This is a genomic window from Azospirillum sp., from assembly GCF_035628975.1.
GTDB lineage: Bacteria > Pseudomonadota > Alphaproteobacteria > Azospirillales > Azospirillaceae > Azospirillum.
Genome location: NZ_DASPIS010000008.1, coordinates 1 through 56,810, shown reverse-complemented (window position 1 = coordinate 56,810; position 56,810 = coordinate 1). Strand labels below are relative to the sequence as shown.

The 56,810-nt window shown below is 68.1% G+C and carries 53 protein-coding genes and 1 rRNA gene (1 of these 54 running past the window's edge); 25 read left to right on the top strand and 29 right to left on the bottom strand.

The features are described from left to right. The 6 genes in view from VD964_RS02465 to VD964_RS02440 are tightly spaced (at most 32 nt apart) and all read right to left on the bottom strand, a layout consistent with a single transcriptional unit that may run on beyond the window. Nucleotides 1–521, bottom strand: partial view of a quinoprotein relay system zinc metallohydrolase 2 gene (locus VD964_RS02465; RefSeq protein ID WP_324865198.1) — the 5' portion only. The gene continues 394 nt to the left of window position 1, outside the view; 521 of the gene's 915 nt are visible here — the first part of the coding sequence; the start codon lies at nt 519–521; its stop codon lies beyond the left edge, outside the window. After that, entirely contained in the window at nt 506–1,594 is a 1,089-nt protein-coding gene (locus tag VD964_RS02460; protein WP_324865196.1) for a hydantoinase/oxoprolinase family protein, read from the bottom strand. The genes VD964_RS02465 and VD964_RS02460 overlap by 16 nt, the downstream gene beginning before the upstream one ends. Further along, on the bottom strand, nt 1,572–2,456 hold the full coding sequence (locus VD964_RS02455) for a triphosphoribosyl-dephospho-CoA synthase (protein WP_324865194.1): 885 nt from the start codon (nt 2,454–2,456) through the stop codon (nt 1,572–1,574). The genes VD964_RS02460 and VD964_RS02455 overlap by 23 nt, the downstream gene beginning before the upstream one ends. A gap of 5 nt (nt 2,457–2,461) precedes the next feature. Further along, nucleotides 2,462–3,427, bottom strand: coding sequence for a methenyltetrahydromethanopterin cyclohydrolase (mch, locus tag VD964_RS02450; protein WP_324865192.1), 966 nt, complete (start codon nt 3,425–3,427; stop codon nt 2,462–2,464). Next, the gene (locus tag VD964_RS02445; RefSeq protein ID WP_324865190.1) at nt 3,427–4,332 is read right to left on the bottom strand and encodes an NAD(P)-dependent methylenetetrahydromethanopterin dehydrogenase; all 906 of its coding nucleotides are present in this window, start codon (nt 4,330–4,332) and stop codon (nt 3,427–3,429) included. The genes mch and VD964_RS02445 overlap by 1 nt, the downstream gene beginning before the upstream one ends. 32 nt (nt 4,333–4,364) lie before the next feature. Then, nucleotides 4,365–5,381: a beta-ribofuranosylaminobenzene 5'-phosphate synthase family protein gene (locus VD964_RS02440; protein ID WP_324865188.1), complete on the bottom strand. Its 1,017-nt coding sequence runs from the start codon at nt 5,379–5,381 to the stop codon at nt 4,365–4,367. A 340-nt stretch (nt 5,382–5,721) separates the two neighbouring features. On the opposite strand from VD964_RS02440, the gene VD964_RS02435 reads away from it, so the two are divergent. From VD964_RS02435 to pqqA, 9 genes are all read left to right on the top strand, one after another. Then, nucleotides 5,722–6,990, top strand: a complete 1,269-nt coding sequence (locus tag VD964_RS02435) for a formylmethanofuran dehydrogenase (protein ID WP_324865186.1) — start codon at nt 5,722–5,724, stop codon at nt 6,988–6,990. Continuing rightward, complete coding sequence (locus VD964_RS02430) at nt 6,984–8,651, top strand: formylmethanofuran dehydrogenase subunit A (protein WP_324865184.1); 1,668 nt, start codon at nt 6,984–6,986, stop codon at nt 8,649–8,651. Before VD964_RS02435 ends, VD964_RS02430 begins: the two co-directional genes overlap by 7 nt. After that, nucleotides 8,651–9,562, top strand: a complete 912-nt coding sequence (gene fhcD / locus VD964_RS02425; RefSeq protein ID WP_324865182.1) for a formylmethanofuran--tetrahydromethanopterin N-formyltransferase — start codon at nt 8,651–8,653, stop codon at nt 9,560–9,562. Before VD964_RS02430 ends, fhcD begins: the two co-directional genes overlap by 1 nt. Next, on the top strand, nt 9,559–10,314 hold the full coding sequence (locus VD964_RS02420; RefSeq protein ID WP_324865180.1) for a formylmethanofuran dehydrogenase subunit C: 756 nt from the start codon (nt 9,559–9,561) through the stop codon (nt 10,312–10,314). The genes fhcD and VD964_RS02420 overlap by 4 nt, the downstream gene beginning before the upstream one ends. 25 nt (nt 10,315–10,339) lie before the next feature. Next, entirely contained in the window at nt 10,340–11,551 is a 1,212-nt protein-coding gene (locus VD964_RS02415; protein WP_324865178.1) for an ABC transporter substrate-binding protein, read from the top strand. 16 nt (nt 11,552–11,567) lie between these two features. Beyond that, nucleotides 11,568–12,539, top strand: coding sequence for a PQQ-dependent catabolism-associated beta-propeller protein (locus VD964_RS02410; protein ID WP_324865176.1), 972 nt, complete (start codon nt 11,568–11,570; stop codon nt 12,537–12,539). A gap of 108 nt (nt 12,540–12,647) precedes the next feature. Then, complete coding sequence (locus VD964_RS02405; protein WP_324865173.1) at nt 12,648–13,070, top strand: hypothetical protein; 423 nt, start codon at nt 12,648–12,650, stop codon at nt 13,068–13,070. A gap of 322 nt (nt 13,071–13,392) precedes the next feature. After that, complete coding sequence (fae, locus tag VD964_RS02400) at nt 13,393–13,920, top strand: formaldehyde-activating enzyme (protein ID WP_324865171.1); 528 nt, start codon at nt 13,393–13,395, stop codon at nt 13,918–13,920. Nucleotides 13,921–14,367: 447 nt separating this feature from the next. Then, entirely contained in the window at nt 14,368–14,448 is an 81-nt protein-coding gene (gene pqqA / locus VD964_RS29830; RefSeq protein WP_111068801.1) for a pyrroloquinoline quinone precursor peptide PqqA, read from the top strand. Between the two features lie 47 nt (nt 14,449–14,495). Here pqqA and VD964_RS02395 read toward each other — a convergent pair whose 3' ends face one another. Genes VD964_RS02395 through VD964_RS02385 form a run of 3 tightly spaced genes read right to left on the bottom strand, consistent with a single transcriptional unit; the run spans nt 14,496 to nt 17,373 of the window. After that, nucleotides 14,496–15,332 carry a RibD family protein gene (locus VD964_RS02395; RefSeq protein WP_324865169.1) on the bottom strand — a complete coding sequence of 279 codons (837 nt, stop codon included), beginning with the start codon at nt 15,330–15,332 and terminating at the stop codon, nt 14,496–14,498. Next, the gene (locus tag VD964_RS02390; RefSeq protein WP_324865168.1) at nt 15,329–16,237 is read right to left on the bottom strand and encodes a RimK family alpha-L-glutamate ligase; all 909 of its coding nucleotides are present in this window, start codon (nt 16,235–16,237) and stop codon (nt 15,329–15,331) included. Before VD964_RS02390 ends, VD964_RS02395 begins: the two co-directional genes overlap by 4 nt. Beyond that, on the bottom strand, nt 16,234–17,373 hold the full coding sequence (locus tag VD964_RS02385; RefSeq protein WP_324865235.1) for an ATP-grasp domain-containing protein: 1,140 nt from the start codon (nt 17,371–17,373) through the stop codon (nt 16,234–16,236). The genes VD964_RS02390 and VD964_RS02385 overlap by 4 nt, the downstream gene beginning before the upstream one ends. Before the next feature lie 179 nt (nt 17,374–17,552). On the opposite strand from VD964_RS02385, the gene VD964_RS02380 reads away from it, so the two are divergent. From VD964_RS02380 to VD964_RS02360, 5 genes are all read left to right on the top strand, one after another. Next, nucleotides 17,553–18,356 carry an ABC transporter ATP-binding protein gene (locus tag VD964_RS02380; protein ID WP_324865166.1) on the top strand — a complete coding sequence of 268 codons (804 nt, stop codon included), beginning with the start codon at nt 17,553–17,555 and terminating at the stop codon, nt 18,354–18,356. Beyond that, nucleotides 18,353–19,168 carry an ABC transporter permease gene (locus tag VD964_RS02375; RefSeq protein WP_324865164.1) on the top strand — a complete coding sequence of 272 codons (816 nt, stop codon included), beginning with the start codon at nt 18,353–18,355 and terminating at the stop codon, nt 19,166–19,168. The genes VD964_RS02380 and VD964_RS02375 overlap by 4 nt, the downstream gene beginning before the upstream one ends. Before the next feature lie 409 nt (nt 19,169–19,577). Beyond that, nucleotides 19,578–21,404 carry a methanol/ethanol family PQQ-dependent dehydrogenase gene (locus VD964_RS02370; protein ID WP_324865161.1) on the top strand — a complete coding sequence of 609 codons (1,827 nt, stop codon included), beginning with the start codon at nt 19,578–19,580 and terminating at the stop codon, nt 21,402–21,404. Between the two features lie 101 nt (nt 21,405–21,505). Beyond that, the gene (locus VD964_RS02365) at nt 21,506–22,072 is read left to right on the top strand and encodes a c-type cytochrome (protein WP_324865159.1); all 567 of its coding nucleotides are present in this window, start codon (nt 21,506–21,508) and stop codon (nt 22,070–22,072) included. 7 nt (nt 22,073–22,079) lie between these two features. Then, the gene (locus tag VD964_RS02360; RefSeq protein WP_324865157.1) at nt 22,080–23,399 is read left to right on the top strand and encodes a quinoprotein dehydrogenase-associated putative ABC transporter substrate-binding protein; all 1,320 of its coding nucleotides are present in this window, start codon (nt 22,080–22,082) and stop codon (nt 23,397–23,399) included. A gap of 9 nt (nt 23,400–23,408) precedes the next feature. Here the strand turns inward: VD964_RS02360 and VD964_RS02355 are convergent, their stop codons facing one another. After that, complete coding sequence (locus VD964_RS02355; RefSeq protein ID WP_324865155.1) at nt 23,409–23,915, bottom strand: hypothetical protein; 507 nt, start codon at nt 23,913–23,915, stop codon at nt 23,409–23,411. 231 nt (nt 23,916–24,146) lie between these two features. Here VD964_RS02355 and VD964_RS02350 point away from each other — a divergent pair, with 231 nt between their 5' ends. From VD964_RS02350 to VD964_RS02325, 6 genes are read left to right on the top strand one after another with little or no spacing between them, the layout of a single operon-like run. Continuing rightward, complete coding sequence (locus tag VD964_RS02350; protein ID WP_324865153.1) at nt 24,147–24,635, top strand: DUF3280 domain-containing protein; 489 nt, start codon at nt 24,147–24,149, stop codon at nt 24,633–24,635. A 45-nt stretch (nt 24,636–24,680) separates the two neighbouring features. After that, a complete protein-coding gene (locus tag VD964_RS02345; protein ID WP_324865151.1) occupies nt 24,681–25,121 on the top strand; it encodes a dihydroneopterin aldolase in 441 nt (146 codons plus the stop codon). After that, the gene (locus VD964_RS02340; protein WP_324865149.1) at nt 25,118–25,780 is read left to right on the top strand and encodes an aspartate/glutamate/uridylate kinase; all 663 of its coding nucleotides are present in this window, start codon (nt 25,118–25,120) and stop codon (nt 25,778–25,780) included. The genes VD964_RS02345 and VD964_RS02340 overlap by 4 nt, the downstream gene beginning before the upstream one ends. Continuing rightward, nucleotides 25,756–27,141, top strand: coding sequence for a DUF6513 domain-containing protein (locus tag VD964_RS02335; RefSeq protein ID WP_324865147.1), 1,386 nt, complete (start codon nt 25,756–25,758; stop codon nt 27,139–27,141). Before VD964_RS02340 ends, VD964_RS02335 begins: the two co-directional genes overlap by 25 nt. A 3-nt stretch (nt 27,142–27,144) precedes the next feature. Further along, nucleotides 27,145–27,729: a DUF447 domain-containing protein gene (locus VD964_RS02330; protein ID WP_324865145.1), complete on the top strand. Its 585-nt coding sequence runs from the start codon at nt 27,145–27,147 to the stop codon at nt 27,727–27,729. After that, nucleotides 27,726–28,463: a (5-formylfuran-3-yl)methyl phosphate synthase gene (locus tag VD964_RS02325; protein WP_324865143.1), complete on the top strand. Its 738-nt coding sequence runs from the start codon at nt 27,726–27,728 to the stop codon at nt 28,461–28,463. The genes VD964_RS02330 and VD964_RS02325 overlap by 4 nt, the downstream gene beginning before the upstream one ends. Here VD964_RS02325 and fdhF read toward each other — a convergent pair. The 11 genes from fdhF to VD964_RS02270 all read right to left on the bottom strand — a co-directional run bounded on the left by fdhF (nt 28,423) and on the right by VD964_RS02270 (nt 42,924). Beyond that, nucleotides 28,423–31,194, bottom strand: coding sequence for a formate dehydrogenase subunit alpha (gene fdhF / locus VD964_RS02320; RefSeq protein WP_324865141.1), 2,772 nt, complete (start codon nt 31,192–31,194; stop codon nt 28,423–28,425). The genes VD964_RS02325 and fdhF overlap by 41 nt on opposite strands. A gap of 10 nt (nt 31,195–31,204) precedes the next feature. Next, entirely contained in the window at nt 31,205–33,007 is a 1,803-nt protein-coding gene (locus VD964_RS02315) for an NAD(P)H-dependent oxidoreductase subunit E (RefSeq protein WP_324865139.1), read from the bottom strand. A gap of 105 nt (nt 33,008–33,112) precedes the next feature. Beyond that, the gene (gph, locus tag VD964_RS02310) at nt 33,113–33,844 is read right to left on the bottom strand and encodes a phosphoglycolate phosphatase (RefSeq protein ID WP_324865137.1); all 732 of its coding nucleotides are present in this window, start codon (nt 33,842–33,844) and stop codon (nt 33,113–33,115) included. An 11-nt stretch (nt 33,845–33,855) separates the two neighbouring features. Beyond that, nucleotides 33,856–34,947, bottom strand: coding sequence for a class II fructose-bisphosphate aldolase (fba, locus tag VD964_RS02305; RefSeq protein ID WP_324865135.1), 1,092 nt, complete (start codon nt 34,945–34,947; stop codon nt 33,856–33,858). 22 nt (nt 34,948–34,969) lie between these two features. Next, complete coding sequence (gene tkt, locus VD964_RS02300; protein ID WP_324865133.1) at nt 34,970–37,024, bottom strand: transketolase; 2,055 nt, start codon at nt 37,022–37,024, stop codon at nt 34,970–34,972. Between the two features lie 246 nt (nt 37,025–37,270). After that, complete coding sequence (locus VD964_RS02295) at nt 37,271–38,146, bottom strand: phosphoribulokinase (RefSeq protein WP_324865131.1); 876 nt, start codon at nt 38,144–38,146, stop codon at nt 37,271–37,273. 14 nt (nt 38,147–38,160) lie between these two features. After that, nucleotides 38,161–39,273, bottom strand: a complete 1,113-nt coding sequence (locus VD964_RS02290; protein WP_324865129.1) for a class 1 fructose-bisphosphatase — start codon at nt 39,271–39,273, stop codon at nt 38,161–38,163. Between the two features lie 45 nt (nt 39,274–39,318). Beyond that, the gene (gene cbbX, locus VD964_RS02285; protein WP_324865127.1) at nt 39,319–40,263 is read right to left on the bottom strand and encodes a CbbX protein; all 945 of its coding nucleotides are present in this window, start codon (nt 40,261–40,263) and stop codon (nt 39,319–39,321) included. Continuing rightward, a complete protein-coding gene (gene rpe / locus VD964_RS02280; protein ID WP_324865125.1) occupies nt 40,260–40,982 on the bottom strand; it encodes a ribulose-phosphate 3-epimerase in 723 nt (240 codons plus the stop codon). The genes cbbX and rpe overlap by 4 nt, the downstream gene beginning before the upstream one ends. Next, nucleotides 40,972–41,412: a ribulose bisphosphate carboxylase small subunit gene (locus VD964_RS02275; protein ID WP_324865123.1), complete on the bottom strand. Its 441-nt coding sequence runs from the start codon at nt 41,410–41,412 to the stop codon at nt 40,972–40,974. Before VD964_RS02275 ends, rpe begins: the two co-directional genes overlap by 11 nt. Before the next feature lie 15 nt (nt 41,413–41,427). Continuing rightward, nucleotides 41,428–42,924 carry a form I ribulose bisphosphate carboxylase large subunit gene (locus tag VD964_RS02270; RefSeq protein ID WP_324865121.1) on the bottom strand — a complete coding sequence of 499 codons (1,497 nt, stop codon included), beginning with the start codon at nt 42,922–42,924 and terminating at the stop codon, nt 41,428–41,430. Nucleotides 42,925–43,047: 123 nt separating this feature from the next. Here VD964_RS02270 and VD964_RS02265 point away from each other — a divergent pair, with 123 nt between their 5' ends. Next, complete coding sequence (locus VD964_RS02265) at nt 43,048–43,995, top strand: LysR family transcriptional regulator (protein WP_324865119.1); 948 nt, start codon at nt 43,048–43,050, stop codon at nt 43,993–43,995. Between the two features lie 21 nt (nt 43,996–44,016). On the opposite strand, the gene VD964_RS02260 is transcribed toward VD964_RS02265, so the two are convergent. From VD964_RS02260 to VD964_RS02230, 7 genes are all read right to left on the bottom strand, one after another. Continuing rightward, on the bottom strand, nt 44,017–44,388 hold the full coding sequence (locus VD964_RS02260; RefSeq protein WP_324865117.1) for a ribbon-helix-helix domain-containing protein: 372 nt from the start codon (nt 44,386–44,388) through the stop codon (nt 44,017–44,019). Between the two features lie 47 nt (nt 44,389–44,435). Beyond that, complete coding sequence (locus tag VD964_RS02255; RefSeq protein WP_324865115.1) at nt 44,436–46,550, bottom strand: sigma-54-dependent Fis family transcriptional regulator; 2,115 nt, start codon at nt 46,548–46,550, stop codon at nt 44,436–44,438. A 223-nt stretch (nt 46,551–46,773) separates the two neighbouring features. Continuing rightward, nucleotides 46,774–48,411: a molecular chaperone GroEL gene (locus VD964_RS02250; protein WP_324865113.1), complete on the bottom strand. Its 1,638-nt coding sequence runs from the start codon at nt 48,409–48,411 to the stop codon at nt 46,774–46,776. Nucleotides 48,412–48,632: 221 nt separating this feature from the next. Beyond that, on the bottom strand, nt 48,633–48,989 hold the full coding sequence (locus tag VD964_RS02245; protein WP_085086548.1) for an MmoB/DmpM family protein: 357 nt from the start codon (nt 48,987–48,989) through the stop codon (nt 48,633–48,635). Nucleotides 48,990–49,025: 36 nt separating this feature from the next. After that, nucleotides 49,026–50,165, bottom strand: a complete 1,140-nt coding sequence (locus VD964_RS02240; protein WP_324865109.1) for an aromatic/alkene monooxygenase hydroxylase subunit beta — start codon at nt 50,163–50,165, stop codon at nt 49,026–49,028. Nucleotides 50,166–50,197: 32 nt separating this feature from the next. Continuing rightward, nucleotides 50,198–51,256 carry an NADH:ubiquinone reductase (Na(+)-transporting) subunit F gene (locus tag VD964_RS02235; protein WP_324865107.1) on the bottom strand — a complete coding sequence of 353 codons (1,059 nt, stop codon included), beginning with the start codon at nt 51,254–51,256 and terminating at the stop codon, nt 50,198–50,200. A 119-nt stretch (nt 51,257–51,375) separates the two neighbouring features. After that, nucleotides 51,376–53,184, bottom strand: coding sequence for an aromatic/alkene/methane monooxygenase hydroxylase/oxygenase subunit alpha (locus VD964_RS02230; RefSeq protein WP_324865105.1), 1,809 nt, complete (start codon nt 53,182–53,184; stop codon nt 51,376–51,378). A 374-nt stretch (nt 53,185–53,558) separates the two neighbouring features. Between VD964_RS02230 and VD964_RS02225 the strand changes: the two genes are divergently transcribed. The 4 genes from VD964_RS02225 (at nt 53,559) to VD964_RS02210 (ending at nt 56,611) form a co-directional block, all read left to right on the top strand. Further along, the gene (locus tag VD964_RS02225; protein ID WP_324865103.1) at nt 53,559–53,951 is read left to right on the top strand and encodes a c-type cytochrome; all 393 of its coding nucleotides are present in this window, start codon (nt 53,559–53,561) and stop codon (nt 53,949–53,951) included. Between the two features lie 32 nt (nt 53,952–53,983). Next, a complete protein-coding gene (locus VD964_RS02220; RefSeq protein WP_324865101.1) occupies nt 53,984–54,379 on the top strand; it encodes a VOC family protein in 396 nt (131 codons plus the stop codon). Nucleotides 54,380–54,423: 44 nt separating this feature from the next. Continuing rightward, nucleotides 54,424–54,978, top strand: coding sequence for a twin-arginine translocation signal domain-containing protein (locus VD964_RS02215; RefSeq protein WP_324865099.1), 555 nt, complete (start codon nt 54,424–54,426; stop codon nt 54,976–54,978). 61 nt (nt 54,979–55,039) lie between these two features. After that, on the top strand, nt 55,040–56,611 hold the full coding sequence (locus tag VD964_RS02210; protein WP_324865097.1) for a GMC family oxidoreductase: 1,572 nt from the start codon (nt 55,040–55,042) through the stop codon (nt 56,609–56,611). A gap of 112 nt (nt 56,612–56,723) precedes the next feature. Here the strand turns inward: VD964_RS02210 and rrf are convergent. Continuing rightward, nucleotides 56,724–56,810, bottom strand: a 5S ribosomal RNA gene (rrf, locus tag VD964_RS02205); the annotation flags it as partial.

Sequence of the window (56,810 nt, the reverse complement as noted above, 5' to 3'; positions counted from 1 at the left end):
TGAGCGGTCAGGACGATGACTCGGTCGCCGAGGTCGATCCGCACCTCCTCCCCCACCGGCCGGTCCACCCGCACCGGCGCGATCCCGGCCGCGGCCTCGGCGCCCAGTTCGTCGGCCAGCCGGCGCTGGTAGACCTCGATCCGGGCGGCCAGCGCGTCCCGCAGGTTTGCGTGACCGACGATTGGAATCCCCTCGAAGGCGGCGTTGCCGAACACATGGTCGGGATGCATGTGGGTGTTGATGACCACGACCGGCGGCTTGTCGGTGCGGGCTGCGATGGTCTCGCGCAGACGACGCCCCAGTTCCGGCGTGCCGCCGGTGTCGATCACCGCCACGCCGTTGCCGCCCACGACGAAGCCAATGTTGGCGGTGTCGCCCCCGTTGTCCGGCGCCGGTTCGGCGATGGCGCCCTGATGGACGAAGATGCCGGGCGCGACCTCCGTCACCGCGAGCGGTTCCGACCATGCGGGTGCCGCGGTGGCGACGGACAGTATGGCGGCAAGGATCAGGCGGATGCCCATGCCACCCTCCCCCGCCGGGTTCCGTCCGGCGCCCGGCCGAGCGCGTTCAACAGGGCTACGGCGACCGCAGGTGCGCAGTCCGCGGCGATGGACCGCCAGCATTCCGGCAGGGTGGCCGCCTCCATCAGGAAGCGGTAGGGGCGGCCGGTACGCGCGGCCACACGCTCCACCAGGAAACGGCCGACCCCGGCCCCGACCAGGGGCGCTTCGTCCGGCACCGCGCCGCGCGAGGCGACCTGGGCCAGCCCGTCCTCGATCCTGCGGACCTGATGGTCGATGAAATGGTTGGCGAGCCGGCGCCATGTCGCCTCACCGCCGTTCGCCGGATCGCCGGAATCGGCCCCGACCATGCGGGCAAGGCGCCGGGCGCTGGCCTCCAGTCCCTTTTCGCGGCCATCGGCAGTCGGGTGAAGGTCGGCCCCCTCCGGCAGGGTGCCGGCAAGCCGGTGGGCATCGGCCATGGTGGCGAAATACTCCGCCATCACGCCGCGCCAAACGCCCTTGACGGGAGCCTGCGGTGCGACCGCCATGATGGGGGTGCGGACGACACCGGTGTAGAGCAGTTCGCCCGTCTCCATCCGTGCCGCGTCGGTGTAGCCCGCATTCAGGACGCAGCCGGCGGCGAAGGGTACGATGTCTGTGGTGGTGCTGCCGATATCGACGAGGATACCCTCCGGCAGCGCCAGGGCGGCCAGCGCCGCCGTGGCATGCCAGTTGGCCGAGGCGACCTCCGCCACCCGATGGCGGGCCTCGGCGGCGGGCAGGAAGCCGGCCGGGCCGGCGAACACCTCCAGCGGCACTCCACCAGGCAGTCCGGCGGCCAGCACATCGAGGATCCGCCCGACCCCATCGGCGCGGTCGGCGAACAGATCGACCAGTTCCCCGGTCATGGTGACCGCCACATCCGACAGCGGCCGATGGAGTTCCGCGACCTCCGCCAGCGCCCCCTCCAGCTGGTCGAGCCCCTGCCACAGCGGACAGGGAGCCTGCACCACGTCGATCAGCTCGCCATCGGAGAGCCATGCGGCCTTCAGGTGCGCGCCGCCGACATCAAGGCCGAGGGTGAACGTCATTCCTGTCATCCTTTGCTTCCTGTTCCCTTTGCTCCAGCCAGTGGGCGAAGAGGCTGGCGACGGTGAGGTCGGCGGAGGTGCCGGGGTTGATGCCCTGCCATTTCAGCCTGGCATCGAAGGCAAACAGATGGTCGTGCCGGACGGCATCCGATTTTTCCGCCGCCAGCTGCCGGCGCACGTCCTGTGCTTCCGTCATCAGTGCCGCCGCCACCGTCTCCCCCTGCTTGCGCAGGACGTGGCTGTCGGGGAAGGCGGTCAGGAACTCCAGATAGACCGCTTCGGCCATCGATACGGGATCCTTGCCGGCATCCCTGCCATCCAGCGCCCGCGCACGGACGACGCCGATCTCGAAGACGTCGCGGAAGCCATCGGCATATTGGGCGGCGATGCGGTCGCGCGACCGTGCCGCGGCCATGGCGGTGCGCAGATCCACCGTCGCGGGGCCGGCGACGTCATGCTCCGCCGCGCGGCCCAGCCCGCCGGGTGACGCAAGGCGGATCGCCTCATAGGCGGCTTCGGCGTCCTCCACGCTCAGCTCCTCCAGCACGGCGCAAACCCTGTCGCGGAGCGGACGGGACGGCGGCATCTCCGCGGCGCGCGCCAGCGGGGCGGCCAGAAGCAGGATGCCGAGATTGGTGTTGCAGTTCACCGCCGCCCGCGTCGCCCGCACCGCCCGCAGGATCCGCTCCCCCACCGACGCGCCGGGCCGTGCGATCTCCGGCGCCGCGACCTCCGCCGACAGCAGGAAGTCCGCCACCGTCATGCCGTGGCCGGCAGCGTGGACATGGACGTTCCCGGGCTTCAGCGCCATCACCTCCGCCCGGCAGACGGCCATGAACAGCTCCGCGACGCCGGGGGTCATTCCCGTCACCCCCCGAAGGATTGGTCAAGCATGCCGGACGCAAGACGCCCGCCATGGAAGCTGCGGCCGGAGTCGAGTGCCGTCACCACCGCGCGGGCCGGGGCGAACAGCAGCGGGTCGATGGCGTAGAAGTCCTTGTTCACCGCCGCGAACACCTCGGCGAAGGGGCGCCCGTAGTCGCGCGATTCCGTGCTCGGCAGCCGCCGCGCCAGGTCGGCGGCGGCATCGTCGGGGCCGGTGACGAACAGTTGGACGGTGCCGCCGAACAGGATGGCGTCGTTGGTCCGGCCCATCGCCTCGACGAAGCCCTTGCCCGGCGGCGGCAGTGGCGCCACGCCGATGCCGTCGACGACGTCATGCAGCGGAAAACCCAACGCATGCACCTTGTGCAGGGCGACCTCCAGCACGCGGGCGACGATCTGGACGGTGCCGGCGAGGCTCGCCGTCGGCGTCAGCACCAGGGTCAGCCGCTCCGGCGCCACCCCGCAATCGGCGGCGATCCGCTCCACCAGCGGGACCGGCGGGACGGTGCCGCTTTCCAGAACCAGAACCGCATGGTCGCCGCTGTCGCCGTAGCCCAGTTCGTCGAACAGCGTCTCCTTTCGGGCCATGGCGCGTCCGGGACCGGAGCCCAGAGCGAAGAAGGACCCGGTCTCTTCCTTATGCGTGAGGCTCCACCCCGCATACTGGCTGCCGAGGCAGGCGAGCACCGGGTCGGTGCTGTGTACCGCCACCTGGAAGGGCCAGCGGTCTGACTGGGTGTCGGCCTGCAGCGTCACCCGGCCAAGGCCGCCCATGCACAGCTCGGCGATGCGGCGTCCGGCCTCCAGCCCGCCGGGCCGGGCGATCCCGCCATCGACAACCGTCGCACCGGCAACGCGGTCGATGCCGATCCGCAATTGTGCCGCATCGGCGACCAGTGCGGCGGCGAGCGGAGCGGCGAGGGCCGACAGGCTGGGGCGATCCTGCATTATGATGCCTTTCCGGCGATGGTCCGCGCCGCGTCCATGGCGTCCTGAAAATCGAAGGCGACGGCGGTGCCGCCGGTTTGCATCCGCTCCAGCAGATGGTGCTGGACCTTGAACTTGACGTTGCCGATGGCGAGCGCGCCGATGCCGACGGCGCCCGATGCTGTTGCCAAGGCGACCCCGTCGTCCTGCACGCCGACGCCCTCGACCCCGGCCGGCGGCACGGCGTTGATGTCGGCCGCCACTCGCAGGCGCTTTGCCGCGCGCAGATCCTCGGCGGGCAGCACCGTGATCCCGGCCTTGCCGCAGGCGAGCACGACCTCCGCCCGCTCCAGTAGAGCCGCCTTGCCGCCGCTCGCCGTGTCGGCGCAGGACAGCGTCACGCCATAGCGGCGTCCGAACTCCTCCGCCTTGCCCTGCACCGCCGAAACGCCGCGGTGGCTGACCAGGGTGACATTGCCGCCGGCCTGCGCGGCGATCAGGCCGGCGATGCCGCCGACCACGCCCGTCGCGCCATAGACCTGGACATCCAGCCCGCTGAGGCCGTCCAGACCGGCGCGCCGCAGGGCACGCTCCACCACCGCGACCATCGCGGCGGCGGTGGTGAAGGCGCCGGACGGATCGGCGAAGACCGAGATTTGGAAGGGCGGGAACATCGCCTTGCGGGCCACGTCCAACATGTCCAGCGCCATCGCCGCGTCGCGCCCGCCGATGAACAGGCCGGTCCGCGCCGCGTTCTTCGGATCGCGGGAGAACATGGCGTCCTGCGTCAGGGCCTCGACCTGCGCAGTTTCGATCCCCGTATAGGGGATCACCGTGTCGATGCCGGCGTCCACCGCCATGTTGACGTCGAACGGGCTGACATTCGCCAGCGGCGTGATCATGTGCAGCACGTAAGGGGCGCTCATGCCTGCCTCCCTGTCAGTTGTTCACCGGCCGCCTATTCACCAGCCGCCCGCCGGGCCGCAGGCATGAAGCCCGTCCCGGCGTTCGTGTTCTCCACCGTCGCGCCGAGGTTCCGGCCACGGCAGACCATGACCTCCAGCGGCGATCCGGCCCAGCGGTCGCGCATCTCGCCGGCCAGCCGTTCCGCCGACGCGGCATCGCCGACGATGGCGAAGCAGGTCGGCCCCCAGGAGCTTTGGCCGACGCCGGCGATCCCCTGCGCCTCCAGCCAGGACAGCGCCTCCGCCACCAGCGGGCTGGTGAAGCGTCCGCCCTGGGCCGGGGCGAAATGGTCGCCGACGGTGCGCTGAAGCTCGCCGATGGCTCGGCCGAAAGCCTCCACGTCGCGCTCCGCCAAGGCAGGGAGTGCGACCATCAGCATCAGCCGGCACAGATGGGCCGCGGCATCCGGCGGAAAGGGCGGCAGGCGCCGGAAGGCCTCCGCCTCCGGCGCGCCGTGCAGCCCGTGCCCGCCGCGGTGGAGCAGCAGCAGGATGCGCCAGTCGTCGGGAAACTCGGCCCGCGCGATCAGCGGGGGCGCCGCATCCAGCCCGCCCCGGCCGCCGTCCAGCAGCACCCCGCCCTGCTCGAAGGCCGCCAGTCCGATGCCCGACCGCGCCCCCCGTTCCAGCGCGCGGGCCAGATCGCGGGCGGCGGTGCGGCGCCCCTCCAGGCAAACGAGCGCCGCCGCGACGGCAAGGTCCGTCTGGGTGCCGGAACCGAGCCCGACATGGGCCGGGATCGCCTCCTCCACCGTTACGGCGACCATGTCGGAAAGCCCGGCCTCGCGGCCCAGACGTTCTATGCTGCGGCGGACACGGTCGGCGGACGGGCCGTCGACGGTGAGCCGGTCGGCCGGACGGATGCGCAGGGTGATCGCCGGCCGGTCGATGGCGATGCCCAGGCTGCCGAAGCGGCGCCCCAGCCCGCCATTGAGGTCGACGAAGCCGGCATGCAGGCGCGCGGGCGCATGGACCCACACCTCCCCTATCCGATTGCGCTGGTGGCTCATCTGCATTCCCTTTGCGCGGGTCCCGGCACAATGTTAGCGTTACGAACAAAATTGTCCGTAGCGCGAACGAGTATCTGCGCGCAGTAACCCGAATGGGGTGCGGATTTCCGGGGAGGAAACTGGTCATGAACGGACCGAACGGCATGTCCGTGGCCGATCATGTCCAAGCATCGGGCGTTCCGTATCGGGGCCGATGCTTGGACGGTTGCCGGCGAAGACGACTGCTCATTTGAAATCCACCGGATAGGCTGCTGGCAATAGTTCCTGCGGCCTATGCAGTCGATTGCGCATCCGGGTTCATTCTCCGCGGTTCAATCTCCGTTCAGGCAATTGGGGGGCCATGACCTTCCACCCCGAAATCCTCTGTCCGTTCTGCGGCCTGGGATGCGGCGACATCGGGATCGATCAGGACGATTCCGGCATCGCCCCCCGGCCCAGCGGCTGCCCGCAGGCCGACCGGCTGTTCCGCCGGCCCATGGGGGTGGCAACGGATGCCCGCATGGCCGGCACCCCCGTCCCCGTGGACCAGGCCGTTGCCGAGGCGGCGCGGCTGCTCGGCTCCGCACGTGCGCCGCAGATCGCCGGGCTGGCCGCCGATGTCGAGGGCGTGCTCGCCGCATTGACGCTCGCTGCACGCATCGGGGCGACGGTCGACCATGAGCGGTCCGACGCCCTGTTCCGCAACCTCGCGGTCCTGCGGCGCTTCGGCTGGTCGGTCACCACCCTGGCAGAGCTGCGCAACCGCTGCGATCTCGTCCTGGTCGTCGGGCCGGATCCGGCCGCCGCCTTCCCGCGCCTGTGGGAACGCTGGGTTGCGCCGGCACCGGCCTTCGTCCCCGGCGGGGACAGGAGCGTCGTCTTCCTGGGCGGGGAGCCGCTGCCCGAGACCGTGCAGTGCCTTGCCGGTCAGATCGAGACGCAGGGCATGGAGGCCGACCCGCAGCCCGACCTCGCCACCCTGGTTACAAGACTGAGGACGGCACTGGCGGGCCGGACGGCGTCGAACGATGCCCGGATGGCGGAACTGGCGGCCCGGCTGCGGGCCGCGCGCTATGCGGTGGTGGTGTGGGCGGCGGGGCTGTTCGAGGGACCTCAGCCCGACCTGATCGTCGAAGCGCTGGTCCGGCTGGTTCGCACGGTGGACGGCACGACGCGCTGCGCCGGCCTGCCGCTTTCCGGCGCCGACAACCTGATCGGCGCCAATCAGGCCTGCACATGGCGCACCGGCTTTCCTTTGCGCACCGGCTTCGAGGCGGGCGCGCCGTCACACGACCCCGACAGGTTCGCCTGGCGGACACGGCTGCGCGATGCCGACGTGACGCTGTGGATTTCCGCCTTTCGGCCCGAAGTGCCGGAGTTCGGCACCAGCGGCAGCGTCATCATGCTGGCGCCGCCGGAGACGGCCATCACGCCCGAACCGGCGCTGTTCATCCCGGTGGGAACGCCGGGCATCGACCATGCCGGCGACGTGTTCCGCGCCGACAGCGTGGTGGCGCTGCATGCGGGCGCGCTGATCGACCGGGGCTTGCCCAGCGTCGCCGACGTGATCGGCCGGATGCTGGTGGCGCTGGAGCAATCCGCCGAAACTCAGGAGGCTGCCGGATGCTGACGAAGCTTGCCGGCGGACGGCTGTTCGACCCGGCCAACGGCCGGCACGGCGAGGTCGCCGACCTCTGGCTGCGCGACGACCGCATCACCGCCGATCCGGGACCGGGCGCCACGCCCGACGCCACCTACGACCTGACCGGCAAGGTGGTGATGGCCGGCGCCATCGACATCCACAGCCACATCGCCGGCGGCAAGGTCAACCTCGCCCGCCTGCTGATGGGGGAGGAGCACGAACACCACCGTTTCGCCGGCAGTCCCTGCGGCTGCGGCGGGGGAAGCGGGCTCGCTACCCCATCCACCCATACGACCGGCGCCCGCTATATCGAGATGGGGTTCACCGCCGCTTTCGAGCCGGCGATGCTGGGCTCCAACGCGCGGCATGCGCATATGGAGATGGGCGACATCCCCTACATCGACACCGGCGGCTATCTGGTGCTGGGCAGCGACGATTTCCTGCTCGACCTGATCGCCACCAATGCCGGGCAGGCCGCGATCAACGACTATGTCGCCTGGATGCTGACGGCGACCCAGAGCCTCGCCGTCAAGGTGGTCAACCCCGGCGGAATCAACGCCTTCAAGTTCAACGCGCGCACGCTCGATCTGGACGAGCCCGGACCCTATTACGGCGTCACCCCGCGCACCGTACTGACCGTGCTGGCCCGCGCGGTGTACGAGCTGGGACTGCCCCACCCGCTGCATGTCCATGGCTGCAACCTGGGCGTTCCCGGCAACGTCGCGACGACGCTGGACACCATCCAGGCGGCGTCGGGCCTGCCGATGCACATGACGCACATCCAATTCCACAGCTACGACAATGAGGGCGACCGCAAATTCTCTTCCGGCGCCGCGGCGCTGGCGGAAGCGGTGAACCGGACCCCAACCCTGTCGGTGGACATCGGGCAGGTGATGTTCGGGCAGACGGTGACCGCGTCGGCCGACACCATGGCGCAGCGCCACACCGCGCCGCTGGCCCATCCGCGCAAATGGCTGGCAATGGACATCGAATGCGACGCCGGCTGCGGCGTGGTCCCCTTCCGCTACCGCGACAATTCCTATGTCAACGCGCTGCAATGGGCGATCGGGCTGGAGCTGTTCCTGCTGCTGGACGATCCCTGGCGGGTGTTCCTGACCACCGACCACCCCAACGGCGCGCCATTCACCTTCTATCCGGAGCTGATCCGGCTGCTGATGGACCGCGATTACCGGCTGGCCAAGCTGGCGGAAATCCACCCCGACGCGCCGGCCCATACCACGCTGGGCTCCATCACCCGCGAATACACGCTGGCGGAGATCGCCGTGATGACCCGTGCGGCCCCGTCCCGCATCCTGGGGCTTGCCGACCGCGGGCATCTGGCGCCGGGGGCCTCGGCCGACGTCACCGTCTACACCGACCGGCCCGACCGCCGCGCCATGTTCGAGCGGCCCGACCTCGTCTTCAAGAGCGGCCGGCTGGTGGTGCGCGACGGAACGCTGGTGGCGATGGCACAGGGCTGCACCCATGTCGTCCGTCCCGGCTTCGACGATCTGATCGAGCGCCGCATCGCCCGCCATTTCGACGAGCGCCTCGGTCTGCCGATCAAGCATTTCCGCATCCGCGACGAGGAGATCCGCCACGGCGCCGGCCCCATCCTTCACCCCTGCCGGCGGCGGGAGGTGCCGTGATGGCGGACCTGCAGATCAACGGCGTGCGCATCGAGGACACCTTCGCCGAAGCCTTTCCGATGACCTACACCCGTCTGGTCGTCACCGCCGATACGCCCGCCTGGGTCGATGCGGCGACCTCCAGCCTGACCGGATTCGCCACCTCGGTCATCGGCTGCGGCTGCGAGGCGGCGGTGGAACGGCTGCTGACGCCGGAGGAGACGCCGGACAGCCGGCCCGGCGCCGCGGTGATGATCTTCGGCATGTCGACGGGCGACCTCGCCAAGCATGTCGTCAACCGGGTCGGGCAATGCGTCATGACCTCGCCGGGGTCGGCCTGCTATGCCGGGCTCCTCAACGGCGCCAAGCGCATCCCGCTCGGCGGCGGCCTGCGCTATTTCGGCGACGGGCATCAGATCGCCAAAAAGTTCGGCGACCGCCGCTTCTGGCGCCTGCCGGTGATGGACGGGGAGTTCGTCTGCGAGGACAGCGTCGCCGTGGGCAAGGGCATCGGCGGCGGCAATTTTCTGATCCTGGCCGCCAGCCACCGCCAATGCCTCGCCGCGGCGGAGGCGGCGGTGGCGGCGATCCGGCCGCTGCCCGGCATCATCCTGCCCTTCCCCGGCGGGGTGGTGCGCTCGGGCTCCAAGGTCGGGTCGAAATACAAGGCGCTGATCGCCTCCACCAACACGCGCTTCTGCCCGACCCTGCGGGCGGTCGAACCCGAGACGCTGCTCTCCCCCGATGTCGAGGCGGTGCTGGAACTGGTGCTGGACGGCACCGACGAGACCGCCATCCGCGCCGGCATGCGGGCCGGAATCGCCGCAGCCGTTGCCGGCGGGACGGCGGCCGGCGTGCTGGCGATCACCGCAGGGAATTACGGCGGCAAGCTCGGCCCGCATCACTTCCATCTGCACGAGGTGATGGCATGAGCGGCCTGTCCCTGACCTACCGCGGAGACGCCGGCATGACGGTGGACATGTCCGCGCTGCTGCCGGAGCGGCTGGCCGGGCTGACGGCTGACGCCATCGCGCGGATGACCCTGCCCTGCGGTGGCGGGTCGGCCCGGCTCGGCGACCTGTTCGATCTGTCGGCCGGCGATGCGGCGGAGGGACTGCTGATCCGGCCGGGCGGCGCCATCCTGCATCGGGTCGGCGCCGGCATGACGATGGGCCGCATCCTGGTCGCGGGCGACGCTGGCAACCATGCGGGCGCGGGTATGACCGGCGGCCTGCTGCGGATCGAGGGCACGGCCGGCGACAGCCTGGGCGGCGTCCTGCCCGGATTGCCCCTGGGGATGCGCGGCGGGCTGATCAGCGTCGGCGGCGATGCCGGGGATCGGGCGGGCGAGCGGATGCGGCGCGGGATCGTCGTCGTCGACGGCCGGGCCGGCGCCTATGCCGCCGCCTTCATGGTCGCCGGCACCCTCGCCATCGGGGGAGGCTGCGGTCCGCATCCGGGGTTCGGCATGCGGCGCGGCACGCTCCTGATCGGCCGGCCGCAAGAGGCTGCGCCGGATGGATTCGCCGACGGCGGCACGCGGGATTGGCTGTTCCTGCACCTGCTGCGCCGCGCGCTGGAGGGCACCGGAAGCTGGTTCGAGCGCGCGGGCACCACCCGCGCCCATCGCTTCATCGGCGATCTTGCGGAAGGAGGGAGAGGTGAGATTCTGGCCGTTGTCTAGGCGACGCACCGACTTATCGAATGCCGTGAAACGAAGGCGGCTGATCGCCGCCCTGCCGCTTGCCGGGCTCCTGATCGCCGCGCCGGCAGCGGCGGCATTGGCCCAGGATGCCGGCGGGCAGGCCGTTTTGATCGGCTACCTCACCCGGCAGGAGGACCCGCGCACGCCGGCCAGCTTCCTCGAACCGGTGGCGACCGACGAAGGTCTTCAGGGCGCCCGTCTGGCCCTGGCCGACAACAACTCCACCGGCATGTTCCTGAACCAGAGCTTCCGGCTGGTGGAACAGGTCCTGCCCCCCGACGGCGACATCGCCGCCGGGCTGAAGGCGCTGGCGGACGAGGGCGTTCGCTTCGTCGTCGCCGATCTGCCGGGCGATGCGCTGCTCGCCATCGCAGACCGGCCGGAAGCCCGGTCGATGCTGCTGTTCAACGCCCGCGCCCCCGACGATGCGCTGCGCAACGAGCAGTGCCGGGCCAACATCCTGCACACCGCCGCCAGCCGGCGCATGCTGGCCGATGCGCTGGCGCAGTATCTCGCCTGGAAGAAATGGTCGGGCTGGAGCCTGCTGATCGGCCGCGATCCCGGCGACGCGCTCTATGCCGATGCGGTGCGCCGCGCCGCCAAGCGCTTCGGCGGCCGGATCGTCGCCGAGAAGAGCTGGACCTTCGACACCGGCAACCGCCGCACCGATACCGGCGTCACCACCATCCAGTCCGACATCCCGCTCGCCACCCAGGGACCGGACTACGACGTGCTGGTCGTCGCCGACGAGGCGGGGAATTTCGGCGATTACCTCGACGGCCGCACCTGGCATCCCCGCCCGGTGGCCGGCACCCAGGGCCTGATCGCCACCGCCTGGTCACGGGTGAACGAGCAGTGGGGCGGCACCCAGTTGCAAAGCCGGTTCGAGAAGCTGGCCGACCGCTGGATGCTGCCGCGCGACTATGCCGCCTGGCTGGCGGTGCGCAGCGTGGGAGAGGCGGCGACCCGCACCGGCGCCACCGGCTTCGACGACCTCGTCGCCTATCTGCGCAGTCCCGAATTCGAACTGGCCGGCTTCAAGGGCGAAGCCCTGTCCTTCCGCAAATGGGACGGCCAGATGCGGCAACCCATCCTGATTGCCGGGCCGCGCATGCTGGTTTCGGTGTCGCCCCAGGAAGGGTTCCTGCACCCCGTGACGCCCCTCGATACGCTCGGCGACGACGCGCCGGAAAGCAAATGCCGTTTCAACCGTTGAAGAGGCGGACCACCCCATGCGTTCCTTACTGTGCACCATGCTGTTCCTCGCCGCACCGGCCCTGATTGCGGAACCGGTCTTGGCCGAAACCATTTTCGTGTCCAACGAGAAGGACAACCAGATCGCCGTGGTCGACGGCGACAGCCTGCAGATCACCAACAAGATCAAGGTCGGCCGCCGGCCGCGCGGGATCACGCTCAGCGGCGACGGAACACAGCTCTATGTCTGCGCCGGCGACGACAACCGCGTCGATGTGGTGGACATCGCCAGCGGCAAGGTGGTCCATTCCCTGCCCTCCGGCCCCGATCCGGAGCTGTTCGTCCTCTCCCCCGACGGCAACCGGCTGTATGTCGCCAACGAGGACGACAACATGGTGACCATCATCGACATCCCCAGCCGCAAGGCGGTCGGCAACATCCAGGTCGGGGTGGAGCCGGAAGGGATGGGGATCAGCCCGGACGGCAAGATCCTGGTCAACACGTCCGAAACCACCAACATGGCGCATTTCATCGACACGGAGAAACGCGCCGTCGTCGGCAACGTGCTGGTGGACAGCCGGCCCCGCGTGGCCCGCTTCAGCGACGACGGCAAGCATGTCTGGGTGTCCAGCGAAATCGGCGGCACGGTCAGCGTCATCGACGCAGCCACCCGCAAGGTGGTGAAGAAGATCCGCTTCGAGGTCACAGGCGTCCGGCGCGAGGCGATCCAGGCGGTCGGCATCCAGATGACCCGCGACGGCAAGCGTGCCTTCGTGGCGCTCGGCCCCGCCAACCGGATCGCCGAGATCGACACCGAGAGCTTCGAGGTGAAGCGGTACTTCCTGGTCGGCCAGCGTGTCTGGAACCTCGCCTTCTCTCCCGACGAAAAGCGGCTCTACACCACCAACGGCATCAGCAACGACCTGTCGGTGATCGATCTGGAGCGCAACAAGGTCATCAAGAGCATCGCCGTCGGCGGCGCACCCTGGGGGGTCGTGGTCAAGCCGTGACGGGCAGGTGACGACATCGCGGAACCCGCGACCGCAGCGCCCGGTTGAGGGGAAGGCCGGGTGCGGCGGCGGCTGTCGGCGACGGCCCGGCCCTAGGGAGGTGTAATCATGACAATGAAGCTCTCCAACGGCCCGGTCCGTGCCCTGGCCTGTGCAGCCGTGGTCGGTGCCGGCATCCTCGGCGTGGCGGCCATGGCCCCGTCGGCCTCTGCCCAATCCACCACCGGCACCACTACCCAGAACGCCCCGGCGGCGACCGAGGGGCAATTGCCGTCAGATTCCCTGCCCGGCCAGCGCCAGGGTGCCATCGGCGGCGCTCCGGTGCCTCAGGGCAGTTCCGGCACGTCAGGCGGGACTACCAGCGGTTCTGCCACCGGCTCGACCTCGGGAAGCGGCGCTGCGTCGCCGACCGGACAACTGCCCGACACGTCTCTGCAGCAGCAGCGTCAAGGCACCATCGGCGGCGATCCGGTGACCCAGGGCGGGTCGGGCGGAACGGCCGGATCGACCGGCAAGCAAGGACAGCAGTGACGCCATCCCGCGGACCGATCGCAGCCGCCGCAAAGATGGGGTAACAACCACCAAACGGTCATGCCTTCCCAGCCGATACTGGTGCGGCACGAAGACGGCGGCTGCGATTTCAAGGTACTCCGGAACCCTTTTGTGAGTTTGTTGTACAAACAAACAAACTGGCATAATGCCCACCGTGACCGACGCCGGAACTCTCAGACAATCCAGACGCCGCGTTACCGGCGACCCGGCCGGATTGAGCTGACAGGATCGAACTGACCGGCGTGACCGCATGACTGCGGCGGTCCTCCAATGATTTTCAAAAACATGGGAGAAAACGGCGATGGGCATGTGGCAGGGGTCATCCCCGAAAATCAATCGTGTGCTGGTGGGTGAGTCGCTGGTCGGCGACGGGAACGAGGTGGCCCACATCGACCTGATCATGGGGCCGCGCGGCAGTGCTGCGGAGACCGCCTTCTGCAACGCACTGACCAACAACAAGGACGGTTTCACCAGCCTGCTGGCGGTCATCGCCCCAAATCTTCAGTGCAAGCCCTCCACCATCCTGTTCAACAAGGTCACGATCAAGGGCGCGGAACAGGCGGTCCAGATGTTCGGCCCGGCCCAGCACGGTGTGGCCAAGGCGGTCGCCGACTGCGTGGCCGAAGGCACCATTCCGCAGGACGAGATCGACAACATCTTCATCTGCGTCGGCGTCTTCATCCATTGGGAGGCGAAGGACAACGCCAAGATCCAGGATTACAACTACCGCGCCACCAAGGAAGCCATTGAACGCGCGGTGTCCGGCTATCCCACCGCCAAGGATCTGATGAACCAGAAGGACGTCGCGAAGCATCCGTTCGCCGCCTGATTTTCACCAGGGACCGTTCATTGCGAAAGCCCCTCTCCCCTCGTGGAGAGGGGTTGGGGCGAGGGAGAAAAGGCAACCTCCGCAGGCTTCGGCCGTTGAGCCGAACAGCGAACAGAGGACCGAAAACCTTCCGCCATCCCAGCCATTCCGCTGTTGCCCATCCACGGCGATACCAGGTTGGGCACAAACATCGGATCATTGAACGCATTTGAATAAATCATTAGGTTGACGCAATGTTACACCAACTCAGCGCTTAACGACTTGATTTATTCCAGTTCTAAACTAGATTTTCTGCACATCTCACCCCGCATCGCACAAAGAACTAGCCATAATTCTCTGATCACTACCCGTTCGGGTGATGGTCGCGCCGGGCCATCAACGGTACCATTTCCTAATGGGCATCAAGGCAATCATGCCGGTTCGCCCATTGCAGCGGAGGAAACGGACATGAAAACCTGGCGCAAACCGAAGACCGCCGAAATCCGGGTCGGCACGGAAATCAACGCCTACGCCTGCGCCGGCCTGTAACCGGCACGGAACGTTCCCACTCGAAAAGAAACGTTCACTTCGGCCACTCAGGCCGGCCGCGGCTCGAAATGGGCAAAGAACTGCCCGGTGCCGTCCGGCGCGCTGGCGTCGTAATGCAGCGCGCAGAGCCGCAGCCGGCCGGCATCGCCCAGTTCCGGCCCGGCCAGCATGCTGTGGAAGCTCTCGCCGCCGAGCAGCCGATGGGCGGTGGTCAGATACAGGCGCGACAGCCTGCGGTCTCGCAGCATGGTGTCGAGCATCCGCGGACCCGTCAGCAGATAAATGCTGCGCAGCCCCTGCCGGCCAAGTGCATCGGCCAGCGGCCCTCCTTCCACCGACGCACCCGATCCGACGGCCAGCACCTCATGGCCGGCGGCGCGCCACTGCGCGATGCGCTCGGCCGGCGCCGCCGCCCCGGTGGCGATGAGGACACGCTGACCATGGCGGGCCGGCGAGTCCGGCATCGGGAAATCCAGGCTGGCGCTGGCGATGACCAAGGCCGGTTGTGGCGCCAGGCCGTTGTCGGTGCGCCACCGCGCGAGATCCCGCGTCGCGTCCTGCGTCCCCACCTGCAGCACATTGTCCAGCCGGCCGGCCGCCAGATCGCGCAGATACCCGCCATGGGTGACCATGCAGTCCGCCTGCGCCTGGAGTTCCAGGAACAACCGGAAATCGTTGCCGCTGACCAGCCCGGCGGGCAGGCGGCTTTCACCGGTCATAGGGTCGCGCAGGGCGATGCGCCCGTCCAGGCTGGCGACGAAGCTGGCATAGACGAAGGGTGCCCCGGCACTCCCCCGCTCATGCAGGCGGTGGGCGAGATAGGCGCCGTCAAGCGCCATGTCTTCCGGCGGGCCGGGAAACAGCCGCAGCATGCGGGCGGTCATTGCGGCCCTCGCGGTGCGGCGGCATCGACCCGGGCGAGGAAATCCGCCGCCAGCGCGTCGGCGATGTCGGCGTCGCTGACCGTTTGAAGCCCCTGCCATGCGGGCATCGAGTTCACCTCCAGCACCAGCCACCGCCCGTCGTCATGGGGGGCGGAAATCAGATCGACCCCGGCATAGTCGGCCCCCACCGCCGCCGCGGCGCGCACCGCCAGTTCGCCCACCGAACCCTCCGGCGCCAGGGCTTCACAGCGCCCACCCTGATGGACATTCGTGATCCAGCTGCGGCCATGGCGGATCATCGCCGCCACCGCGCGCCCTCCCACCACGAAGACCCGGCAGTCGCGCCACTCGCCGTCGCGGCGCGGCGGAACGAAGGGCTGCAGGTAATAAACGCCGGCCACGGCCTCGGACTCCGGCACGTCGTCCGGCCGCGGCAGGCGGCGCAGGCCACGGCCCTGGGCGCCGAACAGCGGCTTCAGCACGCAATCCGGCCAAGCCTCCACCACCGCGCGGGCCGTCGCGGCATCCTGCACGGCGACGGAGGGCGGCGTCGGCAGTCCGGCCTGGGCCAGCAGGAAGCTGGTGGTGCTCTTGTCCACGCAACGCTCGATGGCGCGGGCAGTGTTGTAGACGGGCACCCCCAGCCGGTCGAGCGCATGAAGCACCCCCAGCCGCAGCGTCACTTGCTCGAAGCTGCCCTGCCCGACCACCCGCACGAAGGCCCCCGCCGGCAGCGCATCGCCGAATCCGGGCAGCAGCAGCCCCGTCGCCGTCCGCCCGACGGCGAAACCGCAGGCGCTCAGGGGCACGCGGCGGCATTCGACGCCGCGGCGCGTCATCGCCTGTTCGAGCCGCGCGGCATGCCAGTCGGCGCCATCGGTGAACAATGCGACCACGCCGCTCATGCCGCCTCCGCCAGGTTATGGCGCCGGAAAAGCTCCCGCGCGCGCCGGCCGGCAAGTCGACGGGCCTCCACCGGGTCGGCAGCGTCCGCCAGGACGGTGCAGAGCGGCGCACCCGCCGGGATATGGGCCGGTGTGCAAGGACGGTCGGCGGTCCAGTCCGGCCAGCGCATGCGGCTGTCCAGCAGAACAGGCGTCCGCGCATAGACGACCAAGGCGGCGCGACAGCCGGCAAGCGGCGGCAGAGCCTGCGGCAGCTCCCCGGCACAGGCGGCCATGTGCAGGCCCAGCAAGCCCGGCATTGGCGGACGGTCGAACAGGTCCAGCGTCGCCCCCGGCCGCGGGTTGATCTCCAGCAGGCACCAGCCCTCCGGTCCGGCCAGGAAATCGGCGCTGTTGAGCCCGACCAACCCGACCTCCGCAGCGATGCGCGAGACGGCGGCGATCATGGACGCGGCAACTCCTTCGCGCATCGGCGGCACCGGCAGCGGGCCGACCGCACCGCCATAGCGAAAGGGCTGGCGGGGCGCGGGAGCCGCCCATTGCCGGCTGAACCCGACCGGCAGCACGCGCCGGCCATCGGCCAAGAACAGCAGGGACACCGGACGCCCCGCCACGCGGCGTTGGAGGTAATGTCCGGCCGGCACGCGCCGCCCCGCCGGCCGGATGTGGCCGCCGCCGCTGGCACCCGCGCGCTTCATCAGCCATCCCCCGCGGTCATCCGGCAGCGACGTGGCGATCTCCGGATGCGGAATGCCGAGGCGGGCAAGCAGAGCGGCGAAGGCAAACGGGTCCTTCAGCCTTGCCACCGTTCCCGCAGCGTTGCCGAGGACCGGCCGGTCGCGCTCCAGCGCCGCAAGCAGCTCCGGCCTGTCCTCGAATCCGGCGCCATAGACCAGCGGCACCCCGTGCAGATCGGGAGCCGCCAGGGCGCGCCGCAGCGCCGGGTTGGGAAGGCGCAGCCGCCTTGACGGCAGGGTAAGGCAGCGGTCGGCCATGGCTGCGGTGTCCGCGTCGGCGAACAGGTCCAGGGCAGTGACGCCCAGCCCGCTGCGGCGTCCGCTGGCCGTCAGTGTCCGCGCCGACAGCGCCACCACCAGGACATCACTCTTCGGGAGTATGGTCGGGGTCAAGCTCACGTCCCGGCGCGAAAGCGCCTTGAACATTCATCCGCGATCCCAACAATCATGCGGCAAAGCCATCTTTGCAATCACCCTTCCGAACAACGGCGCGTGCCGCCCATCCGGCGCCCATCCGGGTGAAGACGGGGGTGCGGCCCGTGGAAAGACAGTTGGGGAAGACAGTTGGGGAAGACAGGATGTTCGAGGCCGTGGTGCTTCCGGAGTCTCCGTCGATTTCCGCAATTCACGAATCCGCCGCCCCGTCCGTGGCCGCTCTGGCTGTGGAGGATCTGAGCCACAGCTTCGGCAAGCGCGTCGCGCTGGATCATGTCTCCTTCACCGTGCCGCCGGCCGGCTTCACGATGCTGCTGGGTCTGAACGGCGCGGGAAAGACCACGCTGTTCTCGCTGATCACCCGGCTCTACTCCAGCCGCAGCGGCGACATCCGCATCTTTGGCTTCGACCTGCGGCGCCAGCCGACCCGCGCGCTGGAGCGCATCGGCGTCGTGTTCCAGCAGCCGACGCTCGACCTCGACCTCACGGTCCTGCAGAACCTGCGCTATCACGGCGGCCTGCACGGCATGCGGCCATCGGACTGCGAAGCCCGCGCGCGCGAGGAGTTGGCACGCATCGGCCTGTCCGACCGCGCCGACGACAAGGTCCGCGCCCTGTCCGGCGGGCAGCGCCGCCGGGTGGAGATCGCCCGCGCCCTGCTGCACCGCCCGAACCTGCTGCTTCTCGACGAGCCGACGGTCGGGCTCGACGTGGACTCGCGCCGCCACATCCTTGCCCATGTCCGCGCGCTCTGCCGCGAAAAGAACCTCGCCGTGCTGTGGGCCACCCATCTGATGGACGAGGCGGCGGACGAGGACTCCGTCGTCGTGCTGCACCAGGGCCGCCTGCGCGCCTCCGGCAGCGTCCGCGCGGTCTGCGCCGAAACCGGCACGGCCGCCCTGCCAGCCGCCTTCGCCGCCCTGACGGCGGGGGAGCGCCGGCCATGAGCGCCGCCACCTACTGGTACTGTCTGCGCAGCATCATCGTGCGCGAGGGACTGCGTTTCCTGCACCAGCGCGAGCGCTTCTTCGCCGCGCTGGTCCGGCCGCTCGTCTGGCTGGCGATCTTCGCAGTCGGCTTCCGCGCGGTGCTGGGCGTGTCGATCATCCCGCCCTACGAGACCTACATCCTCTACGACGAATATGTCGTGCCCGGCCTGGTTGCGATGATCCAGCTGTTCAACGGCATGCAGAACTCCCTGTCGATGGTCTATGACCGCGAGATGGGCAGCATGCGGACGCTGCTGGTCAGCCCGCTGCCGCGCTGGTACCTGCTGGTCGCCAAGCTGCTGGCCGGTGTCGCGGTGTCGATCGCGCAGGTCTATGTCTTCCTCGGCATCGCATGGCTTTGGGGGGTGGAGCCGCCGCCGCTGGGCTATCTCGCCGTCCTGCCGGCACTGGTGCTGAGCGGGCTGATGCTGGGGGCGTTGGGCCTGCTCCTGTCGTCCTTCGTCAAGCAACTGGAGAATTTCGCCGGGGTGATGAACTTCGTCATCTTCCCGATGTTCTTCGCGTCCTCCGCCCTCTACCCGCTCTGGCGCATCCGCGAAGGCAGCCCGGCCCTGTACCTGATCGCCGCCTACAACCCCTTCACCCAGGCTGTGGAGTTGATCCGCTTCAGCCTGTATCTCCGAGTCGACGTCACCGCCCTGCTGTGGGTGGCCGGCTGCCTCGCGCTATTCCTCGGCGCTGCGGTTCTGGCCTACGATCCCGGTCGCGGATTCTGGGCGAGACGGGGTGGACCGGCGGAACAGGCCTGATCGCGCAAGCGCCAGCTCGACCATGTTCGACGTTCGAATTACCGCTTTCGGTTCCCTCTACCCGCTATTTCGCTTCGTTCAAAAACTTTCGAACGGCGGCGGAAAATAATCTTCACAGACTATCTTTATTTGATCAGACTGACTGTCAGCATCACCAACATAATGCGGGGCAGTTTAGAACCCCGCCAAGGGCCGTGCTCCGGCACTTGATACCGGCACGCCTGGATGCCGGAAGCATTGTGATTCGGAACTTTGGGTGCGGATGCACCCCCGACGCCGTCTGATCGACATCACGCGCCAACGATGGAGGGAGACCGCCCTCTCAAAAGACCACTCCACCGACACCGCCGCCTGTCGCCGCGCAGTCCCTGGGACCACGGACCACCCCTAAAAAAACGGGAGGAAACAGATGAACCCCTTCGTGCGCTGTCTGCTCGTCACCGCCGCGATCCAGGCGGCCACCGCCACGGTCGCCTATGCCAACGAAGACACCCTGAAAAATCAGAAGGATCCGGCCAACTGGGCGATGCAGCTCGGCAATTATGCCGGCCAGCGCTACAGCACGCTCGACCAGATCACCCGTGAGAACGTGAAGAACCTCAGGCCGGTCTGGCAGTTCTCCACCGGCGTTCTGCGCGGCCACGAGGGCGGCCCCGTGGTGGTCGGCGACACGATGTACATATCGACGCCCTTCCCCAACATCGTCTATGCGCTGGACCTGAACGACAACGGCCGCATCAAGTGGAAGTACGAGCCCAAGCAGGACTCCGCCGTCATCCCCGTGATGTGCTGCGACACCGTCACCCGCGGCGTCGCGGTGGCCGGCAACAAGGTCTTCCTGGGTCAGGCCGACAACACGCTGGTGGCGCTTGATGCGCAGACCGGCAAGATGCTGTGGTCGGCCAAGAACGGCGACGCCAGCAAGGGCGAGACGCTGACCGCCTCACCTCTGGTCGTCAAGGACAAGGTCTATGTCGGCATCAGCGGCGGCGAGTTCGGCGTCCGCGGCCATCTGACGGCCTACGACATCAACTCGGGCAAGATGGTGTGGCGGGCCTATTCGACCGGTCCCGACAAGGACGTGATGATCGACCCGCAGAAGACGCTGATGATGGGCAAGCCGATCGGCGAACCCGACCTCGGCATCAAAACATGGCCGGCCGACCAGTGGAAGATCGGCGGCGGCACCACCTGGGGCTGGTACACCTACGATCCCGACCTGAACCTGATCTATTACGGCACCGGCAACCCCGGCACCTGGAATCCGGCGCAGCGCGCCGTCAACAAGGACCGGGCCAAGAGCGACAACAAATGGTCGATGACCATCTTCGCCCGCGATGCCGACACCGGACAGGCGAAGTGGGTGTTCCAGAAGACGCCGTTCGACGAGTGGGACTATGACGGCGTGAACGAGAACATCCTGGCCGACATCAACATCGGCGGCCAGCAGCGCAAGGTCCTGGTCAACATGGACCGCAACGGCTTCGGCTACACGCTCGACCGCAACACCGGCGAGCTTCTCGTGGCGAAGAAGTTCGATCCGACCGTCAACTGGGCGACCGAGATCGACATGACGACCGGCCGGCCCAAGGTGGTCGACAAGTACAGCACCTTCGCCCAGGGCGAGGACACCAACACCACCGGCGTCTGCCCGGCGGCGCTGGGATCGAAGGACCAGCAGCCGGCCTCCTACTCGCCGGACAGCGGCCTGCTCTATGTGCCGACCAACCACATCTGCATGGATTACGAGCCGTTCAAGGTGGAGTATTCGGCCGGCCAGCCCTATGTCGGCGCGACGCTCAGCATGTATCCGGCTCCGAACTCCCACGGCGGCATGGGCAACTTCATCGCCTGGGATCCGGCAGCCGGCAAAGTCGTCTGGTCGAAGCCGGAACGCTTCGCGGTGTGGAGCGGCGCCCTGACGACCAAGGGCGGCATCGGCTTCTACGGCACGCTGGAAGGCTATCTGAAGGCCTTCGACCTGCGTGACGGCAAGGACCTCTACAACTTCAAGACGTCGTCCGGCATCATCGGCAACGTCAACACCTACACGCACAAGGGCAAGCAGTACATCGCCGTGCTGTCGGGTGTCGGCGGCTGGGCCGGCATCGGGCTGGCCGCCGGGCTGACCGGCGAACAGGAAGGCCTTGGCGCCGTCGGCGCGCACAAGTCGCTGGGCGAGTACACCCAGCTTGGCGGCACGCTGACCGTCTTCGCCCTCCCGGACAACCAGTAACCGGCAAAGCTTGGCGCCGTCCCGGAAAGGGGCCGGCGCCAAGCTCCTTTTTCCAAGCTGATGGCAAGACACGAACAAAGGCAGTGGGGAGAGACAGTGAGATGCCCAAATACCTGATCGGGCTGTGCGCCGCTGTTGGGTTCACCGCGACGGTGACCCTCGGCAGCGCGTTCGGCCAGCAGGAGGCCGCACAGAAGCCGGCGCAGAACCAGCCAACACAAAACCAGCCGACGCAAAACCAAACGGCTCAGACACCATCGAGCGGAAGCGCACCGCAGGAAGCGAAGATCGCAGAGCCCGAGGAACTGGTGAACGATGAAGGGGTGCCGCTCTACGCCGTGCGGGACGGCAAGGTGGACCAGGGGACCTACAACGGCTATCGGCGCTATGCCTCGTCCTGCCATGTGTGCCACGGACCGGACGGGCTTGGATCGTCCTTCGCCCCGGCCCTGACCGACTCGCTGAAGCGAATGGACTACTGGCAGTTCACCGACGTGGTCACCAACGGCCGCACCAACATGGGGGCCACCGGCGACCGGGTGATGCCCACCTTCGGCACCGATCCGAACGTGATGTCGAATCTCGCCGACATCTACCGGTATCTGAAGGCCCGCTCCGACGACAAGGTCGGCCGCGGCCGGCCCGAACGGATCAAGTCGGCATCGTGAGTCCCGCATGATCCGCCGGCCCGCCCTTTCCTTGATGCTGGCCGCCGTGCTCTGTGCGGCGGCCCTCCCCGTCCGCTCGGCCTTTGCTGCGGAAGGCATTCCGACGGAGGTGCTGCGCGTCTGCGCCGACGGCAACCTGCTTCCCTTCTCCAACGACCGGCAGGAGGGGTTCGAGAACCGCATTGCCAAACTGATCGCCGACGAGCTGAAGGTGCCGCTGGCCTTCACCTGGTGGCCGCAGACCATCGGCTTCGTCCGCAACACGTTGCGCACCCGGCAATGCGATCTGGTGATGGGGACGGCGGTCGGCGAAGAGCTGATGCAGAACACCAACCCCTATTACCGGTCCACCTACGCGCTGGTCTACCGCAAGGATTCCGGGATCACGGCCAGGACGCTGGCCGATCCGTCGTTGCAGGGCGCGCGCATCGGCGTCGTCGCCCGCACGCCGCCGTCCGCGGTGATGCTGCGCCACGGGCTGACCAACCTGGAGCCCTACCAGCTCGACACCGACACGCGCGCCCACCACCCGGCCCAGCAGGCGGTGGAGGATGTCGCGGCGGCCCGCACCGACGCCGCCATCGTCTGGGGTCCCATCGCCGGCTTCTTCGCCGCCCGGCAGTCCGTGCCGCTGACGGTCGTGCCGCTGAAGGACGAACCGGGCACTTCGCCCTTCCAATACATGATCTCAATGGGCATCCGCCCGGACGAGCCAGACTGGCGCCACTGGCTGAACGACTTCATCGTCCGCCGCCAGGGCGATATCGACCGCATCCTTGCCGAGTACCATGTCCCGCTCGCCAATGCCGACGGGTCGATCCGGGCGACGTCCGCCAAGGCGGAAGTGCCGGAACCGGACGGCTATCGCATGGCCGATTACCGGTCCCCGACGCCGCCCTCCCTGCGCGGCGCCGAGACGGTGGGACCGGATGAGGTCGAGCGACTGGCCAAGGCCGGCGCCGTCCTGGTCGATGTCCTGCCGACGCCCCCGAAGCCCGAAGGGCTGGCGGCGGGAAGCCGCTGGGTCCCGCCGCCGCATCGCAGCCTGCCGGGAGCCCACTGGCTGCCGAATGTCGGCTATGGCGCCCCTTCCGCCGATCAGGAGGCCTATTTCCGCACCAGCCTGGAGGCGCTGACCGCGGGCGACCGCAAGCGTCCGCTGGTGGTGTTCTGCCAGCCGGATTGCTGGATGAGCTGGAATGCCGCCAAACGGGCGGTGGCGCTCGGGTATCAGGCGGTCAAATGGTACCCGGCCGGCACCGATGGCTGGACGGCCGCAGGCCGCGAGCTCGTCACGGTCGAGCCTGAACCCAAGATGGCGAACTGAGTGCCGGCCTCAGGACAGAAGCGCCGACAGCATGCGCGCGATCTGGCCGAGCCGCTGTTCGATGCGGGCCGGCTGCTCGCAAACCGCGTTCTGCGCCCGGCGGCGGTCGTCGAGGATGCGGCGGTCCCAGGCGATGGCGGCCTTGATCTCCTGCGCGCGGGCCGCATCCGCCGACGCGGCGTCGAGGTCGCGCAGGGCGGCGGCGATGCGCTCGCGCATGGCCCGCTGATGCTGGGCATAGCGCTCGATGGACGCGATGGCGGCGGTGCGCTGGCGGTCAAGCGTCTGGAAGGTGCCGGCGAAGACCAGCGCGAGCTTGCGGTCATGCTCCTGCTCCGCCCCCTTCTGCACCGGACCGGCCAGCGCGCTGGCTTCCGGTTCGAGGCTGGCGGGATCGATGCTGCCGTCGGCCGCACGCCTGACCAGGGTGGCGATGGCCGCATCGCGCTGCCACTCGTCCCCCAGCCCGTCGATGGACGGGCCGTCCCACACCGAAGCCGGCGACAGGGCCGGCACCAGAACCTGCGGGCAGGGCCAGTCGGGATTCTTCGGATCCGAAGAAGCCGGTTGAGCTGCCGCAAGGGCGGGCAGGCCTGCGATCAGTGCCGCGGCCACAGCCACAGCCGAGATGGAAGAAAATCGATGCATGCCGAGAATGATGGCAATACCAACGATCCGGTGCAATCGGAACCGCTGCGCAAAAGGGGAAGCCCGATGGATCATGCGGGGAGGAGGATCGGAGCCGCTATGATCACAGGGCTCGTCCTCGGCTTGGCACCGGGCTTCACGGGCGCCGGAACCGCCTCGGCGCGGACGCTGGTGCTCGATCTGGAGCTTGAGGACAGCAGCGGCGAACCCCAGTCGGCCGAGCATGCGGAGCGTCTGAAGCGGGTCAGCGCGGAACTGCGCCGGGCGCTGGACGCCAAGGGTTATGAGGTGATCGACGACGCCGCCACGGCAGGGCTGGTGCCGCCGGGGACGCAGATCCGGACCTGCAACGGCTGCGAGACCGACATCGCGCGTGCCGCCGGCGCCGATCTGGTCGTGTTCGGCGTGGTCCGCAAGATCAGCAGCCTGATCCTGTGGATCGCCGTGGTGGTGGAGGATGTCGGCACCGGCCGCGCGGTGACGACGGCGCGCGGCGACATCCGCGGCGACAATGCCGCCGCCTGGTCGCGCGGCGTTGCCTGGCTGGTCGAACACCGGCTGGCGGAACATGCACCGGCCAAACGGTGAGTTGGGCGGCTCCAAGAAGGACAGGCGGCGGGGAGGACCCAGAAGATGCCGGATGATTCACAGAGCGGCTACATCACCATCATGAACGTCCTGCGGCCGCCGCCCGCCAGCGCCGTCATGCGCCGCTACGACCTCGTGCTGAGCGACTATGTCGGGGAGTTCCGCATCGGCGTCTGGGACCATGAGAAGACCCGCACCCAGCGCGTGCGCGTCAGCCTGACCGTTACGGTCGAGGTGCCGAACCGCCCCTTCGTCGACGATCTCGACGCCGTCCTCTCCTATGAATACCTGATCCAGGGTGTCGAGGCCTTCACGCGCAGCCCGCACATCCAGCTGCTGGAGGTTCTCGCCGAAAAGCTGCTTGCCCTTTGCCTGTCGCCGCCGGAAGCGGTCTTCGCCCGGGTCCAGGTGGAGAAGCTTGAGATCGTCCCGCAGGCGGCCGGCGTCGGCGTGGTTCTGACCGGCGCGCGGGAGCAGCCTCGATGAGCGGGATTTGGCCTGCCACTTGGGTCGTCAAGCTGGGCGGCAGCCTGTGGAACGGCCCTGCCCTGCGCCCCTGGCTCGCCGCGCTGGCGGCAGAGCGGACCCGGCGCATCATCATCGTTCCCGGCGGCGGTCCCTTCGCCGATGCGGTCCGCAATGCGCAGCCGGTGCTGGGCTATGGCGCATCCGCAGCGCACCGGATGGCGATCCTGGGCATGGAGCAATATGGGCTGGCGCTGCTAGACCTCGAACCGCGGCTGCAGCCGGCGCGGACCATGGCCGATTTGGCGGACGCGCAGGGAACGGCGGTATGGCTGCCGGCGATGCTGGCGGAAGAGGCGGATGTGGAGGAGAGCTGGGACGTCACCTCCGACACGCTGGCGGCATGGCTTGCGGAACGGCTGGAAGCGGAGCGGCTGGTGCTGGTGAAGTCGGCGCCGCTGCCGCCGGGGACGGCCGATGCGCGGGCGCTGGCACGCGCCGGCGTGATCGACCCGGTTCTGCCCGGCCGCATGGAGCGGCTGGCGGCGGAGGTCCGCTGCGTCGGCCGGGACGACCTGCCGCTGTTCCTTGCGGAACTGCACGGCGGACCGGCGGCCGGCACCCGGCTGTGGGTGAAGCGGGAACGGGAGGCGGCATGGCCCGGCACATCCTTTTCCTGACCGGTTCCCTGGCGGAGGACCGGCTGCGTCAGGTGCTGGAGTCGCTCGCCCCCCTGCCCTTCGAGGCGACCATCGTCAATCTCGGCGTCAAGGTCGCGGCGCTTGCCACCACCGATATCGTGCTGCGGCGGCTGGACTCCGCGCGCGGTGCCGACCTGATCCTGCTGCCGGGCCGGTTCCGCGGCGATCTCGACGCCTTGGCCGGCCATTTCGGCACGGCGGTCGAACGCGGACCCGACGAATTGGAGGATCTGCCCCAATACTTCCAGCGGCAGGCCCGCCCGCTCGACCTCAGCCGGCACGACACCCGCATCTTCGCCGAAATCGTGGACGCGCCGTCGCGCAACACCGCCGCCATCCTCGCCAAGGCGGCGGAGCTTCGCGCCGACGGCGCCGATGTCGTCGACCTCGGCTGCCTGCCCGACACCCCCTTCCCGCATCTGGAGGAGGCCATCGGCGCGCTGCATAATGCCGGCTTCGCCGTCAGCGTCGATTCCCTGAACGCCGACGAACTGCGCCGCGCCACGAGGGCCGGTGCCGACTATCTGCTCAGCCTGACGGAGGAAACGGTCCACCTTGCCGACGAGGGCGATGCGGTGCCGGTGCTGATCCCGACCACCCCGCCGGATCTCGACAGCCTGGGCCGCGCCGTCGACGCCATGACCCGCCGCGGACGGCGCTTCCTGGTCGATCCGATCCTGGAGCCGATCCACCACGGCTTCACCGACTCCCTGCTGCGGTACCGCACCGTGCGGGAGCGCTGGCCCGGCGCCGAGATCCTGATGGGCATCGGCAATGTGACGGAACTGACCGACGCCGACACCTCCGGCATCACCGCGGTGCTGATGGGGGTAGTTTCCGAACTGCGGATCGGCAATGTCCTGGCGGTGCAGGTCAGCCCGCATTGCCGGCGCGCCATCCGCGAGTTCGATGCAGCGCGGCGCCAGTTCTTCGCCGCCCGCGCCGCGCACAGCATGCCGCGCGGCTTCGGCACCGGCCTGCTGTGCCTGCGCGACCGTCGGCCCTTCGTCCGCGGCGCCGAACAGATCGCCGAGACCGCGGCACAGATCCGCGACCCCAATTACCGGGTGGAGGTCAGCGCAGAAGGCATCCATCTCTACAACCGCGACGGCCACCACCGCGCCACCGATCCGTTCGACCTGTTTCCAAAGCTCGATCTTGGAACCGACACCGGCCATGCCTTTTATCTGGGGGTGGAACTGGCGCGGGCGCAGATCGCGTGGCAACTCGGCAAGCGCTATGCCCAGGACAGCGAATTGCGCTGGGGCGTGGCGACGGACGAGCCGAAGGACGACCCCACCGGCTTCCACGCCGCCGGCCCGACCAAGCGAAGCAGCTGATCCATGCCCCTGATCCGCGAGACCATCATCACCACCACCGGCGCGGACGGACGGCCCCATGTGGCGCCGATGGGGGTGACGGTGGAGTCGGCCGGTGACGGTGAGCGCTTCATCCTGGCCCCGTTCCGGCCGTCGCGGACGCTGGACAACCTGTTCGCCCGTCGCTGCGCCGTCGTCAACCACACGGACGACGTGCGGGTCTTCGCCGGCTGCATCAGCGGGCGGCGGCGCGACTGGCCGACCGTTGCGGCGGAACGGATCGACGCCCCGCGCTTGGCAGACTGCCTGTCGCATGAGGAGATCGCGGTGGCGGAGGTGGAGGACGACCCGGTTCGCCCTCGCTTCCACTGCCGCACCATCCATGCCGCGACCCATGCCCCTTTTCGCGGCCACAACCGGGCACAGGCGGCGGTGATCGAAGCGGCCATTCTGGTCAGCCGTCTGCACATGCTGCCCGCCGACAAGATCCAGCGGGAGGTCGACTACCTGTCCATCGCCATCGGCAAGACCGCCGGCCCGCATGAGTTGGAGGCCTGGGGCTGGCTGATGGACCGCATCGCAGCCCACCGGGCGGAGGAAAGCTCATGACCGGGTGGTTGGCCAGCGTCGCGACCGCGGCGGAAATCCCCCTGCTCCTGCCGGCAGGCCCCGACATCCTGGATCTGAAGGACCCCTCCGCCGGGGCGCTGGGAGCATGGGCAGCGGAGGACATCGCCCCGACGGTGCGCGATCTGGCGGCCCTGCCCGGACGCCCGCGGCTGAGCGCCACCATCGGCGACCACCCGATGCGGCCCGAGATCGTCGAGCCGGCAGCGCGTCGCATCGCCGGCACCGGCGTGGATTTCGTCAAGATCGGCTTTGCGCCGGATGGAGCGCCCGACCGCTGCATCGACGCGCTCGCCCCGCTGGCGGCGGAAGGGGTGCATCTGGTCGCCGTGCTCTTCGCCGACCTTTGGCCTCCGGATCCCGGCTGCCTGCCCATCGACCGGCTGGCATCCGCCGGCTTTCGCGGGGCGATGCTGGACACAGCCGGCAAGCGCCACGGGCTGCGCCACCATTGGCACGATGCGCAGCTGTCCAGCTTCGTATGCTGCACACGGGCGCACGGCCTGCTGACCGGGCTGGCCGGGTCGCTGCGCGTTGCAGACATCCCGGCCCTCTCGGCCCTGTCGCCCGATTACCTCGGCTTCCGCGGCGCGCTCTGCGGCGGGGAGCGCACCGCGGGCATCGACCCGCAGGCGGCGGCGCGGGTCGCCGCCGCCATTGCCGGTCTTCCCGGCGCTACTCCGCAGCCTCGGCCATCTCCGCCTTCTCGATCTTGATCGCGCAGTATTTGAACTCCGGGATCTTGCCGAAGGGATCGAGCTGCGGGTTGGTCAGCACATTCGCCGCCGCTTCCGCGTAGGCGAAGGGGATGAAGACCAGCCCGACCGGCATGCGGTCGTCGATGCGGGCCTTCAGCCGGATGGTACCGCGGCGGCTCGACACCAGCATGTAGTCGCCGGTGCGCATGCCCGCACGGGTCAGGTCGTGCGGAGAGACATAGGCGACCGCCTCCGGCTCCACCGCGTCCAGCACGTTCGACCGGCGGGTCATCGACCCGGTGTGCCAGTGCTCCAGCTGGCGGCCGGTGGTGAGCACCAGCGGGTAGTCGAGATCGGGCGTCTCCGCCGGGTTGATCGGCCGCGCCGGCACGAAGCGACCGCGGCCCGTCTTCGTCGGGAAGCCGTTGCCGAAGACGATGTCGTGGCCGGGCTCGTCCGGGCCGTCGACCGGATAGGTGACGGAGCCCTCGCGCTCCACCCGCTCCCAGGTGATGTTGGCGAGCGACGGCATGGCGCCGACCATCTCCGCGAACACCTCCGACACATGGGTGTAGTTCCAGTTCAGCCCCAGCCCGCGGGCCATGTCCTGGATGATCCACAGATCCTGGCGCGCTTCGCCCGGCATCGGCACCGCCGCGCGGCCCATCTGGACCTGCCGGTTGGTGTTGATGACGGTGCCGTCCTTTTCCGGCCAGGCAGAGGCAGGCAACACCACGTCGGCGTATTTCGCCGTCTCGGTCAGGAAGATGTCCTGCACCACCAGATGGTCGAGCATGGCCAGCGCCTCTCGGGCGTGGGTCACGTCCGGATCGGACATCGCCGGGTTCTCGCCCTCGATGTAGAGGCCCTTGATCCGGTTGTCATGGATGGCGTCCATGATCTCGACCACCGTCAGGCCGCGCTTGCCGTCCAGCTTGGTGCCCCAGTAATTCTCGTAGAAGGACTGGACCTCCGGATCCTCGACCGACTTGTAGTCGGGGTAGAACATCGGGATCAGGCCGGCGTCCGACGCGCCCTGGACGTTGTTCTGGCCGCGCAGCGGGTGCAGGCCGGTGCCGGGGCGGCCGATCTGGCCGGTGACCAGCGACAGCGCGATCAGGCAGCGGCTGTTGTCGGTGCCGTGGATGTGCTGCGAGACGCCCATGCCCCAGAAGATGATCGATGCCTTCGACCGGGCGAACAGACGCGCCACTGTGCGCAGGGTTGCGGCGGGGATGCCGCAGACCTTCTCCATCTCCTCCGGCGGGTAATCCTTGACCGTCTCGGCCAGCGCCTCGAAATCCTCGGTGTTGGCCTGGACATATTGCCGGTCGTACAGCCCCTCCGCGATGATGGTGTGGAGGATGGCGTTCAGCATCGACACGTCGCGGCCCGGCGTGAACTGCAGCATGTGCGTGGCGTGGCGCGCCATGGCGAGCCCGCGCGGATCCATGACGATCAGCTTCGCCCCGCGCTCCGCCGCGTTCTTGAAGAAGGTCGCGGCGACGGGATGGTTCTCCGTCGGGTTGGCGCCGATGATGACGATGACCTCGGCATCCTCCGCCGCCATGAAGGGGGCCGACACCGCCCCCGACCCGACGCCCTCGATCAGCGCCGCCACCGATGAGGCGTGGCAGAGCCGGGTGCAGTGATCGACGTTGTTGGTGCCGAAGCCGGTGCGCACCAGCTTCTGGAACAGATACGCCTCTTCGTTGGAGCCCTTGGCCGACCCGAAGCCGGCCAGCGCGTTGCCGCCGCGCTCGTCCCGGATCTTCTTCAGACCGCCCGCCGCAACCGCAAGCGCCTCGTCCCAGGTCGCTTCGCGGAAATGGGTGAAGGGGTTCATCGGGTCGATGTCAACGTCGTGCTTGGAAACGCCTTGCCGGCGGATCAGCGGCACGGTCAGCCGGTCGCCGTGATGGGCGTAATCGAAGCCGAAACGGCCCTTCACGCAGAGCCGGTTCTGGTTCGACGGGCCATCCTTGCCGTCGACGGCGACGATCTTGTTGTCCTTGATCTTGTAGGTCAGCTGGCAGCCGACGCCGCAATAGGGGCAGACGGAGTCCACTTCGCGGTCGGGCGCATTGGTGTAGACGCCCTTCTCGTCAACCAGGGCCGCCGGCATCAGCGCACCGGTCGGGCAGGCCTGCACGCACTCGCCGCAGGCGACGCAGGTGGACTGGCCCATCGGGTCGTCGAAATCGAAGACGATCTTTTCCAGATGCCCGCGCGCCGCCATGCCGATGACGTCGTTGACCTGGACCTCGCGGCAGGCGCGGACGCACAGGTTGCAATGGATACAGGCATCGAGCTGGACCGCCATCGCCGGGTGCGACATGTCGTCGGTCTTGTTCGGCCGGTCCACGGTGGGGAAGCGGCTGCCGGCGATCTCGACCTTGTCGGTCCATTTCCAGAAGGTGGAGTTGGGGTCGTGCGCGGTCTCCCGCTCCGGCTGGTCGGCCAGCAGCAGTTCGAAGACCAGCTTGCGCGATGCCTTGGCCCGCTCGGACGCGGTGCGCACGGTCATGCCCGGCTTGGGCTTGCGGATGCAGGAGGCGGCGAGCACGCGCTCCCCCTCGATCTCCACCATGCAGGCGCGGCAGTTGCCGTCGGGGCGGTAGCCCGGCTCCGGCCGGTGGCAGAGATGCGGGATCTCGGTGCCGATCCGGGTGGCGACCTGCCAGATCGTCTCGCCGTTGCGTGCCTCGACCTCGGTGCCGTCCAGGGTGAAAGTGATGCCGTGGGACATGTCGGTCTCCTTACCCCTGCGATCCGGTTGCGCCCTGGGCCACGGTCTGCGCCGAGCCCTGACGCGACACGAAGTCTTCGCGGAAATGCTTCATCACCAGCTTGATCGGGTTCATCGCCGCCTGACCCAGGCCGCAGATCGACGCGTCGCCCATGACGGTGGCGAGCGCGGTCAGCAGTTCCTCGTCCCATTCAGGCTCGCTGATCAGGCGCACGGCCTTCTCGGTGCCGACCCGGCAGGGCGTGCATTGGCCGCAGCTCTCGTCCTCGAAGAACTTCAGCAGGTTGAGCGCCACGTCCCGCATGTTGTCCTTGTCGGACAGCACGACGACGGCGGCCGAGCCGATGAAGGAGCCGTGCGGTTCCAGCGTGCCGAAATCGAGCGGGATGTTCGCCATCGACGCCGGCAGGATGCCGCCCGACGGGCCGCCGGGAAGATAGCCCTTCAGCGTGTGGCCGTCGGCCATGCCGCCGCAATACTGGTCGACCAGCTCCTGCAGGGTAATGCCGGCGGGAGCCAGCTTGACCCCCGGCTCCTTCACCCGCCCGGAGACCGAGAAGGTGCGCAGCCCCTTGCGCCCGTTCATGCCGTGGCTGGCGAACCAGGACCCGCCCTTCTCCAGAATCTCGCGGACCCAGAACACCGTCTCGATGTTGTTGATCAGGGTCGGGCGGCCGAACAGGCCGACCACCGACGGGAAGGGCGGCTTGTGGCGGGGCAGCCCGCGCTTGCCCTCGATGCTCTCCAGCATCGCCGACTCTTCGCCGCAGATGTAGGCGCCGGCGCCGCGCCGCAGATGGATGCGGGTGTGGCGGGCCAGGCCGGCGGCCTCGACCTTCGGGATCTCGCGCAGCAGGATTTCCCGGCATTGCGGGTATTCGTCGCGCAGATAGATGTAGACGTCCGTCGCCTCGGCCGTCCAGGCGCCGATCAGCATCCCCTCCAGGAAGCGGTGCGGGTCGCGCTCCAGATGGAAGCGGTCCTTGAAGGTGCCGGGCTCGCCCTCGTCGCCGTTGATCGCCATCATGCGCGGCCCCGGCTCCGCCCGGACATAGCGCCATTTCAGGCCGGTGGGGAAGCCGGCGCCGCCCAGGCCGCGGATGCTGGAATCCTCCAGCATCTTCAGCACCTGATCGACGTCGCGCGCTCCATCCAGGCATTCGGCCAGCATCTTGTAGCCGCCGCCGCGGATATATTCGTCGAAGCCGAGATAGTCGGGGATGTCCGGATGGACATGGCCGTGCGCCACGGCGTCGAGCACGCTCTCGACGGTCGCGTTCTCGTGCGGGGCATGGCCGATCGCCACGACGGGCGCGTTGTTGCAGCCGCCCATGCAGGGAGCGCGCAGGATGCGGACCTCGCGCTCGTCGACGCCCGCCTTCAGCGCCTCATGCAGCTGTTCCGCCCCGGCGAGCGCGCAGCTCAGCGAATCGCAGACGCGGATGGTGAGCTTCGGCGGCGCCGGTTCGCCGTCCATCACGATGTCGAAATGGGCGTAGAAGGACGCGACCTCGAACACCTCGACCAGCGCCAGCTTCATCTCCTTCGCCAGCGCGGCGAGGTGGCGGGCATGCAGGCAGCCGTAATGGTCCTGAAACAGGTGGAGATGCTCGATCAGCAGGTCCGCCTGACGGGAGCGGTCGCCGAGAAGCGCCCGAACCTCCTCAAGGCTGACGGGATCGACCTGACGGCCCTTCTGCTGGTCGCGCGTCTTGCGGCGGCCGGAGCCGGGATGGATGCTGCGGGCAGGAACGCCGCCCGGCGGCTTTGCGCTGATGATTGGAGCGCTGATGTTCGGGGGGAATGCGGTCACGGCGTTTCTGGCCTCTGCTGGATGGTCCGCGCTTCTGGGTGTCGCGATCCGAGTTCCTGGTGTCTCGTATACCAGATGCCACGGTAACGCATCCTTTGCTGAAAGTCAGCATCCTAAATCATTATCGGTTTCCGCTGGATGGGAATGTCGGATGGGGTGAGGGGGATCCCGGCGAACGGCCTCCAACGCGTCCGGAAGGTCGGTGAAATGGTGGATCAGCCGGTCGGCCGCAAGGTCGGCCGGATTGCCGCGCGCATAGCCATAGGACACCAGGATGCAGGCGACGCCGGCGGCACGGGCGGCGGCCAGGTCGTTGGCGCCGTCGCCGACCATGACCGCACCGGCGGACGGGCCGTTCAGCGCATCCAGCACGGCCAGCAGAGGCTCCGGTGCCGGTTTGCGCTGGGGCAGGCTGTCGCCGCCGACGATGGCGCCGAAGAACGGCAGAAGCCCCAGCTCGCCCAGTAGGTAGCGGGCGATCGCCTTGGGCTTGTTGGTACACAGGCCGATGGGGTGGCCGCGTGCCGCCAGCCCCGCCAGCGTCCGCGGCACGCCGGGATAGACGCTGGCAGGGTCGGCGGGAAGCGCCGCATAGAGGTCGAGGAAACGGACCAGGGCGGACTCCACCTCCTCCGCCGGAAGGGGCCGGCCGGCGGCGGCGAAACCACGCTCCACCAGCAGCCGGGGGCCGTCGCCGATCAGGGAGCGCAGCATGGCGTCACCGACCGGCGGCCGGCCCCATTCGCCGAGCAGGCGGTTGAGGGCATGACCGAGATGCGGCGCGCTGTCGATCAGCGTCCCATCCAGGTCGAAGACGACCGGTGCCGGCCTGTTCACCGTCTCGCCCGTCAGCCCGACGCCATCACGGCAGGCGACCGCCGCTCCATCGCCGCGAACTCCAGTGCCGCGGCGCGGGCGGCCATGCGTTCCAGCGGAAGCGGGGCGATCCGGTCCGCCTGCCCGGCCGACCCGAATGCCTCGAACCGCTCGCGGCAGAGGGCGCGGGCGGCCCTGGTCGCCTCGGCCAGGAACTTGCGCGGGTCGAACTCGTCGGGCCGCGTCATCATCGCGCGGCGCAGGCTGCCGCTCATGGCGAGGCGGATGTCGGTATCGATGTTGACCTTGCGCACGCCGTTGCGAATGCCCTCGCGGATTTCCTCGACCGGGACGCCGTAGGTCTCGCGGATGCTGCCGCCATGGGCGCGGATGATCTCCAGCCATTCCTGCGGCACGCTGGAGGAGCCGTGCATCACCAGATGGGTGTCGGGGATGCGGTCGTGGATGGCGCGGATGCGGTCGATCGCCAGCACCTCGCCGTCCGGGCGGCGGCTGAACTTGTAGGCGCCGTGGCTGGTGCCGATGGCGATGGCGAGCGCATCCACCCCCGTCCGCGCCACGAAATCCGCCGCCTGCTCCGGGTCGGTCAGCAGCTGGTCGTGCGACAGAATGCCGGCGGCGCCGGATCCGTCCTCCTCCCCCGCCCGCCCGGTCTCCAGCGAGCCGAGGCAGCCCAGTTCGCCCTCCACCGAGACGCCGACGGCGTGCGCCTGCTCCACCACCTGCCGGGTGACGCGGATGTTGTAGTCGTAGCCGGCCGGCGTCTTCATGTCGTCCAGCAGCGAGCCGTCCATCATCACGCTGGTGAAGCCGGAGCGGATCGCCTGCTGGCAGACGGCCGGGCTGGCGCCATGGTCCTGGTGCAGGCAGACGGGGATGTGCGGCCACATCTCCACCGCCGCCTGCACCATGTGGCGCAGGAACGGCTCGCCGGCATATTTGCGCGCCCCGGCCGAGGCCTGGAGGATCACCGGGCTGGCGCAGTCGTCCGCTGCCTGCATGATCGCCTGGATCTGTTCCATGTTGTTGATGTTGAAGGCCGGCACGCCATAGCCATGGTCGGCCGCGTGATCGAGAAGCTGTCGGAGGGAGATCAGGGCCATCGCGGGAGGTCTCCGGTTCAGGTCAGGACAGATGGGAGCAGAGGCGTTGGGCACGGTCCGCCACCGCCTCCGCCGTGATGCCGAAATGGCGGTAGAGGTCGGCTGCGGGCGCGGATTCGCCGTAGCGGTCGAGGCCGACCACATCGCCGTCCAGCCCGACATGGGCGCGCCACAGCCCGGTCGCCCCGGCCTCCACCGCCAGCCGGGGAATGCCGTCCGGCAGCACGCCGCTTCGCCATGCCGGGTCCTGGCGGTCGAAAACCTCGCAGCAGGGCATCGAGACGACGCGGGCAGCGATGCCCCGGCCGGCGAGCAGCCGCCGCGCCTCCATGGCGATGGCGACCTCCGACCCGGTGGCGATCAGCACCACGTCGAAGCCCTCGTTATCGGCCAGCACATAGCCGCCGCGGGCGGCATCGCGGGCTCGATCAGTTCCGGCCTGTACCGGCAGGGTCTGGCGCGACAGCAGCAGCGCGCTCGGCCCGTCCGCCCGCTCCACCGCCGCCCGCCATGCGATGGCGGTTTCCAGGGCGTCGCAGGGGCGCCAGACGTCGAGGTTCGGCATCAGGCGCAGGCTGGCGGCATGCTCCACCGGCTGATGGGTGGGGCCGTCCTCGCCCAGGCCGATGCCGTCATGGGTGAAGACATGGACAACGCGCAGCCCCATCAGCGCCGACAGGCGCAGGCCGTTGCGGGAGTAGTCGGAAAAGGCCAGGAAGGTGCCGCCGAAGGGCAGGAAGCCGCCATGCAGTGCGATGCCGTTCATCACCGCGGCCATGGCGAACTCCCGCACGCCGTAATGGAGGTGGCGCCCGCCGCTCCCCCGCCAGTCGGTGAGATTGGAGCCGGTGAGATCCGCTGATCCGCCCAGCAGCTCCGGCAACAAGTCGGCCAGCGCCTGGATGACTTGCTGGGACGCCTTGCGCGACGCCATCGGCTCCGCCCGCTCCGCGACGGCGGCGATCCAGGCGTCGGCTGCCTCGGCGAAAGTCTCCGGCAGGTCGCCGCGCATGCGCCGCAGGAACTCGGTTGCGAGTTGCGGGTGGGCGTCGGCATAGGCATCGAACCGGGCCTGCCAGTCGGCTTGTGCCGCCGCACCGCGCCGCCGGGCGTCCCAGCCGGCACGCACCTCCTCCGGCATCTCGAAGGGCGGGGAGGTCCACCCGAGCGCGGCCCTGGTTGCGGCCAACTCGGCCGATCCCAGCGGCGCGCCATGTGCCTCGGCCGACCCGGCCCGGTTGGGGGAACCATGGCCGATCACCGTCTTGCAGCAGACCAGCGTCGGCTTGCCGCAGGGAGCCAGTGCCTCGTCGATGGCGGTGTCCAGCGCGTAGGCATCGTGACCGTCGACCTCGCGGATCACCCGCCAGCCATAGGCCTCGAACCGCCCCGCCGTGTCGTCGGTGAACCAGCCGCTGACGGGTCCGTCGATGGAGATGCCGTTGTCGTCATAGAGGACCACCAGCTTTTCCAGCCCCAACGTACCGGCCAGCGAGCAGGCTTCGTGGCTGATCCCCTCCATCAGGCAGCCGTCGCCGACGAAGCAGAAGGTCCGATGGTCGACGATCCGGTGCCCCGGCCGGTTGAACTCCGCCCCCAGCAGCCGTTCGGCCAGGGCCATCCCGATTGCGTTGGCGAGGCCCTGCCCCAGCGGCCCGGTGGTCGTCTCCACACCCGGCGTGACGCCATATTCCGGATGCCCCGGCGTGCGCGAGCCGAGCTGCCGGAAGCGCCGCAGCTCCTCCATCGGCAGGTCGTAGCCGGTCAGGTGCAGCAGCGCGTAGAGCAGCATCGAGCCGTGCCCGTTCGACAGCACGAAGCGGTCGCGGTCTGGCCAGCGCGGGTCGGCCGGATTGTGGCGCAGATGGCGCCGCCACAGCGCCTCGGCGATGTCGGCCATCCCCATCGGCATGCCGGGATGGCCGGAGTTCGCCGCCTCCACCGCATCGACGGCGAGCATGCGCAAGGCGTTCGCCAGCAGGCGGCGCCCCGGAGCGCGGCTGGAGAGATCAGTTGGCGGCAAGGCAAGCCGGTCCTGTTCGCGGACCTCGACGGCCGCGATCATCGACGCGTTCATGGTTGGTGTCCTCCCGGTTTTGAATTTTCAGGCGGCAAGGAGAATCCCCCTCTCCCCCCCGGGGAGAGGGTCGGGGTGAGGGGGATGCATAGCGTGGCTATCCCGAGAATCCTCGCCGCGCGTCCCCCTCACCCTAACCCTCTCCCCACTTTCGGCGGACCAATGGTCCGCCTGCCGCGTCAGCGCAAACGAAGTTTGCGCGTGAGCGGGGGAAAGGGGATTGCTGGTGCCATTGGGCGCGCGCCCTCAGAACGCCTTCTTCTTGCGGTCGACCAGCTGCCAGATCATCGGCGTGAAGATCAGCTGCATCGCCAGCGCCATCTTGTCGCCCGGACAGACGATGGTGTTGGGCCGAGTCATGAAGCTGTCCTTCAGCATCGACAGCAGATAGGGGAAGTCGATGCCCTTCGGCCGGGTGAAGCGGATGACCAGCATGCTTTCGTCCGAGGTCGGGATGTCGCGGGCGATGAAGGGGTTGCTGGTGTCCACCGTCGGCACGCGCTGGAAATTCACGTCGGTGCTGCTGAACTGCGGGCAGATGTATTTCACGTAATCGGGCATGCGCCGCAGGATGGTGTCGACGATGGCCTCCTCCGAATAGCCGCGCAAGTTGCGGTCGCGGTGGATCTTCTGGATCCATTCGAGGTTGACGATGGGAACGACCCCGATCTTCAGGTCGGCATGGCGCGCGAGATCGACGCGGTCGGTGCGCACGCAGCCGTGCAGGCCTTCGTAGAACAGCAGGTCGGTGCCGGGCTCGATCTGTTCCCACGGCGTGAAGGTGCCGGGGTCCTGGCCGTAGGGTTCGGCCTCCTTCTCGTCATGCAGGTACTTGCGGGTCCGGCCGCCGCCGGTCTCGCCATAGCTGCGGAACAGGTCGTCCAGTTCCTCGAACAGGTTGGCGTCTGGGCCGAAATGGCTGAAGGTCGAATGGGGTTCCTCCTGCGCCTCGGCGACCTTGGCGCGCATTTCGCGGCGGTCGTAGCGGTGGAAGCTGTCGCCCTCGACGATGGCGGCGGCGATGGCCTCGCGCCGGAAGATCTGCTGGAAGGTGCGGGTGACGGTGGTGGTCCCGGCGCCGGAGGAGCCGGTGACGACGATGATCGGATGACGGGCCGACATGGCATCCTCCTCCTTCAGCCGAGTGCCGCGGTTTCGGACGGCAGGAACAGCGACCGGCTGCCGAACAGCGGGGCGTGGAAGGCCAGTTCCTCCCCCCGGTCGTAGGCGGCGTGATAGGCGACCAGCCGTTCAACCTCCGCCTTCGATCCCAGGATCACCGGCACGCGCTGATGCAGGGCCATCGGCTTGATGTCGAGGATGCGCTGCCGCCCGGTGCTGGCCGCCCCGCCCGCCTGCTCCACCAGCATGGCGATGGGGTTCGCCTCGTAGAGAAGGCGCAGCCGGCCCGGCTTGTGGGTGGGGCGGGCGTCGCGCGGATAGAGGAAGACGCCGCCGCGGATCAGGATGCGGTAGACCTCCGCCACCAGCGAGGCGATCCAGCGCATGTTGAAATCCGCCTCGCGCGGGCCGGAGCTGCCCTTGATGCATTCCTCGACATACTGGCGCACCGGCGGCTCCCAGAAGCGGGCGTTGGAACTGTTGATGGCGAATTCGCAGACATGATCGGGGATGCGCATATCCGGATGGGTCAGGGTGTAGGCGCCGATCTCGCGGTCGAGCGTGAAGCCGTGCACGCCCTCGCCGAAGGTGGCGATGATCATGTCGGCCGGGCCGTAGAGCGCGAATCCCGCCGCCACCTGCTGGGTGCCGGGCTGCAGGAAATGCTCCACCTCCGGCTCATCCACCCCGTCGGGCGCCTTGAGGATGGAGAAGATGGTGCCGACCGTCAGGTTGACGTCCACATTCGACGAGCCGTCCAGCGGATCGAAGGCCAGCAGATAGCGGCCGCGCGGGTATTCGCGGGGGATGCGGTACGGCTCCTCCATTTCCTCCGACGCCATGCCGCAGAGCTTGCCGCCATATTCGCAGGTGCGCAGCATGATCTCGTTGGCGATCAGGTCCAGCGGCTTCTGCGTCTCCCCATGGACGTTGACGCCGGGTTCGGGTGCCGTAACTGCCGGCTGGCCGGCGGACGGCGTCAACGACCCGCGGGCGGCGGCGCTGGCGATGAACTTGCACGCGGTCTGCACGTCGTTGAGCAGCGCGGTCAGGTCGGTATCGGCCCCGCCGCGGCGGCGCTGGTCCTCGATGATGAATTTGCTGAAGGTCGTGTGACGGTGCGGCATCGGTTCCCCCTCTCTCGTGTTTTGTCCGGCCGGCTTGTTGCCGGCCTATTGTGTGAAGACGCGGCTTTGGCGGATGTCCTCCTCGGCGATGGTCAGCAGGTCGGCGGCGGCGATGGCGCTGCCGCGTGCCTCGAACAGGCGGTTGGCCTGACGCAGGCGGGCACGGTCCAGCGCGTTGCGGATGGAGCGGGCGTTGGCAAAGCGCGGCTGGGCCATGCGGCGGAGGATGTAGTCGCCCATCGCCCGCTCGGCTTCCGGGGCCATGCGGTACTGCATGCCCTCCGTCATCAGCCGGGCGATCTCCAGCAGTTCGCCGGCCTCGTAGTCGGGGAAGTCGACATGATGGGCGATGCGCGACGCCATGCCGGGATTGGAGCGGAAGAAGACCTCCATGCGGTCGCGATAGCCGGCGAGGATCACGACCAGATCGTCGCGGTTGTCCTCCATCACCTGGAGCATGATTTCGATGGCTTCCTGGCCGTAATCGCGCTCGTTCTCCGGCCGGTAGAGGTAATAGGCCTCGTCGATGAACAGCACGCCGCCCATGGCGCGCTTCAGGACCTCCTTCGTCTTCGGCGCGGTGTGGCCGATATATTGGCCGACCAGATCGTCGCGGGTGACGCTGACCACATGGTCGCGGCGGATATAGCCCAGCCCATGGAGAAGCCCGGCCATGCGGCGAGCCACCGTCGTCTTGCCGGTGCCGGGATTGCCGGTGAAGCACATGTGCAGCGACGGCGGTTCCGCCCGGAGGCCGATGCTGCGCCGTGCCCGCTCCACCAGCAGCAGGGCGGCGATCTCGCGGATACGGGTCTTCACCGGCATCAGCCCGACCAGTTCGCGGTCCATCCCCGCCAGCATTTCGCCGATGCCGGACTCGCGGTAAAGCGCGTCGAGATCGACGGAGGGAGCGTCGGGCGGCTGGTTTCGGGTTTCCGGGGCGGTTTTCGGGGCGGTTTCCGGATCGAGAAGGTCGGCCGCCCCGCTCATGCCGCCCTCCATTCCGGTTCCCTCATCAGGGCGGCGCGCATCCGCCCGACCACCCCGCGATAGCCGCCGTCGGCGTCAGCAGCGCCGAAGATGGCAGAGCCGGCGACGAAGACGTCGGCCCCGGCATCGGCGACGGCGCGGATGTTGTCGGGCTTGATGCCGCCATCCACCTCCAGCCGGATGTCGCGGCCGGTGCGCTCGCGGTGGCGGTCGATGCGGCGGCGGATTTCGGCGATCTTCTCGAACGCGGAGGGGATGAAGGACTGGCCGCCGAAGCCGGGGTTGACCGACATGACGAGGATCAGGTCCAGCCGGTCCATCACATGATCGAGATGGGCCAGAGGCGTCGCCGGGTTCAGCGCCAGCCCGGCGCGGCAGCCCTGCTCGCGGATCAGCGCAAGGGTACGGTCGGGATGGTCCGACGCCTCGGGGTGGAAGCTGATGATGTCGGCCCCGGCCTTGGCGAATGCCGGCACCAGCGCATCGACCGGCCGCACCATCAGATGGACGTCGATGACGGCGCGGGTGCGCGGGCGGATGGCGGCGCAGACCAGCGGGCCGATGGTCAGGTTCGGGACGTAATGGTTGTCCATCACGTCGACATGGACGACCTCGCATCCGGCCTCCACCACCCGCTCCACCTCCTCGCCCAGCCGGGCGAAGTCGGCGGACAGGAGGGAGGGGGCGAGGAGATTGCCGTTCCCTAGGTTACGCTCCATGACGGACCTCCCCGCCATAGCGCTCGCCCGGCGGACGGCCGGTGGCATAGCTGCGCACCGTGTAGCCGATGCGCCGCCCCGGCCCTTCGGAGCGCAGCAGCTCGAAGCCGGGCTCCACCGCCGGGCGGTTGATCAGGTAGGACATGCGCACCGTCTCGAACCCGTGGGAGCTGTCGAAGGCGAGAACCTTCACATACTGGTCGGGGTGGGCGGTGCGGCAGGCGTCGATCTCCATCATCACGCCCTTGGCGTCGCGCAGGTCGAACATGGGGTTGCCCCACATCGTCCAATAGCTGTTGCGCGGGTGCGGATCGTCGGTGAACTCCACCGCCACGGCCCAGCCCTGGTCGAGGGCGTATTGCACCTGTTTGGTGATCTCCTCGTCCGTCAAATCCGGCAGGAAGGAGAACTGACCCTGTGTCAATCGCATGGAAAACTCTCCTTCTCACATCGCCGCGGTGGGGGTGGGAACGTAATCGACGCTGTCGGTGGAGGCGTAGTCGAAGGTCACGTCCTTCCAGGTGTCGAGCGCGGCGCGCAGCGGGGCGCACCAGCGGGCGGCATCGCGCAGGATTTCCGGCCCCTCGCTCCAGATGTCGCGGCCCTCGTTGCGGGCCTTGACCATCACTTCCAGCGCGACACGGTTGGCGGTGGCGCCGGCCTGGATGCCGTCCGGGTGGCCGATGGTGCCGCCGCCGAACTGCAGGATCACGTCCTCGCCCAGATATGTGAGCAGCTGGTGCATCTGCCCGGCATGGATGCCGCCGGACGCCACCGGCATCACCCGCTTCAGACCGGCCCAGGGCTGGTCGAAGAAGATGCCGTGCTGCAGGTTCTGCGGGACATGGGTCTCGCGGCAGGTGTCGTAGATGCCGCGGATCACGTTGGGATCGCCTTCCAGCTTGCCCACGACGGTGCCGGCATGGATGTGGTCGACGCCGGCCATGCGCATCCACTTGGCGATGACGCGGAAGGACACGCCGTGGCTCTTCTGCCGGGTGTAAGTGGAATGGCCGGCACGGTGCAGGTGAAGGATCATGTCGTTGCGCCGCGCCCATTTCGCCATCGACTGGATGGCGGTGTAGCCGATCACCAGATCGATCATGATGATGACGCTGCCCAATTCCTTGGCGAACTCGGCGCGCTCATACATGTCCTCCATGGTGGCGCCGGTGACGTTCAGATAGGTGCCCTTGACCTCGCCGGTCTCGGCGACGGCGCGGTTCACCCCCTCCATGCAGTAGAGGAAGCGGTCGCGCCAATGCATGAAGGGCTGCGAGTTGATGTTCTCGTCGTCCTTGGTGAAGTCGAGCCCGCCCTTCAGCGCCTCGTACACCACGCGGCCATAGTTGCGGCCGGAAAGCCCCAGCTTCGGCTTCATGGTGGCGCCCAGCAGCGGCCGGCCGAAATTGTTCAGCCGCTCGCGCTCCACCACGATGCCGGTCGCCGGCCCCTGAAAGGTCTTCAGATAGGCGACGGGGATCCGCATGTCCTCCAGCCGCAGCCCCTTCAGCGGCTTGAAGCCGAAGACGTTGCCGATGATCGATGCGGTGAGGTTGGCGATCGACCCTTCCTCGAACAGGTCGAGTTCATAGGCGATGTAGGCGAAATACTGCCCCGGCGTGCCGGGCACCGGATCGACGCGGAAAGCCTTGGCGCGATAGCGCTCGCAATCGGTCAGGCGGTCGGTCCACACCACGGTCCAGGTGGCGGTGGAGCTTTCGCCGGCGACCGCCGCCGCCGCTTCCTCCGGGTCGACGCCATCCTGCGGCGTGATGCGGAAGACGGCGAGCACGTCGGTGTCCTTCGGTTCGTAGTCGGGCTCCCAATAGCCCATCTGGCGGTATTTCAGCACGCCCGGCCGGTAGCGGGCCTTCGGGTCGCTGACCACCCCCTCGGCGGCCTTCTGATCCGTAGGGAGCGTCGTCGATACGTAGTTCATCGTCTTCACCTCGCCGGTGGCGTTCGGTTCGTTCCGCTGAAAACGTTAGCTCCACGTACTATTGAGGAAAATTCAAATACACAGCACAGTATGAATAGGGATTCCTGATGAATGGGCCGACCGATGACCATCCAGCATGCCACGCTGCGCCAGCTGCAGATCTTCACCGCCGCCGCCCGCAGTCTGTCCTTCGCCCGCGTGGCGGAGCAGTTCGGCCTGACGCCCGGCGCGGTCTCGTTCCAGATCAAGCAGGTCGAGGGGCATTGCGGGTTTCCGCTGTTCGAGCGGGTCGGCCGTGGCGTCGTGCTGACGGAGGCGGGGCGCGACCTGCTGGAGCATGCGACGCTGATTCTCCAGGCGCTGGACAATGCCGACCGGCGGATGCAGGCGCTGAAGGGGGTGACCGGCGGCAACGTCACCATCGGGCTGGTCAGCACCGCCAAATACATCGCCCCGCATATGGTCTCCCGTTTCCAGGCGGAGCGGCCGGGCGTGTCGATCCATCTCCAGGACGGCAACCGGCGGGAGGTCAATGCGATGGTCGCCAAGGGCGAGGTCGATCTCGCCATCATGGGCCGCCCGCTGGACGAGGATGAACTGCTGGCCGACCCCTTCGCCCGCCATCCCAGCATCATCATCTGCGCGCCGCCCCATCCCCAGGCCGACGCCCCGTCCCTGCGCCTGTCCGATCTGGCTGACAGCGGCTTCATCGCGCGGGAGGAAGGGGCCGGCACGCGGGCGCTGACCGACGCCTATTTTCACGGACAGGGCTTCTCGCCGCGCATCGTCATGACCTCCAGCAGTAACGAGACGATCAAGCAGGCGGTCATGGCCGGCATCGGCGTCGCCCTGCTGTCGCGCCACACCGTGGACCTGGAACTGGCCTTGGGCATGCTGCGGGAGTTGAAGGTGGAGGGGCTGCCGCTGATGCGATCCTGGTACATCGCCCACCGCCGCAGCCTGCCGCTGCTGCCGGTGCACGCGCAGCTGCGCGGCTACCTGCTGGAGCGTGGGCAGGCGATCATCGACAGCATCCAGGCCGGCCACCGGGCGCTTGCGGCCGGCAGCTGACCTTGCTTCCCGACCGCACCGTCACGCATCGTCCGACAGCCGGCGATCCCGCTGGAAGGCAAGAACGGACGCACCGCTCTCCGATACGGGAACCACGCCCTTCGCCTGCCCGCCGGCCTCGGAAACAGTGCCGGGAGCCATGGTCAGATAGCGCACGCAACTGACACGCAGGAAGGAGGCGAGATTCTGAACCGCGCCATGGACCTCCACGACCTCGTCATACAGGGTGACGATCAGGCGGTTCGTGGTGGTCCCCTGCTCCGCCGCGATGTCGGCGAGGACATTCCAGAACAGGTTCTCCAGCCGGATGCTGGTCACCATGCCATGGATGCGGACCGAGCGGGATCGGGCCTCGTACAGGATGGGGTCGGTGTTGACGAAGATCTGGCACATGCACCGGCCCTCCCTGGAGCGGTTATGCTGTCCTGCGGCAGACGAAATCAGGCACGGGCGGCGCCCATCCCTTTCCCGATAGCCTCGCGCCGGATGCCGTGCTGGCTCAGCTTGCGGTACAGGGTGCTGCGGGAGATGCCCAGCACTGCGGCGGCATCCGACAGGTTCCCGCCGGTGGCGGCGATCACGTCCTCGATGGTGCGCTGCTCCGTCACCGTCAGGGACATGGCCGACGGGTCGGGAGACACAGGCATCGGCATCGGCGGACCCGGCAGGGGCCAACCCTCCGCGGCCATGCCGCCGCAGCCGTCCCGGAGCTCTTCGGGAAGATCGCTCACGTCGACCATTCCGCCGGTGGACAGCAGGACCGCGCGTTCCACCAGATTCCTCAGTTCCCGGACATTGCCCGGCCAGTCATAGCGGTGCAGCCGCTCCAGCGCCGCTGCCGTGAAGCGGACCGGGTCGCGCCCATGCCGGTCGGCCAGCAGGTCGTTGAAATGGGCGATCAGGCGCGGCACATCGCCCTGCCGCTCCCGCAAGGGCGGCACCCGCAGGGCGGTGACGGCGAGGCGATGATACAGGTCCCGGCGGAACCGGCCGGCGGCCACCTCATGGCGCAGGTTGCGGTTGGTCATGGCGAGCAGCCGGACCGACACCCGGCGCGGCGTGCTGTCGCCGATGCGGTACAATACCCCTTCCTCCAGCACCCGCAGCAGATAGGGCTGCAGGTCGAGCGGCAGTTCGCCGACCTCGTCCAGGCACAGCGTGCCGCCGTCGGCCAGTTCGAAACGGCCGGTCCGCCCCTCCGCCGCCGCCCCGGTGAAGGCGCCGCGCACATAGCCGAACAGCTCGCTGCCCAGCATCTCGCGCGACACGGCCCCGCAATTGAAGGGAATGAACGGTCCGCTGGCCACGGTGCTGTGGCCGTGGACGGCACGCGCGAACAGTTCCTTGCCGACGCCGGTCTCCCCCTCGATCAGGATGGGAACCGGCAGCGGCGCCAGCCGCTCCCCCTGGCCGATCACCGCGCGCAGGCTGTCGCTGGCCCCGACGATGTCGCCGAAGCGCGACCGTGCATGGTCGGTCTCGTCGGACGCCGCGCGGCGGCCGGCGGGCAGGCGGCAGGAGGCTGCGCGGGGGATGACCAGCAAAGTGCCGCGCCGCTCGCCGTCCAGCATCAGTGGCCGGACCCAGTCGGCCGGCACGGGCAGATGGCCACCCGATTGATGGCTCTCCGCCGGCTTGCCCGACGCCATATCGGCGATCCCGACGATGGGCAGCCTCGTACCGCGGCTGAGCTGAGGCAGGTCCGACCCGAGGCTGGCCTTCAGCAGATGCGCCGCCTTGCGGCTGGCGTAGAGCAGGCGGCCACGCGCATCCAGTGCGATCAGCCCCTCGCCCGCATATTTCTGGCTGTCCTCCAGGCAGGCTTCCAGCAGACGGACATGCTCCGCCTCGGTCTGGCGGGCGAGGTTCCATTCCACCTGCCGGGCGGCGACCACCGCCAGCGCCAGTGCCTGGGCGCTGAATCCCTGCTTCAGTCCGGAGATGTCGAGCAGCCCGACGACCGACCCGTCCAGCGGATCATGGATCGGCGCCCCGGCGCAACTCCACCCCTTGATGCCGGCACAGTAATGCTCGGCCGCCTGGACCAGCACCGGCGTCTTGGACGCCAGCGCCGTGCCGATGCCGTTGGTCCCGGCGCAGCTCTCGCTCCAATGGCCGCCGCAGCCCAGGCTGATGTCGCGTGCCGCGTTCAGCGTCGCCCGGTCGCCCGCCGCCTCCAGCACCACGCCGTTGGCATCGGTGATCAGCATCACCGTCCGCGTCCCGGCCAGAAGGTCCGCCGCCTCCGCCAGCGTGGTGGCCGCGGCCTGCAGGAGTTCGCGATTCTCCCGCCTCAGGGCTTCGACATGGTCGGCGCCGACCACCGGCGCCGCATCCGCCCGCGCATCGACCAGAAAGCTCTGGCACCGCGCCCAGGACCGGATGACCACGTCGCGGACCGGCAGATTTTCCTGCCGCGATCCGGAAACGAAGTCCTCCCACGCCTTCATCGTCGCCCGTTCGCCAGTCAATTCGCCATGGGCCAGCGCATGGAACGCCGGACCGGATGACGCAACGGCCGAACGGCCGATGGCGACCTCTTCATTGGCCAACACTGTCCCCTCCCTGCTTCCCGGCGTCTTTTGCTGTTTATTGTCCGTGCGCCGATTGTCCTTCGGTCCGGATGCGGAGGACCGCCCCCGATCCTCCGCATTCTGTATTGTTGGTATAAGAAACCATAAGCCGAACCGAAGCGGGAGCGGTAGTAGCGGAATACTCTATGGCTTTTTTCCCAGCCCCTTTCCCCGAAGGTGGAGGTTTCCTGCCGCCGGACCCGGTTCAGGCGCGCCCGTAGCGCTCCATCCCGCCGCCGCGGGCAGGGCCAGCGGTGGGATCGACGTCGTCGGGGATGTCGGCGACCAGGGTGTGGGTGGTCAGGACCAGCTTGGCGACCGACACCGCGTTCACCAGGGCCAGCGTGGTGACCTTGGCCGGGTCGATGATGCCGGCGGCGAACAGGTCGCCGAACCGGCCGGTGCGCGCATCGAACCCGGTGCCGTCGGGAAGCTCTGCGAGGCGCGCGGCGATGCCGGCCCCGTCCAGTCCGCCATTCTCCGCGATGCAGACCAGGGGCTGCAGCATCGCCCGCTGCACCAGCCGTATCCCTGCTCGCTCGCCCTCCCCGACATCCTCTGCCAGCCGGTCGAGCAGCGGGGCGATGCGGGCCAGCGCGGTGCCGCCGCCGGGCAGCACCCCGTCGGCCAGCGCGGCACGGGCGGCGGCGAGCGAATCCTCCAGGAGCTGGGCCGTGCGCTTCTGTTCCACCGGCGTGGCGCCGCCGACCTCGATCAGGGCAGTGCCGTGCGTGAGCTTCGCCAACCGCTGGGACAGCTTGTCCCGCTCGATGTTGGGCGGCGCCTCCTCCCACTGTCGCTGCACCAGCGCGCGGCGGGCGGCCAGCGCGTCCGGATCGCCATGGCCGCGCAGCAGGGTGGTGCGGCCGGCGGACACCTCGATGCGGTCGGCACCCCCCAGATCGTCCGCCGTCACGCTGTCGAGGCGCCCGCCGAGGTCACGGGCGATCACGCGCCCGCCGGTCAGGATCGCGATATCCTCCATCATCGCCTGACGCCAATGGCCGAATTCCGGCGGGTTGATCGCCACCACCGTGGCGCGGCCATCCCGGCGCAACCCCATCAGCGCCGCCACCACCTCCGGCGCCACACTGTCGGCGACGACCAGCAGCGGGCGCTTGTCGGCGATGCGGTCGATCAGGCGCAGGAGCGGCTCCGGATCGGTGATCTTGTGGTCGGTCATCAGGATTCGGGGCCGTTCCAGTACCGCAGCCTGGCCGGTCGGTTCGGTCGCCATGTGGTGCGACAGGAATCCGCGGTCCAGCACCATGCCCTCCAGCACATGCAGCGCGGTCGGCGCGCCCGGCTGGCCGTATTCGATGTCGATCACTCCCTCCGTCCCCACCCGGCGCAGGGCGTCCGCCACCAGCCGGCCGAGTGCCGGATCGGTCGCCGCGACCGTCGCCACCTGCTCCAACTGCGCATCGCCCGCCAGCGGCCGGGCCATGCCGCGCAGCCGGTCGACCACGAAGCCGCAGGCGCGCTCCATCCCCTCCACCAACTCTACGGAACCATGGCCGTCCGCCAGCACGGCAACGCCATCCTGGATCAGCGCGTCGGCCAACACGGTGGCGGTGGTGGTGCCGTCGCCGGCCACGTCATTGGTCTGCTTCGACACCTCGCGCACCACCTGGGCGCCCATATTCTCGAAGCGGCAGGGCAGCTCGATCTCGGCGGCGATGCTGACGCCGTCGCGGGAGATCATCGGCGTGCCGATGGGGCGGTCGATGATCGCGTTCGTCCCCTTCGGCCCCAGCGTGCCGCGCACCGCCAGGGCCAGCTTGCCCACCCCACGGGCAAGCGCAGCCCGCGCCTCGGCACGGTGCAGCATCATCTTCGGCATCGTCTCGTTCCCTCCCATTCTTGGTTTTGTGGATTTGAAAAGGATTCCCTCTCCCCCCGGGGAGAGGGTTAGGGTGAGGGGGATGCGCGGCGAGGATTTTCGAAATAGCCACGCGATGCATCCCCCTCACCCCGACCCTCTCCCCGCTTTCGGCGGACCAAAGGTCCGCCTGACGCCGTCAGCACAAACGAAGTTTGTGCGAGAGGCGGGAGAGGGAGATTTCACTCGTAAGCGAGCGCGTCATCCATGTTGCCGAAGAGGACGACGGTGTCCTCGTCGATCATGACCATGCGGCCATAGTGGGTGGAGGTGGAGATCTCGAAGATGTGCGGGGTCATCTCACGGCCGAGAGCCTCGCCGATCTCGCTCATCTTGAACTCGATCTTGCCTTCTCCGTCGATGCGGATCATCGCCGGCAGGTAGGTGACGGTGATGCCGGGCTTGCTCTCCATCACCTCGGCGATGCAGCGCGCCTCCACGCTGTCGTTCATCGTCACGCCGCACTGGTGCGAGATGGTGCCGTCCTGGGTGATGTCCTTCAGCGGCTTGAAAAGCTGCTGCACGGTGGTGACGCTCATGGTCTTCGTCCTTTTGTGGCGGAGATGCGGGAAGGATCACTCGGCCGCAGCGTCGGTGACGGCAGCCGCAGCGGCCGGCTGCCCGACCTCGACCGGCGGCAGGGCCGGCAGGTCGGCGTCGATGCCGATTTCGCGCCCGATGGCGGCGACGCGGTTGCGCGCCCGCTCGAAGGCGTCCGTGAAGCTCGCCGCCTTGACCCGCGGCAGCGACCACAGCGGCTGCAACTGCAACGCCGCCTTCACCGCCAGACCGCCGTGGTGGGAGAACCAGCTCTGCAGCATGGTGCGGTTGTCCTCGCCATGGACCGGGTCCCGCAGCAGCAGGGCGAACAACTCCACCGCGTTGGCGAGGTTCCGTTCATAGTCCGCCTCCGCCGCCGAGATGACCGACGGGGTGGAGAAGTCGTTCTGCGCCGCGGCCACCTGCATGACGAAGCCGCTGCGGAACAACTCGCCGACCAGCGGTTCGAAGACGAGGTTGACGGCGAAGTACTGCTCCAGGAAATCGGTCGCGGCGCGGATATGCTCCACCGCCTCGCGGCAGGGCTGCCAGATCGGGTCGTCCAGCCAGTGCGCCTTGCCGGCGTCGAGGTCGAAGCCGCCGATGTCGCTGCCCACTTCCGCCAGATAGAGCGTCAGATCCTGGGCGAAGCGCAGCTTGTAGGAGGCGTTGGTCAGGATGGCGTTGTTGACCATCTGGGTGTAGCCATAGCGCTGCGCCCGCATCAGCGCGGTGCCCAAGCCATATTCGGCATGCTTGAAGGCACCGACATGGTTCTGGAGCACGGCGACCCAGGCCTTGTCGAAGCGCTGGGGCGCACCGGCGCGCCGCGCGTTGTCCACCACGTTCTGGATCATGCCGACGATGGTGGACTGGCGCTGGTAATGGGTGCGCTCCCATTCCTGGTCGGGCGCGCGGAAGCCGTGCCAGTCCGTGCATTTCAGCGCGGTCCAGTCCTTGGAATATGTGGGCGTGCCGTCGCCGAAGGAGATGATCCAGTTCTGGAGCAGGTAGCGCTCCGGATCGGGCTGGACGTCGACCGTCACGTCCTCGTAATGGGTCGCCTTGCGCCCCTTCGGCTCGAAGTAATTGTAGCGGCGGCTGTCCGATCCCGGAAATACTTTGGCTCCGGCGGCGGCAGAGGTGGCTGTGGTTTCGGTTTCCTGCATGGTCATCGTCTTTCCTCCCGTATTTGCAAAATCCCGGCTCAGCGGGTGGCGGGGGTGAATTTGTCGAAATAGACGCGTGCGGAATCGATGCCGGCCATCTGCAGGACCGGCAGCACCGCGTCGATCATCGGCGGCGGCCCACAGGAGAAGACGTCGGCCTCCTCCACCTCCGCCATGTCGGACAGGTGCCGGCGCAGCACCTCGTGGATGAAGCCGGTCTCGCCGTTCCAGCCGTCGCCCTCTTCGGCATGGGACAGGGCGGGGATGAAGGCGAAATCCGGCAGGCTGCGGGCGAACTCCTCGAACAGGTCGAGGTGGAACAGGTCCCGGCGGCTGCGGGCGCCATAGAAGAAGCGCACCGGCCGTGTCTCGCCGTTGGCGGCCTGATCGCGCAGGATCGACAGCAGCGGCGCCATGCCCGAACCGCCGCCGACCAGGATCATCGGCCCTTCCCTCCCCTCGCGGCGGAAACAGGTGCCGTAGGGACCGCGGACGGTCACCCGGTCGCCGACCGATAGGCCGCCGTCGAGCTGGCGCGAAAAGGCGCCGTCCGGATATTTCTTGATGATGAACTCCAGCCGGTTGCCATCGGCCGGCGGGTTGCCCATCGAGAAGGACCGGGTGAGACCGATGCCGGGCAGCGTGATGTCGGCATACTGGCCGGCCCAGAACTTCATCGGCTGGTCCAACTCCAACGCGATGGCGACGATGTCGTGGGTCAGCGGCTCCACCTCCGCCAGCCGGGCGGCGAAATCCTTCACCGGGATGGAGCGGGACAGCAGGTCCTCGTCATAGTTCAGCAGTTCCACCGCCACGTCGCTGTAGGCCAGCGAGCGGCAGAGCAGGATGTGGTTGCTGTCGCGCTCCGGATCGGAGAGCGCGAAGGTGGAGTATTTCAGCATCTCCACGTCGCCGTCGATCAGCAGGCACTTGCAGGCAGAGCATTGCCCCTCCTTGCAGCCATGCATCAGCGAGACGCCCTGGCGGAAGGCCGCGTCGAGGATGGTTTCCCCTTCCGCGACCTCCATTTCGATGCCGACCGGCTCCAGCCGCACCGTGTGGACGGCCGGACTGTTGTGCAGCGCTTGTGCGGTCATGGTCTGTCGATCTCCGCGGTGATGTCCGCCTGTGATGTCCGCAGGGGACCCCGTCCCCCCTCTCCACCCGGAAAGGGGGGACGGAAAGGGGGGCAGGCCCGAGTGAATGGGCGGGGGGCTCAGACCCGGCGGATCTTGAAGCCCTTGCGGTATTCCTCGACATGCGCCTGCCGCTGTTGCGGCGTCATCTCGCGGAGCGCCAGCAGCGGGCTGCGGATGGTGTGGCCGCGCACATGGTCCAGCGTCCACATGTCCTTCTCCTCGAAAGACAGATGCGGCTGGGCGACCAGCGTCTTCCCGTCGGGACGGACGAAGCCCATGTCCTGGATGGCGTCGGCGAGGTCCCAGCCGTCATAGACCTCCTCCCACTGGCGCCGGCCGGAGAAGCGGCCCATCGCCGGGGTCGGGCGACCCTGGTATTCGGCGGCGAAGGCCTCCTTGTGGGTCCAGCGGTCGACCTCGGAGGCGTAGGTGTAAAGCTCGCCATCCACTTCGTCGACCTGGAAGTCCTCGCGGATCACGCAGGGCACCAGGCTCGACCAGCAGCGGTGCGGATAGACGTAGCCGGTGTCGGCGAAGGTGATCGGCACGCTGCCGGGTTTGCTGAGCTTGGCGTAATTCTCCCACCAGACGCCGAACTCGTCATACCAGCCCGGATACTTGCTCTCGAACCACTCGAAGTCGCGCTCGGTCATCGCCTCGATGCGCCAGAAATTGGCCCACCAGCCGGCCGAGAAGAACTGGGCGATCTTGTGGACGTAATTCTTCTTGACGATGCTGTCGAAGGCTTCGTGAACGTCGTCATGGTGGATCTTGATGCCGTACTTCTCCAGCGGCAGCATGTAGGTGCGGTAGTAATCCTCGAAGATCCAGCGGTGCCACAGCTCGGCGTAGGATTCCTTGTTCTTGTCGCGATTCTTGGTGCCGTATTCGATGATCGTGCCGATGGCGGCGTCGACGATCATGTGGTTCTGCCAGAAGGAATAGCGGATGTCGCGTTCCAGCAGCAGATGGTTGTCCGGCTCCTTCAGCACCGACATCAGCATGGAATGGCCGTTGCCTATGTGGCGGGACTCATCGCTCTGCACCGACAGGAAAACCGTTGGCAGGGCATAGTCGCCGTTGCGCGCCGCTTCCGACGGCATGGCGACGAACAGCGTGTTGGTGAAGGCGGTCTCCGCCACGACCTGCAGGTAGATGTTCGACGCGGTGATGGCGTCGCCGGTCAGGAAGGCCTCACCGAACTGCCGGCCGATGGTGGTGGCGTAGCATTTGCCGAACGCCTTCTCGGTGATGTCGAAGCCGGCCGGGTCGATGTAGTTCTCCATGTACCATTTCTTGAGGTTCATCTGGATCGTCGAGTGCCGGAACTCGTCGATCATCTGCATGGTGAAGCCGGTGCGCAGGTCGTCGCCCGGCGCCAGCTGGCCCAGCGTCGCCATCGACCGCGCCGCAGAGATCTCCGGGAAGGGGATGATCGCCAGGAAGAGCTTCATCCACTCGATCCAGCGCGGCTCGACGTTGCGGAACATGTCGCCGCGCAGCGCCGCGTCCAGCGCGCCATAGACGCGGTTGTCCTTCTCCTCCTGCATCGGGAAGTAGGAGCGCAGGACCTGCTTCATCGGGTCGCGCGGCGCCTTGGAGATCTTGTAGTCGGTCGGAAAGGCCATCGCCTCCTTGACGTAGGACGGCGTCCAGCCGAGATCGGCGACGCGGCGCGCCGCCTCGGTGATGCCGATGCCTTTCTGGCTGGTGATCTTGTTCAGCGTCAATCCATCTGGCATGTCGTCTCTCCCCATGATTATGATGATGGTGTTCCGATGGTCGGGCTCAAGGATCGGGCCTGAAGGATCGCGCCGTTCGCCGATGGCGATCAGAGGCGTGCCGACCTGCCCGCGGGAAGCCGGCAGCGCGATATCGGAAATCATCTGGTTTCAGGCCGTTTGCGGCCGCCGAACCGGGGCGGCTGCATCGTCGACGCTGTTAAGCAACCGCCGTGCCAAGCCGCCAAGCGGCGACGCCAACCCAATTTTAAAGAATGTTTGTGGCGCCCACTGTCCCATCATGAGACGATCTGTCGCGGGCATGTGTCTCAAAACGAAACAGTCGGGACACTCGATACCGCCGAACTTCTTGGAAAACGCCCCAGCATCTAGCCTTCGACAGCCGATCACCAGATGGCATGACGCTTGCTTTTCCCAGTCAACGGCGCCGCCCCGGCCACCTGCCCGGCTGATCCGGCAAAGAAAAGCGCAGGCGCCACCCCACGCATCGGGAGGGATTTTAAAAGATGAGGCATGCGATGCACGCGAAACTGTCGCCGCACCGCTGGGTGATGCTGTTGCTCCTGCTGTCCATACCGTTCTCGCCCTTTACGCGGAAATCCGCGGCGGCGGAAGGAGAGGCGCTGTTCCGGCAGCAATGCGGAGCCTGCCATACGGTGAAGAAGGATGATGGACCGCGCGCCGGACCGCCGCTGTTTGGCGTCATCGGCCGCAAAGCCGGCTCGGCGGCCGGCTTCGAATATTCCGACGCGTTGCGCGGCGCCGGCTTCGCCTGGGACGCCGGCCATCTTGAACGCTGGCTGGAGAATTCGAACGCGTTCCTCCCCGGCAGCTACATGAACTACCGGCAGGACGATGGCAGCGTCCGCAAAAGCATCGTCAATTTCCTGGAAACCAGCGCCACCCGCTGACCCGGACCCACAACGACATCGCAGGAAGCATCATGGCCAAGATCATCCACATGATGGTGCGCGTCATCGACGAACAGCGGTCGCTGGACTTCTACGCGAAGGCCTTCGGGCTGGAGCCGGCCGAGCGGCTGGCCTTCGACGGCTTCACGCTGATCTACCTGCGCAATGCTGAGAACGATTTCGAGCTGGAGCTGACCGTCAACCACGACCGCACCACTCCCTACACCCATGGCGACGGCTATGGCCACATGGCGGTCGCGGTGGACGATCTGGAGCGGGAGCACGCCCGGCTGTCGGCCTTGGGCTTCCCGGTAACGCCGGTGAAGGAGTTCGCCCCCGGCGGCGCGCTGCTGGCCCGCTTTTTCTTCGTCACCGATCCGGACGGCTACAAGACCGAGGTCCTGCAACGCCACGGCCGCTATCGCTGAGTTTTGACGACAAGAACAAACCACTTGGGAAGGAGACGTCGATCATGCGCGTTCTCGACAAACGGACACGGTTCAACCGGCGGAATTTCCTCAAAACCTCGGCCGCTTCGGTGGCGGCGGCGGGCGCGGTCTCCAGCGGTGTCGTGTCGATCGCGGCAACGCCGGCCTGGGCCGACGCACTGACGGCCATCAAGCCGGACGCTGCCAAAACGCTTCTGGTGATGGTGCGCGACCTCTATCCGCACGACCGGCTGGGCGACGCCTATTACGAGAAGGCGCTTGCCTCGATGGACCAGGAAGCCGCCAAGGACGCGACGTTGGCCGGCCAGCTCAATGAGGGCGCCGTGGCACTCGATACCGCCGCGCGCAAGCTGCGCAACGCCCCCTACGCCGCCATTCCGGCGGAGGCGGACCGCGTCACTGTGCTGAAGTCCATCGAAACCACCCCGTTCTTCCGCAAGGTCCGCGGCGACATGGTGGTCGCCCTCTACAACCAGCCGGAGGTGTGGGCGAAGCTCGGCTACGAAGGGGCGTCGGCCGAATATGGCGGCTACATCCACCGCGGGTTCGACGATCTCGATTGGATCAAGGACGCCTGACGCTCCTGCCGACCTGCCTCAATGAATACCCACAAAAGCCCGTAACGGGGAGGATCGAGACATGGCTGCGAAATTCGCGATGGATGACGACAGCGTCGTGGTGGTGATCGGATCAGGTGCCGGCGGCGGCACGCTGTCGAACGAATTGGCCCAGAAGGGGATCAAGGTCGTCTGCCTGGAAGCCGGCGGGCGCCACGAAATCCAGGATTTCGTGAACGACGAATGGAAAAGCTTTTCGCAGATCTCCTGGCTCGACAAGCGCACCACGTCGGGGGCCTGGCGGGTGGCGAAGGACTTTCCCAACCTGCCGGCCTGGATCGTCAAGGCGGTCGGCGGCTCCACCGTCCATTGGGCCGGCGCCTCGCTCCGCTTCCAGGAGCATGAGTTCAAGGCACGCACGACCTATGGCGAGGTGGAGGGGGCCAACCTGCTCGATTGGCCGGTGACGCTGGCGGAGATGGAGCCCTACTACGCCAAGGCCGAGTTCAAGATGGGCACGACCGGCACCAACGGCATCCCGCGGCTGCCCGGCAACAACAATTACAAGGTTCTGGCGGCTGGCGCCAAAAAGCTGGGCTACACCGACTTCCACACCGGCAACATGTCGATCAACAGCAAGCCGCGCGACGGCCGCGGCCCCTGCCAGCAGATCGGCTTCTGCTTCCAGGGCTGCAAATCGGGTGCGAAATGGTCCACCCTCTACACCGAGATCCCCAAGGGAGAGGCCACCGGCAACCTGGAGGTCCGGCCGAACGCCCAGGTCTTGAAGGTCGAGCATGACGCAAAGGGCCGGGTCAATGCCGTGCTCTATGCCGATGGCACCGGCGCCATCCAGCGGCAGAAGGCCCGCATCGTCGCGGTGGCCGGCAACTCGATCGAAAGTCCGCGCCTGCTGCTGAATTCGGCCTCGACGATGTTCCCGGACGGGCTGGCGAACTCCTCCGGTCAGGTCGGACGCAACTACATGCGCCACATGACCGGTTCGGTCTATGCGGTGTTCGACCGGCCGGTGCACATGTATCGCGGCACTACCATGGCCGGCATCATCAAGGACGAATCGCGCTTCGACCCGCGGCGCGGATTCGTCGGCGGCTACGAGATGGAAACCCTGTCGCTTGGCGTGCCCTTCATGGCCGCCTTTCTTGATCCGGGTGCCTGGGGCCGCGATTTCAGCTCGGCGCTGGATGCCTACGATCATATCGCCGGCATGTGGCTGGTGGGGGAGGACATGCCGCGCGAGACCAACCGCGTCAGCCTGCACGCGACCGAGAAGGACAAGTTCGGCCTGCCCATTCCCAACGTGCATTTCGACGACCACCCCAACGACATCGCCATGCGCACCCATGCCTATGGGCGCGGCTCGGCGGTTTATGACGCGGTTGGGGCGGTCCGGACCATCAACACGCCGCCCTACCCGTCCACCCACAATCTCGGCACCAACCGCATGAGTGCCAACGCCCGCGACGGCGTCGTCAACAAGTGGGGACAGGCGCACGACATCAAGAACCTGTTCGTTTCGGACGGCAGCCAGTTCACCACCGGAGCATCGGAGAACCCGACCCTCACCATCGTCGCGCTGGCGATCAGGCAGGCGGAGTACATCGCCGACCAGATGACCAAGCGGGAGATCTGAAGAAGACGGCCCAAACAGCAAAACGCCCCGGCTCGCATGAACCGGGGCGTTTCTGATGTTCGTGAGGATGCCAGCGTTTATGCTTTGGTTTGACGTCTCTTGAGCCTGAGTGACCTGGCGGCGACCTACTCTCCCACGTCTTAAGACGCAGTACCATTGGCGCGGAGGCTTTTCACGGCCGAGTTCGGGATGGGATCGG

Coding starts and splice junctions, on each gene's coding strand:
- VD964_RS02230 (WP_324865105.1), bottom strand. CDS start 53,184: ATGATTTCCGATATCGCGCTGCCGGCTTCCCGCGGGCAGGTCGGCACG.
- VD964_RS02420 (WP_324865180.1), top strand. CDS start 9,559: ATGAGCGGCCTGTCCCTGACCTACCGCGGAGACGCCGGCATGACGGTG.
- pqqA (WP_111068801.1), top strand. CDS start 14,368: ATGAAAACCTGGCGCAAACCGAAGACCGCCGAAATCCGGGTCGGCACG.
- VD964_RS02210 (WP_324865097.1), top strand. CDS start 55,040: ATGGCTGCGAAATTCGCGATGGATGACGACAGCGTCGTGGTGGTGATC.
- VD964_RS02440 (WP_324865188.1), bottom strand. CDS start 5,381: ATGAGCCACCAGCGCAATCGGATAGGGGAGGTGTGGGTCCATGCGCCC.
- VD964_RS02245 (WP_085086548.1), bottom strand. CDS start 48,989: ATGAGCGTCACCACCGTGCAGCAGCTTTTCAAGCCGCTGAAGGACATC.
- VD964_RS02215 (WP_324865099.1), top strand. CDS start 54,424: ATGCGCGTTCTCGACAAACGGACACGGTTCAACCGGCGGAATTTCCTC.
- VD964_RS02325 (WP_324865143.1), top strand. CDS start 27,726: ATGACCGGGTGGTTGGCCAGCGTCGCGACCGCGGCGGAAATCCCCCTG.
- VD964_RS02250 (WP_324865113.1), bottom strand. CDS start 48,411: ATGCCGAAGATGATGCTGCACCGTGCCGAGGCGCGGGCTGCGCTTGCC.
- VD964_RS02405 (WP_324865173.1), top strand. CDS start 12,648: ATGACAATGAAGCTCTCCAACGGCCCGGTCCGTGCCCTGGCCTGTGCA.
- VD964_RS02370 (WP_324865161.1), top strand. CDS start 19,578: ATGAACCCCTTCGTGCGCTGTCTGCTCGTCACCGCCGCGATCCAGGCG.
- tkt (WP_324865133.1), bottom strand. CDS start 37,024: ATGAACGCGTCGATGATCGCGGCCGTCGAGGTCCGCGAACAGGACCGG.
- VD964_RS02275 (WP_324865123.1), bottom strand. CDS start 41,412: ATGCGATTGACACAGGGTCAGTTCTCCTTCCTGCCGGATTTGACGGAC.
- fae (WP_324865171.1), top strand. CDS start 13,393: ATGGGCATGTGGCAGGGGTCATCCCCGAAAATCAATCGTGTGCTGGTG.
- VD964_RS02235 (WP_324865107.1), bottom strand. CDS start 51,256: ATGACCGCACAAGCGCTGCACAACAGTCCGGCCGTCCACACGGTGCGG.
- rpe (WP_324865125.1), bottom strand. CDS start 40,982: ATGGAGCGTAACCTAGGGAACGGCAATCTCCTCGCCCCCTCCCTCCTG.
- VD964_RS02295 (WP_324865131.1), bottom strand. CDS start 38,146: ATGTCGGCCCGTCATCCGATCATCGTCGTCACCGGCTCCTCCGGCGCC.
- VD964_RS02260 (WP_324865117.1), bottom strand. CDS start 44,388: ATGTGCCAGATCTTCGTCAACACCGACCCCATCCTGTACGAGGCCCGA.
- VD964_RS02445 (WP_324865190.1), bottom strand. CDS start 4,332: ATGAGCGCCCCTTACGTGCTGCACATGATCACGCCGCTGGCGAATGTC.
- VD964_RS02265 (WP_324865119.1), top strand. CDS start 43,048: ATGACCATCCAGCATGCCACGCTGCGCCAGCTGCAGATCTTCACCGCC.
- VD964_RS02340 (WP_324865149.1), top strand. CDS start 25,118: ATGAGCGGGATTTGGCCTGCCACTTGGGTCGTCAAGCTGGGCGGCAGC.
- VD964_RS02290 (WP_324865129.1), bottom strand. CDS start 39,273: ATGCCGCACCGTCACACGACCTTCAGCAAATTCATCATCGAGGACCAG.
- mch (WP_324865192.1), bottom strand. CDS start 3,427: ATGCAGGATCGCCCCAGCCTGTCGGCCCTCGCCGCTCCGCTCGCCGCC.
- VD964_RS02460 (WP_324865196.1), bottom strand. CDS start 1,594: ATGACGTTCACCCTCGGCCTTGATGTCGGCGGCGCGCACCTGAAGGCC.
- VD964_RS02375 (WP_324865164.1), top strand. CDS start 18,353: ATGAGCGCCGCCACCTACTGGTACTGTCTGCGCAGCATCATCGTGCGC.
- VD964_RS02350 (WP_324865153.1), top strand. CDS start 24,147: ATGATCACAGGGCTCGTCCTCGGCTTGGCACCGGGCTTCACGGGCGCC.
- VD964_RS02270 (WP_324865121.1), bottom strand. CDS start 42,924: ATGAACTACGTATCGACGACGCTCCCTACGGATCAGAAGGCCGCCGAG.
- VD964_RS02360 (WP_324865157.1), top strand. CDS start 22,080: ATGATCCGCCGGCCCGCCCTTTCCTTGATGCTGGCCGCCGTGCTCTGT.
- fdhF (WP_324865141.1), bottom strand. CDS start 31,194: ATGTCCCACGGCATCACTTTCACCCTGGACGGCACCGAGGTCGAGGCA.
- VD964_RS02410 (WP_324865176.1), top strand. CDS start 11,568: ATGCGTTCCTTACTGTGCACCATGCTGTTCCTCGCCGCACCGGCCCTG.
- fhcD (WP_324865182.1), top strand. CDS start 8,651: ATGGCGGACCTGCAGATCAACGGCGTGCGCATCGAGGACACCTTCGCC.
- cbbX (WP_324865127.1), bottom strand. CDS start 40,263: ATGAGCGGGGCGGCCGACCTTCTCGATCCGGAAACCGCCCCGAAAACC.
- VD964_RS02365 (WP_324865159.1), top strand. CDS start 21,506: ATGCCCAAATACCTGATCGGGCTGTGCGCCGCTGTTGGGTTCACCGCG.
- fba (WP_324865135.1), bottom strand. CDS start 34,947: ATGGCCCTGATCTCCCTCCGACAGCTTCTCGATCACGCGGCCGACCAT.
- VD964_RS02330 (WP_324865145.1), top strand. CDS start 27,145: ATGCCCCTGATCCGCGAGACCATCATCACCACCACCGGCGCGGACGGA.
- VD964_RS02240 (WP_324865109.1), bottom strand. CDS start 50,165: ATGACCATGCAGGAAACCGAAACCACAGCCACCTCTGCCGCCGCCGGA.
- VD964_RS02455 (WP_324865194.1), bottom strand. CDS start 2,456: ATGACCCCCGGCGTCGCGGAGCTGTTCATGGCCGTCTGCCGGGCGGAG.
- VD964_RS02345 (WP_324865151.1), top strand. CDS start 24,681: ATGCCGGATGATTCACAGAGCGGCTACATCACCATCATGAACGTCCTG.
- VD964_RS02335 (WP_324865147.1), top strand. CDS start 25,756: ATGGCCCGGCACATCCTTTTCCTGACCGGTTCCCTGGCGGAGGACCGG.
- VD964_RS02380 (WP_324865166.1), top strand. CDS start 17,553: ATGTTCGAGGCCGTGGTGCTTCCGGAGTCTCCGTCGATTTCCGCAATT.
- VD964_RS02390 (WP_324865168.1), bottom strand. CDS start 16,237: ATGAGCGGCGTGGTCGCATTGTTCACCGATGGCGCCGACTGGCATGCC.
- VD964_RS02430 (WP_324865184.1), top strand. CDS start 6,984: ATGCTGACGAAGCTTGCCGGCGGACGGCTGTTCGACCCGGCCAACGGC.
- VD964_RS02435 (WP_324865186.1), top strand. CDS start 5,722: ATGACCTTCCACCCCGAAATCCTCTGTCCGTTCTGCGGCCTGGGATGC.
- VD964_RS02225 (WP_324865103.1), top strand. CDS start 53,559: ATGCACGCGAAACTGTCGCCGCACCGCTGGGTGATGCTGTTGCTCCTG.
- VD964_RS02220 (WP_324865101.1), top strand. CDS start 53,984: ATGGCCAAGATCATCCACATGATGGTGCGCGTCATCGACGAACAGCGG.
- VD964_RS02395 (WP_324865169.1), bottom strand. CDS start 15,332: ATGACCGCCCGCATGCTGCGGCTGTTTCCCGGCCCGCCGGAAGACATG.